This window comes from Pseudomonas sp. ICBG1301 (assembly GCF_016918385.1).
Taxonomy (GTDB): Bacteria; Pseudomonadota; Gammaproteobacteria; order Pseudomonadales; family Pseudomonadaceae; genus Aquipseudomonas; species Aquipseudomonas palleroniana.
The window spans coordinates 575,640-632,306 of the sequence record NZ_JAEKGB010000003.1 but is presented as its reverse complement, the minus strand read 5'-3'; the positions used below and the strand labels follow the sequence as shown (position 1 = coordinate 632,306).

General features: G+C 61.0%; 55 protein-coding genes and 1 pseudogene (2 of these 56 running past the window's edge). 32 read left to right on the top strand and 24 right to left on the bottom strand.

All coding sequences use genetic code 11. From position 1 onward, the window contains the following. Nucleotides 1-791 carry the 5' portion of a calcium:proton antiporter gene (locus tag JBE38_RS10015; RefSeq protein WP_060755740.1) on the bottom strand. Its footprint begins 301 nt before the window's first position, so only the first 791 of its 1,092 coding nucleotides appear in the window; the start codon lies at nt 789-791; the stop codon falls past the left edge of the window. 192 nt (nt 792-983) lie between these two features. Here JBE38_RS10015 and JBE38_RS10010 point away from each other — a divergent pair, with 192 nt between their 5' ends. Next, complete coding sequence (locus JBE38_RS10010; RefSeq protein ID WP_017134717.1) at nt 984-1,937, top strand: adenosine deaminase; 954 nt, start codon at nt 984-986, stop codon at nt 1,935-1,937. 64 nt (nt 1,938-2,001) lie between these two features. On the opposite strand, the gene JBE38_RS10005 is transcribed toward JBE38_RS10010, so the two are convergent. The 3 genes from JBE38_RS10005 to JBE38_RS09995 all read right to left on the bottom strand — a co-directional run bounded on the left by JBE38_RS10005 (nt 2,002) and on the right by JBE38_RS09995 (nt 5,241). Beyond that, nucleotides 2,002-3,372 carry an MFS transporter gene (locus tag JBE38_RS10005; protein ID WP_205344221.1) on the bottom strand — a complete coding sequence of 457 codons (1,371 nt, stop codon included), beginning with the start codon at nt 3,370-3,372 and terminating at the stop codon, nt 2,002-2,004. Nucleotides 3,373-3,481: 109 nt separating this feature from the next. Next, on the bottom strand, nt 3,482-4,177 hold the full coding sequence (locus JBE38_RS10000) for a helix-turn-helix transcriptional regulator (RefSeq protein ID WP_205344220.1): 696 nt from the start codon (nt 4,175-4,177) through the stop codon (nt 3,482-3,484). Nucleotides 4,178-4,311: 134 nt separating this feature from the next. Further along, complete coding sequence (locus JBE38_RS09995; protein WP_205344219.1) at nt 4,312-5,241, bottom strand: LysR family transcriptional regulator; 930 nt, start codon at nt 5,239-5,241, stop codon at nt 4,312-4,314. Between the two features lie 116 nt (nt 5,242-5,357). Between JBE38_RS09995 and JBE38_RS09990 the strand changes: the two genes are divergently transcribed. The 3 genes from JBE38_RS09990 (at nt 5,358) to JBE38_RS09980 (ending at nt 7,008) form a co-directional block, all read left to right on the top strand. Further along, nucleotides 5,358-5,651 (top strand): putative quinol monooxygenase, encoded by a 294-nt coding sequence (locus JBE38_RS09990; protein ID WP_060755735.1) that lies wholly within the window; start codon nt 5,358-5,360, stop codon nt 5,649-5,651. 24 nt (nt 5,652-5,675) lie between these two features. Further along, nucleotides 5,676-6,689, top strand: a complete 1,014-nt coding sequence (locus JBE38_RS09985) for a zinc-binding alcohol dehydrogenase family protein (protein ID WP_205344218.1) — start codon at nt 5,676-5,678, stop codon at nt 6,687-6,689. Between the two features lie 145 nt (nt 6,690-6,834). Further along, nucleotides 6,835-7,008, top strand: a complete 174-nt coding sequence (locus JBE38_RS09980) for a hypothetical protein (protein WP_162843517.1) — start codon at nt 6,835-6,837, stop codon at nt 7,006-7,008. Nucleotides 7,009-7,016: 8 nt separating this feature from the next. Here the strand turns inward: JBE38_RS09980 and JBE38_RS09975 are convergent, their stop codons facing one another. Together JBE38_RS09975 and JBE38_RS09970 are read right to left on the bottom strand one after the other, a co-directional pair. Further along, the gene (locus tag JBE38_RS09975; protein ID WP_205344217.1) at nt 7,017-8,210 is read right to left on the bottom strand and encodes a multidrug effflux MFS transporter; all 1,194 of its coding nucleotides are present in this window, start codon (nt 8,208-8,210) and stop codon (nt 7,017-7,019) included. A gap of 87 nt (nt 8,211-8,297) precedes the next feature. Beyond that, nucleotides 8,298-8,495, bottom strand: a complete 198-nt coding sequence (locus JBE38_RS09970; RefSeq protein ID WP_126870636.1) for a heavy-metal-associated domain-containing protein — start codon at nt 8,493-8,495, stop codon at nt 8,298-8,300. 289 nt (nt 8,496-8,784) lie between these two features. On the opposite strand from JBE38_RS09970, the gene JBE38_RS09965 reads away from it, so the two are divergent. The 3 genes from JBE38_RS09965 to cueR all read left to right on the top strand — a co-directional run bounded on the left by JBE38_RS09965 (nt 8,785) and on the right by cueR (nt 11,832). Beyond that, complete coding sequence (locus JBE38_RS09965; protein ID WP_205344216.1) at nt 8,785-9,165, top strand: hypothetical protein; 381 nt, start codon at nt 8,785-8,787, stop codon at nt 9,163-9,165. 67 nt (nt 9,166-9,232) lie between these two features. Beyond that, the gene (locus tag JBE38_RS09960; protein WP_205344215.1) at nt 9,233-11,434 is read left to right on the top strand and encodes a heavy metal translocating P-type ATPase; all 2,202 of its coding nucleotides are present in this window, start codon (nt 9,233-9,235) and stop codon (nt 11,432-11,434) included. Then, nucleotides 11,431-11,832, top strand: a complete 402-nt coding sequence (gene cueR / locus JBE38_RS09955; RefSeq protein WP_060755729.1) for a Cu(I)-responsive transcriptional regulator — start codon at nt 11,431-11,433, stop codon at nt 11,830-11,832. The genes JBE38_RS09960 and cueR overlap by 4 nt, the downstream gene beginning before the upstream one ends. A 142-nt stretch (nt 11,833-11,974) precedes the next feature. On the opposite strand, the gene JBE38_RS09950 is transcribed toward cueR, so the two are convergent. Next, nucleotides 11,975-12,874, bottom strand: coding sequence for a PA4780 family RIO1-like protein kinase (locus tag JBE38_RS09950; RefSeq protein WP_205344214.1), 900 nt, complete (start codon nt 12,872-12,874; stop codon nt 11,975-11,977). A gap of 124 nt (nt 12,875-12,998) precedes the next feature. Further along, nucleotides 12,999-14,276, bottom strand: a complete 1,278-nt coding sequence (locus JBE38_RS09945) for an acetyl-CoA C-acetyltransferase (RefSeq protein ID WP_060755727.1) — start codon at nt 14,274-14,276, stop codon at nt 12,999-13,001. Nucleotides 14,277-14,390: 114 nt separating this feature from the next. Between JBE38_RS09945 and JBE38_RS09940 the strand changes: the two genes are divergently transcribed. The 4 genes from JBE38_RS09940 to JBE38_RS09925 all read left to right on the top strand — a co-directional run bounded on the left by JBE38_RS09940 (nt 14,391) and on the right by JBE38_RS09925 (nt 20,545). After that, the gene (locus tag JBE38_RS09940) at nt 14,391-15,734 is read left to right on the top strand and encodes a 3-oxoacyl-ACP reductase (RefSeq protein ID WP_205344213.1); all 1,344 of its coding nucleotides are present in this window, start codon (nt 14,391-14,393) and stop codon (nt 15,732-15,734) included. A gap of 2 nt (nt 15,735-15,736) precedes the next feature. After that, complete coding sequence (locus JBE38_RS09935; RefSeq protein ID WP_205344212.1) at nt 15,737-16,585, top strand: MaoC family dehydratase; 849 nt, start codon at nt 15,737-15,739, stop codon at nt 16,583-16,585. 301 nt (nt 16,586-16,886) lie between these two features. Then, on the top strand, nt 16,887-18,677 hold the full coding sequence (locus JBE38_RS09930) for a collagen-like triple helix repeat-containing protein (RefSeq protein ID WP_240202465.1): 1,791 nt from the start codon (nt 16,887-16,889) through the stop codon (nt 18,675-18,677). A 185-nt stretch (nt 18,678-18,862) separates the two neighbouring features. Next, on the top strand, nt 18,863-20,545 hold the full coding sequence (locus JBE38_RS09925) for a ShlB/FhaC/HecB family hemolysin secretion/activation protein (protein WP_205344211.1): 1,683 nt from the start codon (nt 18,863-18,865) through the stop codon (nt 20,543-20,545). Nucleotides 20,546-20,678: 133 nt separating this feature from the next. Here JBE38_RS09925 and JBE38_RS09920 read toward each other — a convergent pair whose 3' ends face one another. From JBE38_RS09920 to JBE38_RS09910, 3 genes are read right to left on the bottom strand one after another with little or no spacing between them, the layout of a single operon-like run. Next, a complete protein-coding gene (locus JBE38_RS09920) occupies nt 20,679-21,086 on the bottom strand; it encodes a response regulator (RefSeq protein WP_060755723.1) in 408 nt (135 codons plus the stop codon). Between the two features lie 58 nt (nt 21,087-21,144). Continuing rightward, the gene (locus JBE38_RS09915; RefSeq protein ID WP_161547822.1) at nt 21,145-21,333 is read right to left on the bottom strand and encodes a Flp family type IVb pilin; all 189 of its coding nucleotides are present in this window, start codon (nt 21,331-21,333) and stop codon (nt 21,145-21,147) included. 36 nt (nt 21,334-21,369) lie between these two features. Further along, entirely contained in the window at nt 21,370-21,558 is a 189-nt protein-coding gene (locus JBE38_RS09910; protein WP_060755721.1) for a Flp family type IVb pilin, read from the bottom strand. 333 nt (nt 21,559-21,891) lie between these two features. On the opposite strand from JBE38_RS09910, the gene cpaB reads away from it, so the two are divergent. From cpaB to JBE38_RS09870, 8 genes are read left to right on the top strand one after another with little or no spacing between them, the layout of a single operon-like run. Beyond that, nucleotides 21,892-22,821, top strand: coding sequence for a Flp pilus assembly protein CpaB (gene cpaB, locus JBE38_RS09905; protein WP_205344210.1), 930 nt, complete (start codon nt 21,892-21,894; stop codon nt 22,819-22,821). A gap of 15 nt (nt 22,822-22,836) precedes the next feature. Continuing rightward, nucleotides 22,837-24,057, top strand: coding sequence for a type II and III secretion system protein family protein (locus JBE38_RS09900; protein ID WP_205344209.1), 1,221 nt, complete (start codon nt 22,837-22,839; stop codon nt 24,055-24,057). Further along, nucleotides 24,054-25,247 (top strand): pilus assembly protein, encoded by a 1,194-nt coding sequence (locus JBE38_RS09895; protein ID WP_205344208.1) that lies wholly within the window; start codon nt 24,054-24,056, stop codon nt 25,245-25,247. Before JBE38_RS09900 ends, JBE38_RS09895 begins: the two co-directional genes overlap by 4 nt. Continuing rightward, nucleotides 25,244-26,512 carry a CpaF family protein gene (locus JBE38_RS09890; RefSeq protein WP_198760959.1) on the top strand — a complete coding sequence of 423 codons (1,269 nt, stop codon included), beginning with the start codon at nt 25,244-25,246 and terminating at the stop codon, nt 26,510-26,512. Before JBE38_RS09895 ends, JBE38_RS09890 begins: the two co-directional genes overlap by 4 nt. A gap of 13 nt (nt 26,513-26,525) precedes the next feature. Beyond that, nucleotides 26,526-27,407: a type II secretion system F family protein gene (locus tag JBE38_RS09885; RefSeq protein WP_090367020.1), complete on the top strand. Its 882-nt coding sequence runs from the start codon at nt 26,526-26,528 to the stop codon at nt 27,405-27,407. Nucleotide 27,408: 1 nt separating this feature from the next. Continuing rightward, nucleotides 27,409-28,302, top strand: a complete 894-nt coding sequence (locus tag JBE38_RS09880; protein ID WP_205344207.1) for a type II secretion system F family protein — start codon at nt 27,409-27,411, stop codon at nt 28,300-28,302. Nucleotides 28,303-28,312: 10 nt separating this feature from the next. Next, nucleotides 28,313-29,035: a tetratricopeptide repeat protein gene (locus tag JBE38_RS09875; RefSeq protein WP_090367023.1), complete on the top strand. Its 723-nt coding sequence runs from the start codon at nt 28,313-28,315 to the stop codon at nt 29,033-29,035. A gap of 2 nt (nt 29,036-29,037) precedes the next feature. Further along, nucleotides 29,038-29,310 (top strand): DUF3613 domain-containing protein, encoded by a 273-nt coding sequence (locus tag JBE38_RS09870; protein ID WP_060755714.1) that lies wholly within the window; start codon nt 29,038-29,040, stop codon nt 29,308-29,310. A gap of 26 nt (nt 29,311-29,336) precedes the next feature. Here JBE38_RS09870 and JBE38_RS09865 read toward each other — a convergent pair whose 3' ends face one another. Beyond that, complete coding sequence (locus tag JBE38_RS09865) at nt 29,337-30,110, bottom strand: response regulator (protein WP_205344206.1); 774 nt, start codon at nt 30,108-30,110, stop codon at nt 29,337-29,339. 143 nt (nt 30,111-30,253) lie between these two features. Then, complete coding sequence (locus JBE38_RS09860; protein WP_205344205.1) at nt 30,254-30,727, bottom strand: prepilin peptidase; 474 nt, start codon at nt 30,725-30,727, stop codon at nt 30,254-30,256. 72 nt (nt 30,728-30,799) lie between these two features. Here JBE38_RS09860 and JBE38_RS09855 point away from each other — a divergent pair, with 72 nt between their 5' ends. Further along, entirely contained in the window at nt 30,800-31,240 is a 441-nt protein-coding gene (locus JBE38_RS09855; protein ID WP_205344204.1) for a TadE/TadG family type IV pilus assembly protein, read from the top strand. Beyond that, a complete protein-coding gene (locus tag JBE38_RS09850) occupies nt 31,237-33,957 on the top strand; it encodes an ATP-binding protein (protein ID WP_205344203.1) in 2,721 nt (906 codons plus the stop codon). Before JBE38_RS09855 ends, JBE38_RS09850 begins: the two co-directional genes overlap by 4 nt. Here JBE38_RS09850 and JBE38_RS09845 read toward each other — a convergent pair. From JBE38_RS09845 to JBE38_RS09825, 5 genes are all read right to left on the bottom strand, one after another. Next, nucleotides 33,954-35,930, bottom strand: a complete 1,977-nt coding sequence (locus JBE38_RS09845) for a pilus assembly protein TadG-related protein (RefSeq protein WP_205344202.1) — start codon at nt 35,928-35,930, stop codon at nt 33,954-33,956. The genes JBE38_RS09850 and JBE38_RS09845 overlap by 4 nt on opposite strands. A gap of 347 nt (nt 35,931-36,277) precedes the next feature. Beyond that, nucleotides 36,278-36,835, bottom strand: coding sequence for a DUF4136 domain-containing protein (locus JBE38_RS09840; RefSeq protein ID WP_060755009.1), 558 nt, complete (start codon nt 36,833-36,835; stop codon nt 36,278-36,280). Nucleotides 36,836-36,879: 44 nt separating this feature from the next. Continuing rightward, on the bottom strand, nt 36,880-37,482 hold the full coding sequence (locus JBE38_RS09835) for a DUF4136 domain-containing protein (RefSeq protein WP_060755010.1): 603 nt from the start codon (nt 37,480-37,482) through the stop codon (nt 36,880-36,882). Nucleotides 37,483-37,505: 23 nt separating this feature from the next. Next, the gene (locus JBE38_RS09830; protein ID WP_060755011.1) at nt 37,506-38,255 is read right to left on the bottom strand and encodes a methyltransferase; all 750 of its coding nucleotides are present in this window, start codon (nt 38,253-38,255) and stop codon (nt 37,506-37,508) included. After that, nucleotides 38,248-38,556, bottom strand: coding sequence for a MazG-like family protein (locus JBE38_RS09825; RefSeq protein ID WP_003188211.1), 309 nt, complete (start codon nt 38,554-38,556; stop codon nt 38,248-38,250). Before JBE38_RS09825 ends, JBE38_RS09830 begins: the two co-directional genes overlap by 8 nt. Before the next feature lie 179 nt (nt 38,557-38,735). On the opposite strand from JBE38_RS09825, the gene JBE38_RS09820 reads away from it, so the two are divergent. Next, nucleotides 38,736-39,029 carry a hypothetical protein gene (locus tag JBE38_RS09820; RefSeq protein ID WP_060755012.1) on the top strand — a complete coding sequence of 98 codons (294 nt, stop codon included), beginning with the start codon at nt 38,736-38,738 and terminating at the stop codon, nt 39,027-39,029. 3 nt (nt 39,030-39,032) lie between these two features. Further along, on the top strand, nt 39,033-40,376 hold the full coding sequence (locus JBE38_RS09815) for an MATE family efflux transporter (protein WP_198760949.1): 1,344 nt from the start codon (nt 39,033-39,035) through the stop codon (nt 40,374-40,376). A gap of 88 nt (nt 40,377-40,464) precedes the next feature. Here the strand turns inward: JBE38_RS09815 and JBE38_RS09810 are convergent. Together JBE38_RS09810 and JBE38_RS27805 are read right to left on the bottom strand one after the other, a co-directional pair. Then, nucleotides 40,465-40,691 (bottom strand): annotated as a pseudogene (locus JBE38_RS09810) (transposase); the annotation flags it as partial. 98 nt (nt 40,692-40,789) lie between these two features. Further along, complete coding sequence (locus tag JBE38_RS27805) at nt 40,790-41,545, bottom strand: hypothetical protein (protein ID WP_205344201.1); 756 nt, start codon at nt 41,543-41,545, stop codon at nt 40,790-40,792. Nucleotides 41,546-42,266: 721 nt separating this feature from the next. Between JBE38_RS27805 and JBE38_RS09800 the strand changes: the two genes are divergently transcribed. Further along, entirely contained in the window at nt 42,267-42,629 is a 363-nt protein-coding gene (locus JBE38_RS09800) for a hypothetical protein (protein WP_205344200.1), read from the top strand. Nucleotides 42,630-42,756: 127 nt separating this feature from the next. Continuing rightward, complete coding sequence (locus JBE38_RS09795) at nt 42,757-43,185, top strand: hypothetical protein (RefSeq protein WP_205344199.1); 429 nt, start codon at nt 42,757-42,759, stop codon at nt 43,183-43,185. Between the two features lie 398 nt (nt 43,186-43,583). Here JBE38_RS09795 and speA read toward each other — a convergent pair whose 3' ends face one another. The 4 genes from speA to JBE38_RS09775 all read right to left on the bottom strand — a co-directional run bounded on the left by speA (nt 43,584) and on the right by JBE38_RS09775 (nt 47,710). Next, nucleotides 43,584-45,497 carry an arginine decarboxylase gene (speA, locus tag JBE38_RS09790; protein WP_060755014.1) on the bottom strand — a complete coding sequence of 638 codons (1,914 nt, stop codon included), beginning with the start codon at nt 45,495-45,497 and terminating at the stop codon, nt 43,584-43,586. Between the two features lie 142 nt (nt 45,498-45,639). Next, nucleotides 45,640-46,011: a translation initiation factor Sui1 gene (locus JBE38_RS09785; RefSeq protein ID WP_060755015.1), complete on the bottom strand. Its 372-nt coding sequence runs from the start codon at nt 46,009-46,011 to the stop codon at nt 45,640-45,642. Nucleotides 46,012-46,193: 182 nt separating this feature from the next. Further along, complete coding sequence (locus JBE38_RS09780) at nt 46,194-46,730, bottom strand: NUDIX hydrolase (RefSeq protein ID WP_104995403.1); 537 nt, start codon at nt 46,728-46,730, stop codon at nt 46,194-46,196. A 2-nt stretch (nt 46,731-46,732) separates the two neighbouring features. Next, nucleotides 46,733-47,710 (bottom strand): DUF2333 family protein, encoded by a 978-nt coding sequence (locus tag JBE38_RS09775; protein WP_372241630.1) that lies wholly within the window; start codon nt 47,708-47,710, stop codon nt 46,733-46,735. Nucleotides 47,711-48,098: 388 nt separating this feature from the next. Here JBE38_RS09775 and JBE38_RS09770 point away from each other — a divergent pair, with 388 nt between their 5' ends. The 7 genes from JBE38_RS09770 to JBE38_RS09740 all read left to right on the top strand — a co-directional run. Continuing rightward, a complete protein-coding gene (locus tag JBE38_RS09770; protein WP_060755018.1) occupies nt 48,099-49,769 on the top strand; it encodes a response regulator in 1,671 nt (556 codons plus the stop codon). Nucleotides 49,770-49,822: 53 nt separating this feature from the next. After that, complete coding sequence (locus JBE38_RS09765; protein WP_205344198.1) at nt 49,823-51,784, top strand: methyl-accepting chemotaxis protein; 1,962 nt, start codon at nt 49,823-49,825, stop codon at nt 51,782-51,784. A gap of 283 nt (nt 51,785-52,067) precedes the next feature. Next, a complete protein-coding gene (aroQ, locus tag JBE38_RS09760; protein ID WP_010213488.1) occupies nt 52,068-52,523 on the top strand; it encodes a type II 3-dehydroquinate dehydratase in 456 nt (151 codons plus the stop codon). A 24-nt stretch (nt 52,524-52,547) separates the two neighbouring features. Next, nucleotides 52,548-53,009, top strand: a complete 462-nt coding sequence (gene accB / locus JBE38_RS09755) for an acetyl-CoA carboxylase biotin carboxyl carrier protein (RefSeq protein WP_090367035.1) — start codon at nt 52,548-52,550, stop codon at nt 53,007-53,009. Between the two features lie 17 nt (nt 53,010-53,026). Continuing rightward, nucleotides 53,027-54,388 (top strand): acetyl-CoA carboxylase biotin carboxylase subunit, encoded by a 1,362-nt coding sequence (gene accC, locus JBE38_RS09750; protein WP_060755021.1) that lies wholly within the window; start codon nt 53,027-53,029, stop codon nt 54,386-54,388. Between the two features lie 220 nt (nt 54,389-54,608). Continuing rightward, nucleotides 54,609-55,487: a 50S ribosomal protein L11 methyltransferase gene (gene prmA, locus JBE38_RS09745; protein WP_090367037.1), complete on the top strand. Its 879-nt coding sequence runs from the start codon at nt 54,609-54,611 to the stop codon at nt 55,485-55,487. Nucleotides 55,488-55,517: 30 nt separating this feature from the next. After that, nucleotides 55,518-56,667: the 5' portion of a DUF3426 domain-containing protein gene (locus JBE38_RS09740; RefSeq protein ID WP_205344197.1), read on the top strand. Its footprint extends 86 nt past the window's final position; the window shows 1,150 of its 1,236 coding nt (coding positions 1-1,150); its start codon is at nt 55,518-55,520; the stop codon falls past the right edge of the window.

Below are 56,667 nucleotides of genomic sequence, written 5' to 3'. Positions count from 1 at the left end.
GCGGCCGAAATGGCCGCGACCACGATCGCCGTAATCACCGGCGGCGCGCCCGTGCCTTCCAGGCCCAGGTCGAGGGTCTTGGACATCACCTCGGCCAATGCGCCAATCACAATCACCCCAAACACCAACGTCGCGATGGAAAACGCCAGGTTGATCGGCGGCTCCTGGTGTTCTTCCGGCTGTTTCTTACGACGCTTTTCCGGGTAGCTGTAGCTGAAGAAATAACTGTGCGGCCCCACCTGCATGCGCAGGAACAAGGTGTAGAGCAACACCATCGCACCGATGGTAAACGCCGAGTAGATTTTCCAGTCAGCTTCAGGGATAAATTCCGGCACCACCATCGACACCCCCATGGCGGTGAGGATCATCACGCTGTAGGTGCGCGCCGAATCGTCATTGTAGGACTGTTCCCCATGCTTGATACCGCCCATCAGCGCGGCCAGGCCGAGGATGCCGTTGATATCGAGCATCACCGCCGAATAGATGGTGTCGCGCACCAGGGTGGGCGACGGCTCATTGCTCATCATGATCGCCAGGATCACCACTTCCACCAGCACGGCGGCCAGGGTCAGGATCATGGTGCCGTAGGGGTCGCCGACCTTTTCCGCCAATTGTTCGGCGTGATGGGCCACGCGCATCGAAGCCATCACGATAAAAACGATCAGCGCCAGGCCGGCGAGCAACGCGACCATTTGTCCGCTGTGGAGCATCCAGTGCTCCAGCGGGTAGGCGGCGATGGCGGCAACCAGCGCCAGGAGCATGAATTTTTCTTGCTTGAGGGATGTGAGCATTCCGGGCCTTATCAAACAGCTAATCAGTCATTGATGGGGTAAAGACTACGGCACATCGCTAACGTTTCGTTACACCTTAGTTCACGCTGCTCTGGCGTGAACCAAGCAAAACTCTCCTGCTGGTCAGGTTTTGCCAAATATTTCGTCCATGGCCTGTAGAATGCCGCCATTGCACCTGATGAGAAACTAGACATGTACGATTGGCTCAACGCCCTGCCCAAGGCTGAACTGCACCTGCACCTGGAAGGCTCGCTGGAGCCTGAGTTGCTGTTCGCCCTGGCCGAGCGCAACAAGATTGCGCTGCCGTGGAACGACGTCGAAACCCTGCGCAAGGCTTACGCCTTCAACAACCTGCAGGAATTTCTCGACCTGTATTACAAGGGCGCCGACGTGCTGCGCACCTCCCAGGACTTCTACGACCTGACCTGGGCCTACCTGCTGCGCTGCAAAGAACAGAACGTGATCCACACCGAACCCTTCTTCGACCCGCAAACCCATACCGACCGTGGTGTGCCGTTCGAAGTGGTGCTCAACGGCATCGCCGCCGCGCTGAAAGATGGCGAGCAGCAACTGGGGATCACCAGCGGTTTGATCTTGAGTTTCCTGCGCCACCTGAGCGAAGCCGAGGCCGAGAAAACCCTCGACCAGGCCCTGCCGTTCCGTGATGCATTCGTGGCCGTGGGCCTGGACAGTTCGGAGATGGGTCACCCGCCGAGCAAATTCCAGCGCGTGTTCGACCGTGCCCGCCACGAAGGCTTCCTCACCGTGGCCCACGCAGGTGAAGAAGGCCCGCCCGAGTACATCTGGGAAGCCATCGACCTGCTGAAAATCCAGCGTATCGACCATGGCGTGCGGGCTATCGAAGACGAGCGCCTGATGCAGCGCATCATCGACGAGCAGATCCCATTGACCGTGTGCCCGCTGTCCAACACCAAACTGTGCGTGTTCGACGACATGGCCCAGCACAACATCCTCGACATGCTTGAGCGTGGCGTGAAGGTGACGGTGAACTCGGATGACCCGGCGTACTTCGGCGGTTATGTCACCGAGAACTTCCACGCGCTGTACACCTCGCTGGGCATGACCCAGGACCAGGCCAAGCGCCTGGCGCAGAACAGCCTGGATGCGCGATTGGTAAAGCCATAACGCAATAAATGCTGCTCGACAGGTGAGAGGGGGCTGGCCCCCTCTCACACTGTGCTCATCAACTTCAGGCTTGCGTCAGCTCTTCCAGAGTCTTGCCCTTCGTCTCCATCCCGAATACCCACACCACCAGCGCCGCCACTGCAAAGCACAGCGCGCCCAAGGCAAACACCCCGCCCTGCCCGGTAACCGGGAACACCAACCCCGTCACCAACGGCCCCAGCAATGAGCCGACCCGACCAATCGCCGAAGCGAACCCCGAGCCGGTCGCCCGTGCCGAGGTGGGATACAACTCCGGCGTGTAGGTATACAGCACCGCCCACATGCCAAACAGAAAGAACTGCATCAATAAACCCGAGGTGATCAGCAAACCGACATTGCCGCCGAATACCGCGCTCTGCCCATATACAAACGCCATCACCCCGCCGCCGAGCAAGGTCACCACGCACAACGGCTTACGCCCCCAGCGCTCCACCAACCAGGCGGCCATCAGGAACCCGGGGATGCCGCCCAGGGAAATGATCACGGTGTAATACACCGACTGGGTCACCGCAAAACCTGACTGCTGCAGCAATGCACTCAGCCACGAAGTCAGGCCGTAAAAACCGAGCAAGGCAAAGAACCAGACGCACCAGATCATCATCGTGCGCTGGCGATACTGCGCCGACCACAACTGCTGGAATGCCGAAAAAAACGTCCCCGGCGCGCTTTCCACCCGTGGCAGGCGGATCGGCTCCGGCAAATCGACGCGGCCCAATGAAGCACGCACTTTCTGTTCGATACCCTGCAAGACCTGGTCGGCAGCCGCATGCCGCCCGGCCTGCTCCAGCCAGCGCGGCGACTCCGGGATAAAAAACCGAATCGCCAGTACAAACACGGCCGGCACCGCAAGCACCAGGAAGATGTCACGCCAGCCAATCACCGGCAGCAGAAAGTAAGACAGCACACCCGCCGCCACAAACCCCAGCGGCCAGAAGCCATCCATCAACGCAATGTACCGACCACGCCCCTTGGCCGGAATCAGCTCCGAGAGCATCGACTGGGCAATCGGGAATTCCATGCCCATGCCGATCCCCAGCAAGATGCGAAACAACGTCAGCATCTCCAGCGTCTGCGCCGTGGAACACAGGTAGCTGGCAATGCCCCATAACACGATGCTCCACTGGAACACCGGCTTACGGCCAAAGCGATCAGCCAACATGCCCGACAACGAGGCGCCGACCACCATGCCGAAAAAGCTCGAACTGGCCAGTAACCCGGCCTGGGCCGTGCTCAGGCCAAACTCGGTTTTGATGGAACCTAACAGGAAGGTCATCATCGCCAAGTCCATGGAGTCGAAGAAAAACGCCAGGGCGATAATGATGAAGATGATTCGGTGGTAGCCGCTGATGGGCAACCGTTCCAGACGCTCCGCCGCGCTATAGCCCTGTAAACCCATGCCGCACCCCCAGTGTGAAAATCCCCTCGGTCAGTGTGCGGCATCATTGGCGCGGGTTATTGCTGGATGCGACCTGGTCGAAACCCTGAACGACGCCGGCCGACGGGCGTCAGGGTTGCTCGGGCGCCGCGATCAACAGGATGTGTGCAAGCCCGACGTCGTTCACCAACAAGGCCCGGAACTCGTTGATCACACTGATCCAGTTCGACTGCAGGAACAGTTGCAGCAGCCCCACGCCCAAGGCGCCACCCAAGTGGGGTTGTGGCTGGCTCCAGTCGAAACAGTCGCAGACCAGCGGCGACGCCAGCGCCTGAGTAAAAATACCCAGGTCTGCCAGGAATTGCGCGCCCTTGACCGTGACCTCGATACGTTGTTCGTGACGCTCGATCCAACCCGCCGCCAACATGCGCTGATACAACCCCGCCGCCAACTCCCCACCGAGGTGCCCATGGCACAACCGGGCACGGCGCAACAGCGGCGGCGCCACCAACGCCGGTGGCGAAACCGCGGGGCGGCTACGGGCGGCGCTGGCCATGGTGGTACTGGCCAGCGCGTCGATGGCGGCACTCACATCGGCGGCCGCTACACGAAACAGGCGCTTGCCGCGTCGGGCCTCGGTGAGCAGCAGGCCGCTTGCGGTCAGCCGAGCCAAATGGGCGTTGGCCGACGCGGCGGACAACCCGGTGAGCACCGCCAACTCCTCTGAAGATTTCACGGAACCGTCCATCAAGGCCCAGAGCATGGCCGTACGTTTAGGCTCGGCGAGCAAGCTGGCGATCTGACTGATGCAAGGTGCTTCTTCCACGTATTCACTCCCTGTTGAATCATTTATCTGTTGCGGTTGGCGCCAAAGTATAGGTGCGCACCCCGCACGCACCGCCGGGTCTGACGCTGCAGATAGGGACAGGGTCTGAGTGAAATTTCCTGCTGTGGTGGAAGCTATTGCCCAGGGTTCAAGCGCTCCGACCATTGCGCAGTCAATGTCGCACAACGGGATACCAGCATTTCCCGCAGCAAGTTGATCGGCTTGCTCAATTGCGCACGGTGGGCACATAGCAGGTTGAGCGGTGTGCGCTCCCCGCGCAGCTCCGGCAGGATCACCCGCAAACGCCCGGCCAGCACATCCGTGCTCACGTCCAACCAGGACTTGTAGGCAATGCCGACACCCGCGACAGCCCAGCGACGAACGACGTCGGCATCGTCACTGAAACGGTCACCGGCTACCGTCAGGCTCACTTCACGCCGGCCGTCGTGAAAACTCCAGCGATCGTGGACTCGGCTGCCGAGCATATAGAGCAGGCAATTATGCTGGGCCAGTTGCTCCAGGTGCCGGGGCTCGCCATGCCGGGCGAGGTAGCTGGGGGCGGCACACAGCACGCGAACATTGTCCGAGGCGATGGGCAGTGCAATCAGGCTCGAGTCCTCGGGCTCGCCGTAGCGCAAGGCTATATCGACAGGCTGGCGGAACAGGTCGGCAATGCGATCGCCCAGCAACAGGCGCACCGCCAGTTGCGGGTATTCACGCTGGAACTCATCCAGCCATGGCAACAGCTGGTTACGCCCGAAGTCCGAGGGCGCCGACAATTGCAACACGCCGCTGACATGGTCCTGGCCACTGGCCAATAGGCGCCGTCCTTCGTCCAGCGAACTCAATGCCGCACGGGCGTATTCCAGGAAACCTTCACCTTCGGCGGTCAACCGCAGGCTGCGCGTCGAGCGCGCCAACAAGCGCGTGCCCAGTTGCTGTTCGATGCGCTTGAGCGCAGCGCTAGCCACCGCGGGCGACAGGTCCATGACCCTCGCCGCGGCAGACAGGCTGCCCAGGTCCGCCGCGCGCACAAACAGCTGCAAATCATCGAAGCGCAGCATGTGTTCTCGCTCATTATCAAAAATTTATTGAAACAGCCTGCTGTTTTAGCCGCTTTTTCCTTCACGGGAAATAGCCAATCATCTATCCACCGCTTATCACGTGCCAGGAGTTGAGTATGTCTGCTGCCTTTAATGTCATCGCCACGCTGGTTGCCAAACCCGGCCAACAGGCCACGCTGGAAACCCTGCTGCGCGGCCTGCTGGAACCGACCCGCCTCGAAGCCGGTTGCGAGCAGTACGACCTGCACCAGGACCTGCAACACCCCGAAACTTTCTACATGCTCGAACGCTGGAGCGACGATGCGGCGCTGGCCGACCACGACCAGAGTGCCCATATCCAGAGTTTCCGCGCCAAAGCCGCGGATGTCCTCGAACACTTCGAACTCAAGCGCCTGAAATTTCTCGCCTGATTACCGCCCTTTTCCGGAGCCCCCATGAAAGCCATTGCCTACTACGCCTCACTGCCGATCAACGATCCCCAATCCCTGCAAGACATCGAACTGCCGGAGCCCGTCGCCGGCCCACGCGACTTGCTGGTAGAAGTCAAAGCTATCTCGGTCAACCCGGTGGACACCAAGGTGCGCCACAACGTCGCCCCGGAAAATGGCGCCGCCAAGGTGCTGGGCTGGGACGTGGCCGGTGTGGTCAAGGCGGTCGGCAGCGACGTGACGCTGTTCAAGGCCGGCGACAAAGTGTTCTACGCCGGTTCGCTGGTGCGCCCGGGTGGCAACAGTGAACTGCACACAGTGGATGAACGCATCGTCGGGCATATGCCCAAGAGCCTGGGTTTCGCCGAAGCGGCCGCCCTGCCGCTGACCGCCATCACCGCCTGGGAGCTACTGTTCGAGCGCCTGCAAATCCGTGAAGGTCAGGAAGACCAGGGCCAGAGCTTGCTGATCGTTGGCGCGGCCGGTGGCGTAGGTTCGATCCTGACCCAACTGGCCAGCCGGCTCACTGCGCTGAAAGTCATCGGCACGGCCTCGCGCCCCGAGACTCAGGAATGGGCCAAGGCGCTGGGCGCCGATCTGGTGGTCGACCACAGCCAACCACTGAGCGAAGCCTTGAAAGCCGCCGGCCACCCGCAGGTGACCCACGTTGCCAGCCTGACCCAGACCGACCATCACCTGGACCACCTGGTCGAGGCCCTGCTGCCTCAAGGCAAGCTGGCGCTGATCGACGATCCCAAGGCGCTGGACGTGAGCAAGCTCAAGCGCAAGAGCCTGTCGCTGCATTGGGAGTTCATGTACACCCGCTCGATGTTCGAGACCCCTGACATGATCGAACAGCACAACCTGCTCAATCGCGTCGCTCAACTGATCGACGCCGGCACCTTGAAAACCACGGTCGGCGAGCACTTCGGCGTGATCAACGCAGCGAACCTGCGACGCGCCCACGCCCTGCTGGAAAGCGGCAAGGCCAAGGGCAAGATCGTGCTTGAAGGGTTCTGAATAACAGCGGTCGGAGGCGTCCATTATTCATGTGAGTAATGGACGACACCATTAGTCCGAGAGTTGATCTTTGTCATATTTACGCGCGCATTCGGGTTTATATTGGCCGCCTTTGCCACGATTCTTTTACGTGAGGAAGTCAGCAATGAAGATCCTGATAAAAGCGTTAGCAAAATCCCAATGGGAAGTCCGCCTGGACCAAAAAGCCATTACCTTTCGCAGTGAGGCCGAAGCCCGAGCTTTTGCCGACACCCTGAAAGCCCGAATCCAGGCGCCCCACCACATTCCCCTCAGCCAGCAGCACTACGCCGCCGGCTGATCCGCACGTCAGACCTGCGCCTGCATGGCCCTGGCCCGTTGCAGGCGCTGGGTCGACACCGCCACCGTCACCGCCAATACACCGCACAAGCTGATGACCATCGCCATCGGCATGGCCGTGCCGTCGTGCAACACGCCGACCAACGAAGCAGCCCCCGCCGCCACACCAAACTGAATGCAGCCGAGCAACGCCGACGCACTGCCGGCCCGCGCCCCCTGCCCGGCCATGGCACAGGCCGAGGTGTTGGGCAAAATGCAACCCAGGCTTGCGATGCAAATGAACAGCGGCACCAGCAATGGCCACAACGTTTCTGTGCGCAACGCGGCGATACCGAGCAAGGTCAACGCCGCCAGCACGTACACCCACACCGTGCGCGACAGCAGAAACGCCGGGCCGCGCTTGGACAGCAGCCGTGCATTGAGTTGCGCCACCAGAATGAAACCTGCGGCATTGGAACCGAACAGCCAGCCGTAATGCTCCGGGGCCACGCCATAGAGCTTGATGAACACGAACGGTGAACCGGCGATGTAGGCAAACATCCCGGCAATCGAGATCCCCCCGGTGAGGGCGTAGCCGAGGTAGACCCGATCCGACAGCAGCGCACCGTAGCGGCGCAGCGAGCCGGAGAGCGGCTGGCGCGGCTTGTCGGCCGGAAAGGTTTCCGGCAATCCGACCGCGACAGCCAGGGCCGCCATCACGCTGAACATCGATAGCGCCAAAAAGATCGACTGCCAGCCCCACAGGCCGACCATCACCCCGCCCGCCAACGGCGCGAGGATGGGTGCCAGGCCGGTCACCAGCATCAGTTGCGAATACACCTTGGCCGAGCCCACGGCATCACATTTGTCGCTGACCACCGCACGGGAAATCACCATGCCCGCACATCCGCCGAGGGCTTGGACGAAACGCGCACCGATCAGCCACTCCAGCGACGGCGCATAGGCGCACGCGAATGAGGCCAGGGTGAACAAGGTCACACCGCTGAGCAGTGGGCCGCGTCGGCCAAACCGGTCCGCCAGCGGGCCGTAGATCAATTGGCCGATGGCCAAGCCGCCGAAATACACCGCCAGGGTCAACTGGATATGCTTCTCGTCGGTCGCGAAGGCCGTGGCCATGGCCGGAAAGCCGGGCAAGTAGAAATCGATCGCCAACGGCGCAAAGGCGCTCAAGGCGCCCAGAATCAAGATTATGCGGAGGTTCATCAGACACCCAAGTGAGTCGGCAGCTCGACAGTCTAGCCGCGCTTGGGTGTCATGAACATTAAGTTAGCTCGCTAACTATCAGAAAATTCAAGCGAGCCTGGCGCTGTAGCCTTCCTCACTGATCAGGCTGATCACCTGCTCGGCAGACAGACGGCTTTCAACCCCGACTTCCTTGGCCGCCAGGTCGACCTTCACACTCGCCGCCGGGTCCTGGCTTTGCACCGCCTGGGTCACGGCCCGGACGCAATGGCCGCAGGTCATACCTTCAATACTGAATACTTGCATGATATTTCTCCTTGAACGAGGTAGGCAGTAGTGAGCGGGCTTGCCCCGCGCTGGAGGGCGAAGCCGCCCCAACAAGGGCCCCGCGGTGTTTCAGGACGACCGAGGTGCCTGGGTTTAGGGCGGCTACGCCACCCAGCACGGGGCAAGCCCGCTCACTACAAGGTTGGAGGCAGTCTTGGGCTTGCCACGATGGCAAGGTCAAGTTCTGAAAATTTCTGCCGGGCTGGTATTCGGCGGCTTCAAAGGCCAAGCTTCACCTATCGTTGATTCAAACCACGGAGCATTCGCCATGCGCTGGTTGTTTTTTGCCCTTGCCGGGCTGATGGGCTTATCTGTCGCTGCGCCACAAGCCTTGGCCGCTGAAGACTATGCGGTGTTGATTATTTCCCGGGAGCGCCTGGAAGTACCGACCAATTGTGAAATCGGCCTGTACCTGAACGACCAACTGGCGGGCCGACTGTTCCAGGAGCAGGCCACGTCCTTCAACCTGCCGGCGGGCAACCTGTTATTACGCCTGAAGCTGCTGCCGGGCCAGGCTCCGGGTTGCCTGCCGGGCCTGCTGGCGCCACCGGCGCAGAACATCACACTGAAGGCCGGGGATGTACGCAAGTTGCGTATCGCTCAGGGCCCGGACGGCATGTACCTGAAACCCGCCGCACTGGAATACTGATCGGCCCTTGACCTTCCCCACAGGTCAAGGTTGATCCTAGGGGCAACTTCTTCTGGAGGACTGCCCCATGAATGGATCCACCGCCTTTGACCTGCCCATCAGCGGCATGACCTGTGCCAGCTGTGCCGGCCGCGTCGAACGCGCCCTGAGCAAGGTGCCGGGGGTAAAAAGCGTCAGCGTCAACCTGGCCAATGAACGTGCGCATGTCGAAGTCCTGGGGCAGCTGGACCCCGGCGTGTTGATCGCCGCCGTCGACAAAGCCGGCTACAGCGCCAGCCTGCCCCAGAGTGAAACCGCCACCGATGCCAACCAGGCCCAGCGCCTGCATCGCGAGCGCTGGTCGTTGTTGCTGGCAATTCTATTGGCGCTGCCGTTGGTGTTGCCCATGCTGGTGGAACCCTTCGGCCTGCACTGGATGTTGCCCGCCTGGATGCAGTTCGCCCTGGCCACGCCAGTGCAGTTCATCTTTGGTGCACGCTTTTATATCGCCGCCTGGAAAGCCGCGCGTGCCGGCGCCGGGAATATGGACCTGCTGGTGGCCATCGGCACCAGCGCCGGTTACGGCTTGAGTATCTATGAATGGCTCACCACCACGGCAGGCGGCATGCCGCACCTGTACTTCGAAGCCTCGGCGGTAGTGATCGCCCTGGTACTGCTCGGCAAATACCTCGAAAGCCGCGCCAAACGCCAGACCGCCAGCGCCATCCGCGCCCTCGAAGCCTTGCGTCCGGAACGTGCGGTGCGGGTGCTCGATGGCCGTGAAGAAGAGGTGGCGATCAACGCGTTGAAGCTCGACGACCTGGTGCTGGTCAAGCCCGGCGAACGTTTCCCGGTGGACGGCGATGTGGTGGACGGCCAGAGCCATGCCGACGAAGCGCTGATCAGCGGCGAAAGCCTGCCGGTGCCGAAACAGCCAGGCGACAAAGTCACCGGCGGCGCCATCAACGGTGAAGGCCGCTTGCTGGTGCGTACCCAGGCCCTGGGCGCAGAAAGTGTGCTGGCGCGAATCATCCGCCTGGTGGAAGAGGCCCAGGCGGCCAAGGCGCCGATCCAGAAACTGGTGGATAAAGTCAGCCAAGTATTCGTGCCCGCCGTGCTGGTGCTGGCGTTGATCACGCTGGTGGGCTGGTGGTGGTACGGCGCATCCCTGGAGACGGCAATCATCAATGCCGTCGCCGTCCTGGTGATCGCCTGCCCCTGCGCCCTGGGCCTGGCGACACCGACGGCGATCATGGCCGGTACCGGCGTGGCCGCGCGTCATGGCATCTTGATCAAGGACGCCGAAGCCCTGGAACGTGCGCATGAAGTCAGCGCCGTGGTGTTCGACAAGACCGGCACCCTCACTTCCGGTGCGCCGAAAATTGCCCATATGGCGGCGGTGGATGGCAATCAAGCCTTGTTGCTGCAACAGGCCGGCGCCTTGCAACGCGGCAGCGAACACCCCCTGGCCAAGGCCGTGCTGGACGCCTGCCACGAGCAGGGGCTGAACGTGGCGGATGTGAGTGCCAGCCAAGCCCTGACCGGTCGCGGTATCGCCGGCACGCTCGACGGCCGGCAACTGGCCCTGGGCAATCGCCGTCTGCTGGAAGAGGCCGGTTTGAACGCGGGTGACTTGGCCGCATCCGCCAAGGCCTGGGAGGCCGAAGGCCGCACCTTATCCTGGCTGATCGAGCAAGGCTCCCAACCCCGTGTGCTCGGGCTGTTCGCGTTCGGCGACACACTCAAGCCCGGCGCGCTGGAAGCGGTGGAGCAGCTCAAGACGCAACACATCAGCAGCCACTTGCTGACCGGCGATAATCGCGGCAGCGCCCGGGTGGTTGCGCAAGCGCTGGGCATCGAGGATGTGCACGCCGAAGTGCTGCCGGCGGACAAAGCCGCCACGGTCGCCGAGCTGAAAAGAACTGGGGTGGTGGCCATGGTTGGCGACGGTATCAACGATGCTCCAGCCCTGGCCGCGGCCGATATCGGCATCGCCATGGGCGGCGGCACCGACGTGGCCATGCACGCCGCCGGCATCACCCTGATGCGTGGCGATCCGCGCTTGGTGCCCGCGGCACTGGACATCAGCCGCAAGACCTACGCAAAAATCCGCCAGAACCTGTTCTGGGCCTTTGTGTATAACCTGATTGGCATTCCCCTCGCGGCTTTCGGCCTGCTTAACCCGGTACTGGCGGGCGCGGCGATGGCCTTGTCCAGCGTCAGCGTGGTGAGCAATGCGTTACTGTTGAAGACGTGGAAACCCAAGGACCTGGAGGATCAACGCCCATGAACATCGGCCAAGCCGCTCGCCAAAGCGGGCTGAGCGCAAAGATGATTCGCTACTACGAATCCATCGGCCTGCTCAAAGCCGCGCACCGCACCGACAGCGGCTACCGTGTGTATGGCCCCGACGACCTGCACACGCTGGCGTTTATCAAGCGCTCGCGGGATCTGGGGTTTTCATTGGAAGAGGTCGGCAAGCTGCTGACCCTATGGCAGGACCGGCAACGGGCCAGCGCTGATGTGAAAGCCTTGGCGCGCCAGCATATCGATGAGCTGAACCAGAAGATTCTGGAGCTGGGACAACTGCGCGATACGCTGCAGGACCTGGTGGAACATTGCCAGGGCGATCATCGGCCGGATTGCCCGATCCTCAAGGAATTGGCCTCAGGCAGTTGCTGTACCTGATGCTTGACTGACTCCACACATCAAAATGTGGGAGGGGGCTTACTCCCGATAGCGGCGGATCAGTCAACTTATCTGTAGCTGACCCACTGCAATCGGGAGCAAACCCCCTCCCACATTTTTCAGATCTTCATTCCTTGCAAGATCACTGCATCCAGGGCGGTGGCGGGGGTTCGTCAGACGCTTTGCCGGGTGGCGCATCATCCGCCGCGCGAATCGCCTGGCGACGTTCTTCATCCCGCCGTGCCGCTTCAATTTCGCGCATCACGCCGCCCACGTCAGCCAGCTCTTCCGGTTCGTCGAATTCGCCGGTCAAGACGCTGGCCGGGTGCAGCGTACCGGCTTCGTACAACGCCCACATTTCCTTGGCGTACTTGGTCTTTTTCAACTCCTGGGCAAAGCGCCCGAAGTAAGACGCCATGTTGCCCACGTCCCGTTCCAGCATGCTGAACGCGTGGTTGTTGCCAGCCGCATCCACCGCCTGGGGCAGGTCGATGATCACCGGGCCGGTCGGGGTGAGCAGCACGTTGAACTCGGACAAGTCACCGTGCACCAGGCCGGTACACAGCATCAGCACGATCTGGGAGATCAGGAAGGCGTGGTACTCGCGCGCCTGGTCCGGCTCCAGCACCACGTCATTCAGACGTGGCGCCGCATCGCCGTACTCGTCGGCCACCAGTTCCATCAACAGCACGCCTTCGAGGAAGTCGTAGGGTTTAGGCACGCGCACACCAGCACCGGCCAGGCGGAACAGCGCCGCCACTTCGGCGTTCTGCCAGGCATCTTCGGTTTCTTTGCGGCCGAATTTAGAACCCTTGGCCATGGCCCGGGCTTGCCGGCTGTTGCGGACCTTGCGGCCCTCCTGGTATTCGGACGCCTGACGAAAACTTCGTTTATTCGCCTCCTTGTAAACCTTGGCGCAACGTAATTCGTTACCGCAGCGCACCACATAAACAGCTGCTTCTTTACCACTCATGAGTGGGCGCAGCACTTCGTCGACCAGACCGTCTTCGATCAGGGGTTCAATGCGTTTAGGAGTCTTCATCAGCTTTTATTGTGGGTCCTGTATTACCAAACACGCGTGTGGCACTCGTTATACGGCAATCGGCTCGCCGGTGGGAGAGGCTACCGACCGTTGATCACTTAAGAATGCATCCAATATGCCAGTTTCAACGCTCAATGATCGCGGTAACCCCCTGGCCACCGGCTGCACAGATGGAAATCAGGCCGCGCCCCTTGCCCGCCGCATCCAACAGTTTGGCCAGGTTGGCGACAATACGCCCGCCTGTGGCGGCGAACGGGTGCCCGGCGGCCAGCGAACTGCCCTTGACGTTGAGCCGGCTGCGGTCGATGGCACCCAACGGCGCATCCAGCCCCAGGCGTGTTTTGCAGTAATCCGCATCTTCCCAGGCTTTGAGCGTGCACAACACCTGGGCAGCAAAGGCTTCGTGGATTTCGTAGTAATCGAAGTCCTGCAGCGTCAGGCCATTCCTTGCCAGCAAACGCGGCACCGCATACACGGGCGCCATCAACAAGCCTTCGGCGCCGTTGACGAAATCCACCGCCGCCGCCTCGCCATCGCGCAAGTACGCCAAAATCGGCAAGCCACGCTCCTTGGCCCAGGCTTCACTGCCCAGCAATACCAATGACGCACCGTCGGTGAGCGGCGTGGAGTTACCGGCGGTCAGCGTGCCCTTGTCGCTGCGCTCGAATACCGGCTTGAGGCTGGCGAGTTTTTCCAGGGTCAGGTCGGCGCGCAGGTTGTTGTCGCGGGTCAGGCCCAAAAACGGTGTCAGCAGATCGTTGTGCCAGCCTTCAGCGTAGGACGCGGCCATTTTCTGGTGGCTTTCAAGTGCCAGCTGATCTTGCTCGGCACGCGGAATCTGCCAGGTTTGCGCCATCAGCTCACAGTGCTGGCCCATGGACAAACCCGTGCGCGGTTCACCGTTGCGCGGCAGCTCGGGCTTGAGGTGATGAGGGCGAAGTTGTAACAGCAGTTTTAATTTATCGGCCATGGATTTGCTGCGGTTGGCCTGCAGCAGAATCTTGCGCAGCCCTTCATTCACGCCGATCGGCGCGTCGGAAGTGGTATCCACCCCACCGGCAATCCCGCATTCGATCTGGCCCAGGGCGATCTTGTTGGCCACCAGCAATGCCGCCTCAAGCCCCGTGCCGCAAGCCTGTTGAATATCGTACGCCGGGGTTTGCGGCGACAGGCGTGAGCCCAGCACACATTCGCGGGTGAGGTTGAAGTCGCGGGAATGTTTGAGCACCGCTCCGGCCGCCACCTCACCGATCCGCAGGCCGTGCAGGTTGTAGCGTTCGATCAGGCCCTCCAGGGCAGCGGTCAGCATGGCCTGGTTGCTCGCCGTGGCATAGGGGCCGTTGGAGCGGGCGAAGGGAATGCGGTTACCGCCAATGATCGCTACACGGCGCAATTGAGTCATGGAAAGCTCCCTGATGGTGGTGAGTGGAATAATCAAGCCTAGCCTAGGCTCAATCGAACGACCGTTACCCATTGATGGTCCATCGTTTGAACCCCAGCACTCGGAGAGCGTTCCATGTCTGACCGTTATATCGACTTCGCCAACTCAAGCCTCGGCCATCGCCTGGTCGCCGCCATTGGCCTGCCGTCACCGGTACGCCTGGAACGCTGGCAGGCGGGACGCCTGCGCCCGGTCGAAGGCGCCCTGCTGCTCGGCGGCGGTGCGCTGGCGAACCAGGTGCACGCCTTCGCCCACAAACTCACCGATGCCATCTACAGCTACGGCACCACGACGTCGACGTGGATTCCGGGCCACGGCCCCAAGCTCAAGGCGGTGGTGTTCGATGCCAGTGACCTGCAACACACCGACCAGCTCAAGCAGTTGCGTGAGTTCTTCCAGCCCTTGCTGAAAAACCTGGATAACAGCGCGCACCTGGTGATTCTCGGCCGTGCGCCGGAGAGCCTCAGCGACCCGTTCGCCGCCAGCGCACAACGGGCCCTGGAGGGTTTCAGCCGCTCGTTGGCCAAGGAACTGCGCAACGGCGGTGTGGCGCAGTTGCTGTATGTCGGCGACGGTGCCGAGGAGCAGTTGGAAGGCGCACTGCGGTTTTTCCTCTCGCCTAAAAGCGCCTATATCTCCGGCCAGGTCATTCGCCTGCAAGCCTGCGCCACTGCGGTCGAAGATTGGACTCGCCCTCTCGCCGGGCGCAAGGCCCTGGTGACCGGTGCCGCCCGAGGTATTGGCGCGTCCATTGCTGAAACCCTCGCCCGCGACGGTGCAGAGGTGATTCTGCTCGACGTGCCCCAGGCCAAGTCGGATCTCGAAGCCCTCGCCGCCCGCCTAGGGGCACGTACCGTCGTGCTGGATATCTGCGCAGAAGACGCCGCCACGCGGCTGATCGAACAACTGCCGGATGGCCTCGATATCCTGGTGCACAATGCCGGTATCACTCGCGACAAAACCCTGGCGAACATGACCCCGGAATATTGGGACGCGGTACTGGCGGTCAATCTCAATGCCCCCCAGGTGCTGACCAAGGCGTTGCTCGACAGCGGTACCCTGCGCGACAACGCCCGTTTGGTGCTGTTGGCCTCCATCAGTGGCATTGCCGGCAACCGTGGGCAAACCAACTACGCCGCGAGCAAGGCCGGCTTGATCGGGTTGGCGCAGGCGTGGGCGCCGTTGCTGAAGGAACGCGGGATCAGCATCAACGCAGTGGCACCCGGGTTTATCGAAACCCAGATGACCGCGCATATTCCCTTCGCCCTGCGTGAAGCCGGGCGGCGCATGAGTTCGTTGGGCCAGGGCGGCCTGCCCCAAGATGTGGCTGAGGCCGTGGCCTGGCTTGGCCAACCGGGCTCTGGTGCGGTCAGCGGCCAAGCCTTGCGCGTGTGTGGGCAAAGCCTGCTGGGAGCCTGAACATGGAATGGCAGACACTCGACCGCACCCCGCTTCTGCCGCCGCTGTACTGGCGGGCCGCGCTCAAGCGCAAGATCACCGGCGAAACCCTGCCCGATGCAGGACTGCGCTGTCACATTCGCCTGAACCCCACGGAGGTGGCCGCCTATCGCCAGGTCTGCGGGTTCGCTGACAGTTCGGTCCTGCCAGGGGCTTATCCGCATATCCTGGCGTTTGGTTTGCAGATGCAATTACTCACCGACAAACAGTTTCCCTTTCCTTTGCTGGGGTTGATTCACCTGAGCAATCGGATCCGTATCCATCGTCCGCTGGGAGGCGTGAGCAATGTGCTGATCAGCGTGTACGCGCACAACCTGCGGCCCCATGCCAAGGGGGCGACCTTTGATATTGTGACCACGGTCGAGGATTCACTGGGACTGTTGTGGGAGGCGGATAGCCGTATGCTCTGCCGCGCAGTGAAACTCGAAGGCGACACCCAGGAAGAGCATTTGTCGGTAACCGATAACGTCAGCGAACTGGCCCGCTGGAAGGCGCCCGCCGATATTGGCCGCCGATACGCTCGGGTATCCGGCGATTACAACCCGATCCACCTGAGCGCATTGACGGCCAGGCTCTTCGGGTTCCCCCAGGCTATCGCCCATGGGCTGTGGAACACCGCCCGGACACTGGCCGCATTGCACGAGCATTTGTCCGCCGCGAATGTCGAGATAGACGTCGAATTCAAAAAGCCGGTGCGCCTGCCCAGTGAAGTTGTATTACTCACCACGGCTGCGGGTTCCAGTGGCGAGTTGCAACTCAAGGGGACCGGCGACATTCAACATATGCTCGGCAAGTGGCGACCTATTGCGTGAACCACAGGAATTAATTGTATATAAACCCTAAGTTATAGCGGACGCTTCGGCGTCCGCTTTTTTTACTTAACTCATTGTTTTTCATGAAATAACCCTATCCAAAAGCCCTCTCTTTTACACACTTGGTATTAGTCATTAAGCCAACTAATGCCGCGCCTATATAAATCGTTAATACCAAGTTGAGCATTGCGAGAAAGAGCACTCAGGTCTGTGATTAACGCACGGACAAACGTATGCCTATCCCTAGAAATAGTCGACGTTTGAAACAACCAAGGTTGTACAGGTGCAAGGGAACTCAATCATGAAAACTCAAACTCAAGTAGTGCTATGGAAAGCAAGTACCGCGCTGGCCCTGGTCATGGCGATGAGCCTTGGCGGCTGCAGCAGCGGTGGCGGCGGCCATCACAGCAGTGTGGCGGCGTCTTCCCCGGATGCGGGTGCGGGTAGTGGTAGTGGAGGCACAGGTAGCGGTAGTGGGACTGGAAGCGGCACTGGCGGTACCGGCGGTGGCACTGCTGGCACTGGCGGCGGCACTGACGGCACCGGCGGTGGCACTGCTGGCACTGGCGGCGGTACTGACGGCACCGGCGGCGGTACTGACGGCACCGGCGGCGGTACTGGCGGCATCGGCGGTGGCACTGCTGGTACTGGCGGCGGTACTGGCGGCACCGGCGGCGGTACTGGAGGCACCGGCGGCGGTACTGGCGGTACTGGCGGCGGTACTGGCGGCACCGGCGGTGGCACTGGCGGCACCGGCGGTGGCACTGGCGGCACCGGTTCGACAACCACCCCGCTGGTCACAGGCCAGATCGCAGGCACGCTGGGCACTACCGTCGGTAACGTCGGTGCTGCCGTCGGCGATCTTGGCTCGACACTCAACGGCGTTCCCGTCGTCGGTGTCGCGGCCGGTGGCCTCGTCACCGCGACCGGCAATGCCGTCACCAGCATCGGCAGCGGCGTGACCAATGGCCTGGGTACCCTGGGCACCAACAGCAATGCGCTGGGCACCACCGTCGCCGGTATCGGCAATGGCGTGGCCGACCTCGGCACCGGCGTGTCGAACACCGGCAGCACCCTGGGCACCACGTTGGGTGGCGTGCCAGTCGTCGGCGGGTTGACCGGCGGCGTCGGCACCGCAGCGGGGGGGCTGGTGAGTAACGTTGGCCAAGCCGTGACCATGCTCGGCGATACCCTGAGTACCGCCAGCACCACCGGACCACTGGGCAGCGCAACCAACACCCTGAGCAGGAGTGCACTGGTACCGGTGGTCTCCCTGGTGGAAAACACCACCGGCAACCTGGGCAACGCTACCGGCCTGGGCACGCCGCTCAACGGCCTGCTGAGTCAAGTCGGCTCCACCGTTACCGGCGTGGGCGGCCAAGTCTCCGGTGCCGGCGGCGCAGGCAACCCTGTCACCACGGCGGCCGGCGGCGCGCTGGCCAGCGTCGGTGGCGTGCTCAACCAGTCGGGTGGCTATGTTGCGCCCGCCGGCGGTGCCGCTGCTCCCGGCTTGCCGGAACTGGTCGGCGGTGTAGTCGCCAACGTAGGTAGCGGCCTGACGGCCGGCAGTACCAACGGCACAGTCGGTACTGCGGGTGTCACCGGTGGGGCACTGGGCAATACCGTGGCCTCGCTGGGCACTGTGATCGGCGGCACCGGCGTCGCCAACACCGCCCCCACGACGCCAGTCGCAGGCTTGGCGACCAACGTCGGCACAGCGCTGGCCCCGGTCACCAACGGCGTCACCAGCCTGACGCAAAACGTCGGCACCACCACCGGCATCGGCGCTCCGGTCAACGGTCTGGTTACCCAGGTCGGCGGCGCTGTCAGCAGCCTGGGCACCAACCTGACCACCGCCAACGCCAACCCGGTCACCAACGCAGTGGGCACGACGGTTACGTCGCTCGGCAACACCGTAGGCTCAGTGGGTGGCTTGGTCACCGGCGGAACCGGCAGCACGGGTGGCGGCCTGCTCGGTGGCTTGAACGTCGGCGCCAGCACCACGACCAACACCTCGGTCAACGGCAGTGCCAGCACCGGTACAACGGGTGGCCTGGGAGGCTTGCTGAACGGCCTGACTGGCCCTAATTAGAATTGCACCTGGCCGATTAGACGGCCTCCCCTCCAGCGCCTACGCTTGGTTGAGACGAGAGACCCTGAGTAAGTCTCTCGTCTTTTTTATGGACCGGCCTTGTCGAACAACGCCTGGTCCTCCCGAACCGAGTCCCAGAACCCGGCGGGCCCGAGACGCTGCTGCAGTTGACCATGGAGTGTCCTATGCGCGTGTTCACACCGTTGTTAGTTCTTTCCCTCAGTGCTTACGCCCAAGCCGAGAGCCTGCCCAACTTTCTCAACAGCAACGACACCATCCGCAACCTGCCGGTGCCCAACCTGCCCGCCGACGCCTACCGACCGGTCACGCCCAAGACCCAGGTGCCGGAGGCACCCGCTTCCCAGGGCCAGCCTCTGTTGATGGACACCAAAATCACCATCCGCAAGCTGCAGATCGAGGGCGGCACGATCTACCCGCTCGGCGAGACCGCCAAAGCCTACTCGGCGCTGATCGGCCATGAGACCAACCTGGCGCAATTGATCGAAGCCACCCGCAGCATCACCCGTCGTTATCAAGAGGACGGTTACCTGCTGTCCTACGCCTTCCTGCCGCAACAGAACTTTGAAAACGGCCTGGTACGCGTGGTGCTGGTGGAGGGTTACATCAAGGACTACCAGCAAATCGGCGACATCGGTTCGGTGTCGGCCTATGTCGATAAACTGGCGAACAAACTCCTCGCCGAACGCCCACTCACACGCAAGACGTTCGAGCGCTATACCACGCTCATGGGGCGTATCCCCGGCGTGACGCTGCAAGCGCAAGTACCGCCGCCGGGGACCACCGATGGCGCCGCGCACATGGTGATCCAGGCCAGCCGCAAACCCTTCACCACCAGCATGAGCCTGGTGGAAGACAACCGCAGCGGCACCCAAGCGTTGCTCACCGCCACCAGCAATGCCCAGACATCCATGGGCGAACAGCTCAACGTCAGCGGCCTGTTCCCGCCCGGCGACGACAAAAAGCATTATTACCGCGTGGGCTACAGCCAGTTCATCAATGCCGAAGGCAGCCAGCTTGTGCTGGGGGCCGAACGTTATCGTGCCGACCCCAAAAGCAATATCCAGCTGGACGGCGGCTTCGAACTCAAGCCGCACCAGTCGATCGATCGCTACACCATCGGCCTCAGCCACCCGCTGATCGCCTCGCCCACCGAATCCTTGACCCTGGGCGCGCGCCTGTATGCGGTGGACCAAACCACACGCTATCAACTGGTGGGCTACCCCAACCGCTTCGATATCGAAACCAACCTGCGCGCGCTGGCGTTCGAAGGTGACTGGCGCAAGGCCGACGCCCGGCAATTGCGCATCCTCAGCGCCGGTCTGTATCAGGGTATCAACGGCATGGGCGCCAGGACCCACAGTGATCTGTCCAGTACCACGCCTGACCTCGACTTCTTCCGCCTGCGCCTCTCCGGCGTGCAGAGCGACAAGTTCTTGGATAATTGGCAAGGGGTACTGTCGGGCGCGTTCTACTGGAGCGATGCCACCCTGCCCGACAGCGAACGCGCCACCTTCGGCGGGCAGAACTTCGGCCGTGGCTACCCTGACGACCAGGCTTCCGGTGACAAGGGTTGGGGCGTGGCGTACGAGGTCAACTACAGCTTCAACCGCGCCGGTGACTGGGTGAAGGTGCTGCAACCCTACGTTGTGCTCGATCGTGCCAAGACCTGGTTCAACACCCTGCCGGTCAAGGGCAACGACATGTCATCGGCGGCCGTGGGCCTGCGTTTTGGCGATAACAAGTACTACAACATCGCGCTGGAAGCCTCCAAACCCATGTCGGATATCGCCCTCGACAGCCTCAACCGGCGGCCGCGGTATACGCTGAGCTTCAGCTACCAGCTCTGACGATCGTAGTGAGCGGGCTTGCCCCGCGCTGGGTGGCGAAGCCGCCCCAAAACCGGCCAACTCGGTTTTTCTGAAAGACCGTGGTGTTCTTGTTGGGGCTGCTGCGCAGCCCAGCGCGGGGCGAGCCCGCTCACTACAAGGGGTGTTTGATCAGGGGGAAGAGGTTGTTGAGGGTATCGATCAAGCGCACCAGGTAGATGGGCTTGCGAAACAGATCCAGCACCTGCAAACGCAGCATATCGCTGACATCATCCATCTGAGCATGCCCCGACATCACGATCACCGGCAAGTGCTGGCGCTCAGTGTGTTCGCGCAGGCGCTTGATCAGTGAGATACCGCTTTCCTCGGGCATGCTCAGGTCGGTGATCACCAGGGCGATGTCCGGGTTCAGGGTCAACTCCTGCAAGGCGAGGGTGACGGAGGTGGCGGTAAAGCAAACGAAGCCCTCGTTCTCCAGCGACTCGGCCAGTTCTACGAGGGCATCTTCTTCGTCGTCCACCAACAGGATTTGTTGGCGAAAAGGTGCAGTTGCAGCATTCATGGGTACTACCTAGCGTTGCCAAACAATGACGTGTGTACTCACCGATGCTGTCTGAAGCTCAGGTTATAGCGGTCGTGATTTTAGCAATGAACGTCGTGATCTGCGGCCCCAGGGTCGCCCCCGCCGCCAGTACGACCAGCGCCACGATAGCCACGAGAATGAGGTATTCAATCGCCGTAGCGCCGTCTTTGCGATACAACAGCAATAGTAGCTGGTTACGCACTTTCATCAACAGATCAAGGACCATAGCACTTCTCCTCAGTCGCAGGATACGGTCTGGAACTCAGGTCAGGGCAGTGTTGATTTTACCGAAGAAGGTCGTGATTTTAGGTCCCAGGGTTGTCCCGGCAGCCAGGATCACCAGGGCCACGATGGCTACCAGAATCAGGTACTCAATCGCCGTAGCGCCGTCTTTGCGCTGAAAAAGCAACTGAAGTTGAATATGAAGTTTTACCAACAACTCAAGGATCATCGTACTTCTCCTCAGGCGCTGGGCGCCTTATCAGCACGCCGCACAGTAATTGCGATGTGCCATCTGAGCATTGTCAACAAACCCCAGCCTCACAACTGTAAGAACTGATTAATCACAAAGTAGGGGGTTACTTTATTGACGCCTTAATTCCGTGGTTTTCAACGTCATCCCGCCCTTCGCACAAGAAAACTTGCTGTCAGTAATGGCATTTTGTCCTAGCTGAACTACCTTCAAATAGCGAAATAGTTAGTCACAGGTTCATAGCAGCCGCGTTGCGAAATTAGCCCGCTCGGAGAGACGGGTGTGTCGTGCAACAGCAAAGGGAGCGCCGTCATGAACACGCGTCTGAGCATGGTGTTGGCCGGGGTGCTTCTGCTCGGTGCGCTGTTTGCCGGTTATTGGGGATTGGTCCTGAGCCGGGCGCCTGTACCGGCACCTCCTCCCCCGGTCCCCCAGGCAGCACCTGTCGAAAAAGCCGTTACCGTGGTGGAAGACCAGACCCGCCAACCGGTGGTGGTACTGGCCCGCGACATCCCGCCCTTTGTGCCCCTGAGCGCCGCCGATCTCGCGGTGGAAAAACTGCGTACCGTACCGGCCGGCAGCATGAGCAGCGTCGACCAGGCCATCGGCCGCACGCCTTGGCGAGCCCTGCGGGCAGGCACCTGGTTGAATGAAGACAGTTTCACCCCAGGTGGCCCGCTGGCGCGAATGATTCGCCCCGACGAACGCGCACTGGCCGTAGCCGTGGATGAAGTGATTGGCGCGGCCGGCCAACTGAGCCCCGGTGATTATGTGGACGTATTGCTGTACCTGCGCCAGGACGCCGCCAACCTCGAACAATCGGCCCAGGTGGTGGTGCCCGCCATGCGTTTGCTCAGCGTCGGCGATCAAATGGGCTTGAGCAATGATGGCACCCCAGCCTCCCCGCCTGCACTCACCGCCGAGGAACGAGCCCAGCGTCGCGGCCCGCCACGCACCGTGGTGTTGGCGGTGCCCGAGGCCCTGCTGAGCCGCCTGATGCTCGCCACTCAAGCCGGCACTTTACGCCTGGCAGTTCGCAGTGCCGACGAACGTTTGCTGGGCCAATACTGGGCCGGCGAAAGCGATGTGCCGGGCAAGGTGCAAAGCGCCAACCGCGACCTTTATCAGTTCACGCAACTGGCCTTCGCCCAAGCGCCGAAAAAACTCGTCCAGGGCAGCCCGCGTCGCACCGGTATCGAGGTGATCCGCGGCAATCAAGCCACCCAACAAACGCCTGACTGAACAAGGATGCCCTGCATGAACCGACGTTTCGCACCCGTGTTCACGCTGAAAATCGCCTGTGCCCTGCTGCTGTCGAACCTGTCCGTGGAACTGGCCGTGGCTGGGCCCGGCAATTGCGCCAGCCTGGGTCAACTACCCGCCGCCCTGTCGGTCGGTGAAGGCTTGCAACAGGAACTGCAATCACCGGTAGCCATCACCCGCCTGGCGATTGGTGACCCGAAAATTGCCGACGTCCACCTCAACGGCGACCGGGGTTTCCTGCTGACCGGCGTCGCCTCCGGCACCACCAGCCTGATGGTCTGGACCGCCTGTTCGAACACGCCACGCCAGAGCATGGTGTTCGTCAAGGGCAAGGCCATCTCGGCGCTGACCAGCCTGTCGTTGTCGCCATCGGAAGACCCCTTGCTGCCCAGCCAGGTACAGACCGATATCCGTTTTGTCGAGGTCAGCCGCACCAAGCTCAAGGAGGCCAGCACCAAGATTCTGGGCAATGGTAAAAACTTCTTCCTGGGCAGCCCTAGCCTGGTATCGCCTTCCGAAGGGGTCTTCAAACTGCCGGTGAGCCCCGACAACTTCAATATCGGGTTTGGCGGGGGGCGCGTATCCGCGATGATCAATGCCCTGGAAAGCAGCGGGTTCGCCTATACCCTGGCACGTCCAAGCCTGGTGGCCATGAGCGGCCAGAGTGCGACCTTCCTGGCGGGCGGCGAGGTGCCGATCCCGGTGCCGAGCAGCGCCAGCAACAATATCTCGATCGAATACAAAGAGTTCGGCATCCGCCTGACCTTGACCCCGACCGTGATCGACCGTAACCGGATCTCCCTCAAAGTCGCACCGGAAGTCAGTGAGCTGGACTACACCAACGCGGTGGTCATCGACAATATCAAGGTTCCGGCCCTGACCATTCGCCGCACGGACACCAGCGTGTCCCTGGCAGACGGCGAAAGCTTCGTGATCAGCGGGCTGATCAGCAGCAGCAACACCACCAGCATCAGCAAGTTTCCCGGCCTGGGTGACATCCCGATCCTGGGCGCGTTCTTTCGCGATTCCAACATCAATCGCCAGGACAAGGAACTGCTGATGATCGTCACCCCGCACCTGGTGCAGCCGTTGGCGGCCAATGCCCAGTTGCCGTCCTTGCCAGGCGAGAAACTGCGTAACTACGACCCGAACTGGTATCGCCTGTACTTCCTGGAAAACGGCAACTTCGACCGACTCAACGGACTGTCCCAATGAGCGATAGCCTGAGCCAGACGTTCCTGGCAATCACGCGCAACACCACCGACCTGGAATGGCTGCAGGGCGCGCTGGCCCCGCTTGGTCAAGTGGTCAGCGCCGGCAGCGGCACGCTGGACGAACTGCTCGCCCTGGTCGATGTGACCTTTGCCGGCCTGGTGTTTATCGGCCTTGACCGCGAACACGTGGTGGCCCAAAGCGCGTTGATCGAAGGCGCCCTGGAAGCCAAACCGATGCTCGCCATCGTCGCCCTCGGTGACGGCATGGACAACCAGTTGGTACTCAATGCCATGCGCGCCGGCGCGCGGGATTTTGTCGCCTACGGCTCACGCTCGAGCGAAGTGGCCGGGCTGGTGCGGCGCCTGAGTAAACGCCTGCCGCCGGTCACCACCAATACCCAGCTGGGTGGCCTCAGCGTGCTGTATGGCACCCAGGGCAATGCCGATGGCGCACTGTTGGCCAGCCACCTGGCGCTGGTCGTACAAAAGAGTGGTCAGCACACCTTGCTGCTGGACCTGGGCCTGCCCCGAGGTGACAGCCTGGCGCTGCTGGGGCTGGAAAGCTCGTTCCATTTCGGCGATGCCCTGCGCCACCTGCGACGGCTGGACACGACCCTGATCAACAGCGCGTTCACCAGTGCGCAAGACGGCCTGCGCATTCTGGCCTACGCCCCCAACGATGAGCCCCTGGAGCGCACCAGCGCCGCCGAGTTGTACATGCTGCTCAGCGCGTTGCGCCAACATTTCCAGCACATTGTGGTGAACCTGGTTGGCCAACCGGACAGCGAAGCCCTGCGCACCTTCGTCAGCCATTGCGACAAGCTGTTGTGGTACACCGACCAGAGCGTGCTGGACTGCCGACGCAACCTCGCGGTGCTGAACCTGTGGCGCGAAAAGGGCATGAAGCTGGAGCACGCCAAACTGTTGGTCGACAGCTACCTCAAGAGCTGCGCACCGGACGCCGAAACCCTGGGCAAAAGCTTTGGCCTGGAGGTGATTGCCGTGCTGCCGCTGAGCCCGGACGTGCGCCTGAATGCAAAAAACCAGGGCCAGACCTTGTTCGCCCTGGCGCCACGCGAACCCTTGACCCAGGGTCTGAAAACCCTCGGGGAGCGCCTGGCAAAACGTTCGGCGGGCAACGAACAACCCTCCCAAAACTGGCTTGATCGCCTGCTGAGAGCCGGCAAATGAACAGTGAAAAACTTTTCGGCGCCCCTACCGCAGGCTTCGGTAGCAACACCGAGCACGACGGACTCAAGCTGGTGTTCCATCGCTACATCATCGATGCCATCGAGGAGTCGGGGAAAAACCTGCTGGAAGGTTCTCGCCAGTTGCTCGCGCAGTTTGTCATCGACAAAGTCGCCGAATACAGCAACCGCATGCACCTGGCGATCTCCCGCTATGAGATGGAACGCCTGGCCGAAGAAATCGTCGACGAGCTGACCGGCTTCGGCCCGCTGGAAGTGCTGCTGCGTGACCCGTCCGTCACCGAGATCTTGGTCAACGGCCCGCACCGGGTATTCATAGAACGCGATGGCCTGCTGCACCAGAGCGACTTGCGCTTCATCGACTCGCACCATGTGGAGCGCGTGATGCAACGCATCCTCGCGCCCCTCGGGCGACGCCTGGACGAGTCCTCGCCCATGGTCGATGCGCGCCTGCCCGATGGCAGCCGGGTCAACGCGATCATCCCGCCGATAGCCCTGGACGGGCCATGCCTGTCGATTCGCAAGTTTCGCAAGGACATGCTCAAGAGCAGCGACCTGGTGGCCATGCAGACCATCGACCAGAACATCTTCGACTTCTTCCAGGAGGCCGTGGGCAAGCGTTGCAACATCCTCATCAGCGGCGGCACCGGCACCGGCAAAACCACATTGCTGAACATCCTCAGCCAACTGATCAACCCCCATGAACGGCTGGTGACCATCGAAGACGTGGCCGAACTGCAACTGGGCCACCCCCATGTGGTGCGCCTGGAAACCCGCCCGCCGAATGCCGAGGGGCATGGCGAGGTCAAGGCCAGCGACCTGATCCGCAACGCCCTGCGGATGCGCCCCGACCGCATCATCCTGGGTGAGATCCGTGGCGTGGAAGTGCTCGATGTCCTCACCGCCATGAACACCGGCCACGACGGTTCCATGAGTACCGTGCATGCCAACAACGCCGCCGATGCCCTGCTGCGCCTGGAAACATTGGTGGGTCTGACTGGCCGGACGGTGGCGGAAAAAACCCTGCGCCAAATGATCTGTGCGGCGCTGGATGTGGTGATTCAACTGACCCGCCTGCCCGACGGCCGCCGCTGTGTGAGCGAGGTGGTCGAGGTGGTGGGCATTCGCGAAGACGTGTACGTGACCAACACGCTGTTCCGCCATGACCGGCGAACCGGCTTCGGCTTCCTGCGCGAGGCGGTCAACCCGGCCGGTGAAAAGCTGCGCCGCGAACCGGCATTGCCGTGAAAGGGATTCGACCATGACCGGGGCCATCCTGCTGCTGATTTGCCTGATCCTGACCGGCCTGTCGATTCGATCGTTTTACCATGGCCTGCGCCGCGCCCAGACCGAACGCGTATTGGACCGTCTTGCCGAAGGCCAGCCCAAGCTCGCCGAAGAGGCCAGCCACTGGGACGGCCTGGAGCGCATGTTCCTGCGCGCAGGCTTGGGCAAACCCAGTGACAGCCTGGGGCTGTGGCTGGCGTTGTGGGCCCTGGGCGTCGCGTTGGGGTTGATGGTTGCCGGCTGGTTTGGCCTGGTGATGATGCTGCTGGTGCCACCGCTGTTGCTGCGTTTGTACCTCGCCTGGCGGTATCAGCGGCTCATCAAGCGCATGATCGAACAGCTGCCGCAGTTGCTCGATCACACGGTACGCAGCCTCAAGGCCGGGCGCACCTTGACCGACGCGGTGCTGGGCGGCATCGAGGTCAGCGAAGACCCACTGAAAAAAGCCATGGGCCGCATCCAGCGCAACGTGCAGTTGGGCGTCAGCCTGCCGGAGTCGACGCATGACTTTGCCGAATTCTATGAGCGCGACGAATTTCGCCTGTTCGCGTTGGGCTTGAAGGTCAACCACCGCTATGGCGGCAACGCCAGCGAGCTGTTGGAAAACCTGATCAAGATGATCCGCGAACGCGAGCAAGCCGCCCGTCAGCTGCGCGCCCTGACCGGCGAAACCCGGGTGACCGCCTATGTCCTCACCGCCCTGCCCATTTCCATGGTGGGCTACTTCCTGGCAGTGAACCCCGCGTACCTGATGACCATGTGGAACGACGACACGGGTCGCCTGTTGCTGTTCGTGGCCCTGGCCATGCAACTCATGGGTTGCTTCACCTTATGGCGCATGTTGCGGAGTGTATGACATGGCGATTGCCCTGCTGATCAGCGCCGTCCTGTTCCTTGCCGCCCTGGCGCTGGTGCTCGCCAACCTGGTCAGGCAGCGACGCGGCCAACGCCTGGTTGCCCAGCGCTTGCAGGGCCAGCTGGGCCGCAAAGACAAATTTGGCAGCCTGATGCAGCAACTGGGCAGCAGCCCGCTGGCGCAACGTTCGCTTAGCCTGGACCATGAAACCCAGGTCCTGCTCAACCGGGTCGGCTGGCGTAAAGCCAGCCAACGCTCGATGTTCGCCGCCTTCCAGATCGGCACGCCGCTGGTGCTGATGGGCCTTGTGGGGGTGGCCCAGGGCGTGTTGTTTGGCCACAGCGACTCGCCCTGGCTCGCGCCCCTGATTGCCTTGGGCATTGGCTACCTGCTGCCCAAGCGCGTGCTGTCCAGCCTCGCCAAAAGTCGCCAGCAGCAGATCGCCCGCGAGGTGGCAACCTTCATCCCGCTGCTGCGCATCCTGTTCGAGTCAGGCATGGCCGTCGAACAGACACTGCGCGTGCTCAGCCTTGAAGCGCAGCGCCTGCTGCCGGCCTTGACCCATGAACTACGCCTGATCCTGACACGGGTCGACTCCGGCCTGGAACTCAGCGAGGAGCTGGGTAAGACCGCGCGGCTGCTGGCCGTGGATGAGTTCACCGATACCTGCACCATCCTCCAGCAATTGGTCCAGCAAGGGGGCGGCGCGATGAAGTCGTTACTGGCGCTCAAGCAATTGCTCGACGACCGCCGCCTGACCCGCATCCAGGAATTCGTTTCGAAGATGTCGGCGAAGATGTCGGTGGTGATGATGGTTTTTCTGTTTCCCGCCTTGCTGATCGTGCTCGGAGGGCCTGCGTTCATCGGCATCTCCCGAGCCTTGAGTAACCTATGAGGAGCGCCCGATGAAAGCCTTGATAGCCGGTTTGAGCCTGTTATTGCTCGGCGGTTGTGCCACCAATGGTCAAACCCCGTGGAGCGCACTCACGGCCACCGGCAGTTGCCCCAAGCCCGCTTCCGACCAGGAGCTGGCATTGAACCTGGCCGATGAAATGGCCAACGACGGCAAGCTGCACGCCAGCCTGGCCAACCTGCAGAACCTGCCCTCGCACTTGCCCCAGGTGCGCCTGCGCCAGGCCAAGGCCTATCGTTTGCTGGGCCGCGGCGAGGCCGAGCCGTTGTACCGCAGCCTGCTCGGCACCTGCATGGCCGCCGAAGGAGAGCACGGCCTGGGCCAGCTGGCCTCGGCCAAGGGCGACAACGGGCAAGCCATGGCGCACTTGCAACGTGCGGCACGCTTGGCACCCACCGACGAAAAAATCCGCAATGACCTGGGCGTGGTGTACCTCAACCAACTGCGCCTGGAAGACGCCCGTTTCGAATTCATGACCGCCATGGAACTCAAGCAGAGCGACCCGCTGGCGGCGATCAACCTGGTGACCTTGCTGATCTATCAGGACAACTGGAAGCAGGCCGCACAAGTGGTCGGCCAGATGGGCCTGAGCCCGGAACAAGTCACCGAGGCCCAGGCCAGGGCCGAGAAACTCAAAGGCTCCGGCGCTCCCGTCGCCAAGGCCGGCGATCAGCTCGCCACGGTCAGTGAGACCATCGGCAACTCGAGGAATTGATGATGAAACGACCCTATCTCACCAGCCTGGCAGTGCTGACATTGCCCATGAGTGTGCTGGCCATAGAGCCCGGGCCCTCATCCCCGCAACAGGCCGCCACTGAAAATTGGCTGACGTTGCAGGTCAGCGGCAAGCTCGCATCCAGCACCCAGCAAAAAGCCACCGCCGCCGAACGCGAACAGGCTGCCCAGCGGTTGCTGGACAGCTACAAGCATCCGATTCCAGAGTTTTTCGAACAGAAAGTCGGCGGGCAAACCGGCGGCAATCATCAGTAGTTTGTGGGAGGGGGATGGTGTTGTGATCAGTGAGCCGTCACCTGCTGGTGCGGCGCCAATTTGCCAGGCGACAGCGCCAGTGCCAGTTGCGTACGGTTATGCATGTGGGTCAGGCGCAGCACCTGAGAGACGTACAACTTCACAGTGTTTTCGGTAATGCCCAATTCGCAGGCAATCTGATAGTTGGTCTGGCCTGTGCCCACCAGCCGCGCCACATCCCACTGGCGCGGTGACAGCGGTTTGAAGATCGCCGGAATTTCCGACGGTCCCGCCGAGACCGCTTCGCCCTGCGCCCCTGGCGGGCTGCGGCGGACTTTATCGATGTCCTGATACAGCTCATTGATGGACTCGGACAGAAATTGCAGCTTCTGATTCAAGTGCCCCAGTTGCAGATCCTTCCTGCGCTCTTGCAATGCTGCGTCCTGGCGCTGCAAGCCTTCGAGCAATTCATCCAGGTTGATCGGCTTCTGATAGTAGTCGGCGAAGCCGGCCCGAAGGGCCTTGATCACATCCTGCTTGTCGGCGCGCCCGGTCAACATGATGGCTTCGAAAGCCCGCTGCTTACCGGCGACCTTTTGCAACGCCTGGACCAATTCGATGCCGTCCATGTCCGGCATATGCAGGTCGCACAACACCAGGCCGATCTCGGCGTCTTCGCTGAAACACGTCAAGGCCTGCTGGCTGGACTGACAAGGGACGCAACGATAGCCGCTGCTTTCGAGAAACTCACAGAGCTCCTCCACGATCAGTGGCTGATCGTCGACCACGAGCACTTTAACCGCAGAGGTAAGCTTGTTCACACGCTACTCCATGCCAGGCACGCCAAAAGATTGGCCCATCTTTTACGACGAATATCCCTACACAACTTAAACAACATTCCTACACAACTTAAACGTAGACGTACTTTCCGACTATGTACATAGCGTTAATACCCCCATGGCGACTAATGGATCCAAAACCACGTAAGTACGAATCCCACCAGCAAAAACGGCGCGAACGGCAGTTTTTTTGACGATTGCGGCGCCAAACCGGCCATTTGGTCTTTGAACACCGGCCCCAGAAGCGCCCACACTTTTGGCGCAAGCATCAGCCAGAGCACACTGGCGAATGCCGCCCCGATAAACGCCCCCAGCAGATACTCGGCATTCGAGGCCAGCGCCAACGCCGCGAGCAACTTCACATCGCCCGCGCCCAGGCGACCCAGGGCGTAACCCGGCAGGGTCAGCAGCAGCGCCAGCACCAACGCCAGCGCGCCCTGCCCGGCCGGCGCGCCCAGCCATGTGCTGCCCGTGCCCAGCAGGTAGATCAACGCCAACAGGGCCGCCCCCAGCGTCAGGCGGTTAGCCAGCAACCGCTGCCGAGCGTCCTGCGCCGCACACAGCCCCAACCACACCAATACCACGGCACCCTGGATCACGTAAAAAACATCCCTTTTTGCTGATTGATTCTATGCTGATATCAAGTAGTAGCCGTCAGGGTAGACGCGGTGATGAGAACAAGCCTCCCCAAAAAGCAAAAGGGTACGGCGGCGATCGAATTCGTCGCCGTGTTCATGATTTTTTTCGGCGTGTTCTACGCAATGGTCAGCTATAGCCTGCCACTGCTGTTAAAACAGTCGTTCAACCAGGCGACCGCTGAAGCCGTGCGCCTGGTCGTGGGCCTGGACCCCACGATGCAAGGCTATGACGCGGCGGTGATCAACATGGCCAATACCACCGTTGCGACACGCCTGGGGTGGCTTCCCGCAGCCTTCAATTTCAACGCAGCGACACAGGTCAACACCACCTTGGTCAGCGGCCTGGTGACGGTAAAAATCAACTACCCCACGGCCAATCTGCAGAATGTGATGCCCTTTATCGTGTTGCCCGGCATTGGCAGCGTGCCGCAGTTGCCGGCGACGCTGCAGGCCCAGTCGAGCCTGCAGTTTTGACCGCCGGGGACAAACTCTTCGGGCGTCTGCTCGGCCGCAGTGGCGCGCTGACCCTCGACACGCCGGCGCCACCTAGCGCCGGGCTGCACCTGCACCTGGATGCCCAGGGGCGCGTGCTCGATATCAGCGGCACCTTGCGCCAATACCTCGCGCCGCATGCAATCGCGTTACCGTTGCAAGACTTGCTGTGCGCCGACAGCGCCCTGGCGGTGGAAGGTGTTCCCGCCGACTGGCAACGCCACAGCCTCGACCTGGATTTCCAGGGGGCCGCCGGGCAGCCCTTGCACACCCGTGGCACGCTGGAGCCGCACGCCAACGGCTGGTTGCTGCATGCGGTGGATATCGGCGATTTACTCGGCGGCCGGCAATTGGCCGAGCAACGCGAACAGAACCACCAGCTCACCAGCCTGGTCAGCGCGCAACTGCGGGTGTGCAGCCTCAGCCGTTTGCCCGAGGTGTTCAACGAACAGTTGTGCAGTGTGGCGCAGCGCTGGCGCATTCCCTGTGTGGCCCTCGCATTGCTACACCAGGAAGACCAGGGCTGGCAGATCTATAGCCAGTACGCCAACCATGATGCGCCGCAGCTCTGGCACACCGGGCAGCGCCTCGGCACCTGCCTGGACAACCTCAACGGCACCACCCCGCTGGCGCTCAAAGCCCCCTATGGGCGTGGCGAGCACCCGCGTTTACACAGTATGTTCGGCAACGCCGATGGCTTCCTGGTGCCCTATCGCGACGGCCAGGGCGTCGCCGCGTGGCTACTGTGCGGCCCCTACAACGGCCATCCCCACTGCACGGATCGCGATTGGCTGAACCTCGCCGCCGCCCTCGCCGCGCCGTTGCTCAGCCGCGTGCGCGAACAGCACCACCACCAGCAGTTGGAGCGCCTGGAAGCCCTGCAAGGCTTGCTGGGTACCGGCTGGTGGGAGCTGTTGCCCAGCAGCGACGAGATCCAACTTGCCCCGCAATTGATGCGCAACCTGGGCCAGGCAGAAGAACCGACCCGGCAAGCCCTGGACACCTGGCTGCACCTGATCCACCCCGCCGACCGTCTTGAACTGCAGAGCCGTCTGCGGGATCTGCATCACCTTGGCAAACCTCTGCTCGCCAGCGTGCGCTTAAGCCGCAGCGACAGCACCTGGTATCGCGTCCAGGGCCAAGTGCTGGGCACCGGCGAGCAACGCCGTTGCATCGGTTTCATGCTCGACATCAGCGACATCAAAAACCAGCAGTTGCAGGCCGACGTCGCCCATTCGCGCCTGGAAAACCTGATCGCCAGCTCGCCCGCGATCATCTACGTGCAACGCTATGTGGATGGTGCGCTGCAACCGGTTTTTTTCAGCGACAGCCTGCTGCCGCTGCTGGGCCGTACCCTGGCCGAATGCAACCACGAAAGCCTGGTGCAATGGGTACACCCGGACGATCGTGACCTGTACTTCCAACGCACCCGCCAGTTGCTGCGCGAAGGCAGCGTACGCAGCCGTTATCGGGTACAAGACAAACAGGGCGGTTACCACTGGCTGCTCGACGAAGCCAAGCTGCTGCGCGACGACCTCGGCCTGCCGGTGGAGGCGGTCGGCCTGTGGCTGGACGTCACCGAGGCGACCTTGACCGCGCAGCAAGTCAAGGACAGCGAGGAGCGCTACCGAATTCTGGTGGAGGACTCCCCGGCGATGATCTGCCGCTACCGCCCGGACCTGACCCTGACCTTCGGCAATACGCCATTGGCCAACTACCTGGAATGCCTGCCGGCCCAACTGCCGGGCCTGAACCTGGGCGGCTGGTTGTCGGACGAACAACGCCAGGCGTTTTTACAACGCATCCACCAATTGACCCCCGAATTTCCGGTCAGTACCGCGGAAATCAGCCTGCAACTGCCGGGGCGCGAGCATGCCTGGTGGGTATGGTCGGACCGTGGGGTGTTTGATGAGCAAGGCGCGTTGCTGGAAGTACAGGCCGTGGGCCGCGACAACACGGAAGTCCGCCGCTCCCAGCAACAACTGACCCAAAGCGCGAAAATGGCCACCCTCGGCGAAATGGCCACGGGCCTGGCCCATGAGATCAACCAGCCGCTGAACGTGATGCGCATGGCGATCGTCAACGTGCTCAAGCGCCTGAGCACCGGCAACGCACAGGTGGATTACCTCACTGAAAAACTCCAGCGCATCGACGCCCAGGTGCAACGCGCGGCGCGGGTGGTGGACCATATGCGCGTGTTCGGCCGCCGCTCGGAAGTCGAGCAGCAACCGTTCGACCCGGCGCAGGCGGTCGAAGGCACCCTGTCGTTGCTCAGCGAAGGTCTGCGCGGCAAAGGCGTCGAGGTGCGCGTGAGCCAGGCGGATATCCCGGTGCAAGTCAAAGGCCACATCGATCAGCTTGAACAGGTGCTGATCAACCTGATGGTCAACGCCCGTGATGCGCTGCTCGGCCAGCGCGAGAGAAACCCCGAGTTGCGCCCGTGGATTGCCCTACACACCGAGCACGACAGCCAGCACGTACGCCTCTGGGTCGAAGACAACGGGGGTGGCATCGACCCTCGCTTGCTGGAACGCATCTTCGAACCCTTTTTCACCACCAAGCCGATAGGCGTAGGCACCGGGCTGGGCTTGTCGGTGAGCTATGGCATTGTGGAAAACATGGGCGGGCGCCTGAGCGTCAGCAACGGCGAGCACGGGGCACGCTTTTGCGTGGAACTGCCCAGGGCCACCGACGCTTAAATCACCAGGTAGGCTTCCCCGGTCTGGCCACAGCTCAGGTTGGCGCCGACATTCACGTTCGCCAGGCTGATCCCCAAGCTGTTCAACAGGTTGTTGAGGATCGGATTCAGCAGCGAGCTCAACAGGCCATCCACCACCGGTGTGACGATAGCGCTGACGCCACTGAGCAGCGACACGGTGTTGGTGATCAGGCTGCCCAGCGGGTTACTGCCCACCGGCTGGTAGGCCGTGAGACCGACGCCGCTGAGGGTCGCGGAAAGGCTGCTGACCACATTGGTGGCCGGCGTGGCGGCCTGATAGGTCGGTGCAAGGCCGACGTTAGGCGGCGTGGCAAATGGCGTGGTACTGGAGAACAGCTGGGTCTGGTTGCTTCCGGCTATCGGGCTTTGCACCTTGATCCCGATGCCACCGCCGGCAAACGGCACACGGCTGTCACAGCTGCCAATGAAGGCAATCATATGGCAGGTCTTGGTGCCGATATCGATCAGCGCCAGCGGCGCCACCGTCATCGGCTGGGTGGTCGAAAAAGCATTGGTGATGCTGCCGATATTCAGCGAGGCCAGCGAGGTGGTGGTGCTGGCCGTCAGGCTCTTGGTGCCCGCGCCGCCCGTTGGGCAACTGTAGGCGGTGACATAACTGCTGGCGCCACCGGCATCCAACACGACATTGAGCGGCAGGTTGCCCGGCAGCACCAGCAAATCCAATTGCTGGCAACCAGCCCCCAGCAAGCACAAGGCCGAATTGATCGAGGTCACCAGGTTCAAGCTCAGCAGGCCATTGACCACGGGGGTCAGTGGCCCCAGCAAGTTATCCACCGCCGTAGTCAACCCCGACAAACTGTTCAACACCGGCAAACTCACCGTCACTTCGGTGCGTACCTGGGCCGTACGCACGTAGATCGCATTCGGCCCCTGTGGGTTGGCCGCCGCCAGCGCCGGGTTGCCGACGGCCGACAGTTGCGGCGGCTGGGTGACTTTGACCTGGGTGGTGATGTTGGCCAGCCCCAGCAGGCTGACCGGCAAGGTCGCCGCCACCGCGCTCTGGCTGTTGGACAGTTGCACAATGCCCTGGACCAGTTGGAAGACTTGAAGGTTGGCGTTCAGCGCCGACGCCGTGGTGCCGGTCTGCACCTGCAGGATCTGCCCAAGCGTCAGCGGTGCCTGGTTGATTGCGGCCAATTGCAGGTTGCCCAGGGCGGTCAACACATCCACCGAGGCGCCGTTGGCGGTCAACACATTGATCGCGGCCTGGATCAACTGCGTCGCGGTGACGTTGGTGTTGAGCAACTGCGTGTAATTGCCGGCGGTCAGGTTCAGGTTGATCGCCAATTGGTTGAGGTAACTGAGCAGGTTGATATTGGTATTGATCAGGCCATTCCAACCGGCGACCGTCAGGTTGACGTTGCCGCCGAGCAGCCCGGAAAACAGCGGGTTCAACAGGCCGGCATTGGCCGTGTTGACGCTGGCCAGCGTGCTGTTGATGGTGAGCTGGGCCAATGCCGGCGTGGGTATCGCCGCCACGGCCGTGGCGGTCAAGACGGTACTGAGGCTGAGAGGGTTGCCGGAGGTCAGTGCCCAGACGCCTGCCGCGATGCTGGTTGGCACGGTATTGCTGACCACCACTTGAATCGCTGACGACAGCGCCGGGTTGGCACTGAAGGTGCGCATGCCCGAAGCGCCGGTGGTCACCGAACCGCAGCGGGCCACCAAGGTATTGCCATTGCCCAGTACAAAATTATTGCGCGCCACACTCTGCGCAGCAAAAGCCGCAGCGCTCAAACCGGCCTGGCACGTTCCCCCGCGGCTGACGGCCTCCAGCGCGGCCGTGTCCGCCACGCCTTGCAACTGGCGCTTGGCCAAGTACAAACGGCCGCTGTCGATCACCAGTAATGTGCACATCAACGCCAATGCCAACACGCCTACCGTCATCAGACCCACGGCGCCACGCTGCTTGTCATGAAATCGGGGAGACATCGAGCACTCCTGTGCCGGCGAGTCGCCGAGCGCTTACTCTCCTGGAGTGTAGATGAGGGCTCATGCAAACGCAGGCGTCAGGGTACCGAAGGTCTTGTGTGGGGGGCTTGCTCCGCTATCGGGAGCAAACCCTAACACCAGTCAGTTAAGGATTAACGCGGTCACTGTGGGAGGGGGCTTGCTCCCGATAGGCCGCGCAGCGGCCTCAAAAATGGGCCTGCTACGCAGGCCATCGGGAGCAAGTCGAATCGTCGCACCGCCCCTCCCACAATTTATCCATCGTCCGCTTTATCGCTTAACTGACAGGCATTAGGGCAAGCCCACCTCACACAGGATTTGCGCTGTCTTTATCGGGGTGGGTAGTTGGACAGGATCTTGCCCACGGTCGAGCGAATCGCATTGCTGCGGTCCTGCGGGTTCGGCGAGCTGGCCATGATCTGTTCGTCACTGCCCCGCCATACCAGTTTGCCGTCCTTGCCGTCGAGCAGGTCGATCTGGATGGTCGCCACTTTGTAGGTGATGTTGCGCGTTTCGTTGTACATCGGCGCGCCCCAGTAACCATTCCATGGGCCGCCCCAGGCGCCGCCGTAATTGGTGGTGACTTGCTGCTGGCGGTCCTCGACGATCAGGTAGGCCTGCACCTTCAGGTCGGCATGCCCACCCGCCGCCGCAGGGCGCAAGCCGCGTTGGTCGAGTTGTTCGCCCACGGCCTGGCGGATGCGTTGTTCGGTAAGGTCACTCTTGATCCGTGGATCATCCGGGCGGTATTGCAGCGCCGGGTCTTTCCAGGCCCAGCTGCGGTAGGCGCCAAAGTCGCGGCTGGCATCGAAGTCATGGTTGACCTGACTGGTCTGGCAGCCGCCCAGCAATACAACAACGGCAAGTGCAGCAATGCGACGAAACATGGAGGTTCTCCAAAAGACGTTCGAGCCTGAAATGAGAATAGCGGCTAACTGGGCGGATAGGCGGACATTGCCTTCTGCATCGCCTCGCGCAATGCATCAGCTCGCTCACTCAGGCTGCCCTGGCTGCTGGTTTCGGCGCTGGTGCTCCAGACCGGCTGGCGGGTGCGCGCATCGAACAGGCTGATCCGCGCCACCGCGACGGTGACTTCATAGGTACGCACCACCGGCACCGTGTTGTACATGCCGTAACCATTGCCATAGCGGTTATAGCCGCCATAGCCGTAGCCATAATCGTCCTGCACCTGCCGCAGGCGCTTCTCCAGACGCACGTCGGCACTGACCAGCAGGTCTGGCGCACGGTTGTCATGCAACAGGCGCAGGCCGCGCTGGTCGAGGGCACCATTCACCGCCTCGGCAATCTGTGCCGAATCGACCCAGGCCGAGCCCGCCGGCAATTGGCCGTTGAGCCAGGCCCAACTGCGGTAGGCACCGTAGTCACGCACCGGCGCCGGGTAGGCGCTGGCATCGAAGGTCTTGGCCGCCTGGGCCGGTGCCGGCGGCATCGGCGCCGAAGCCGCCACATAGGGGTTGGGGCTGGAACAGGCGCCCAGACCGAGAGACAACAGGATCAAACACAGACGACGCATTTCGACCTCCGCAACTGGGCCGCTCAAACCGGACGGCAGATCCAGTGTAAATAACGCCCAAGTCCGGCAAAGCTTGGGTGACGACGATGAGCGAGTTCCATCTCCAACAAATCCTGCAGGTCGGCACGGGCCTGGAACTCCACGGGCATATAGTCGTGGAACACCCGCACGCCACTTTGACTTTCGACTTGCCACAGCCCCTCAAGTTGCGCCGCCAACTCCCGTGGATCAAGCGGCTGTTGCGGGGTGAGGCTCTGCTTTTCACCGGCCATGTCGTTCTTGCGCATCTTGCGGAAGTGGCCTTTGAGCAGGTTGCGATAAATCAGCGCATCGCGGTTGTAGAACGCCAGCGACAACCAGCCGCCAGGCACGGTGAGTTGGTGCAGCACCGGCAGGATCGCGTGGGGTTCGGCCAGCCACTCCAGCACGGCGTGGCACAGCACCAGGTCATAGGGCTCGGTGAGTTGCCCAAGCAGGTCCTGCCAGGGTGCATGGATAAAAGTCGCAGCCTGCCCGGCCTCGGCGAAACGTTGACGGGCGCCCTCGAGCATCGGCTCAGCAGGTTCGGCCAACGTCACGTCATGGCCGCGCTCGGCCAACCACAGCGACATGTGCCCCAGGCCCGCACCGATGTCCAATACGCGCAACGGGCGATCCGGCAGCGCTTCACTCAGGTCGGCCTGCAATACAGCCAGGCGAATGGCGCCCTTGGCACCGCCATAAATCTTCTCGGCGAACCGTGTGGCCAGTTGGTCGAAATGACGATCACTCATGGGCAAACCGCCGTTCGCTATCGGCCAGCTTGGCGCGCACCACCTCGTTCATGTCCAGGCCCAACTCACTGCACAGCAACAACAGGTACAGTACGATGTCGCCGACTTCCTGGCCGGCGTGGGCGAGTTTGTCAGCGGGCAACTGGCGCGACTGGTCTTCGGTCAGCCACTGGAAAATTTCCACCAGCTCGGCCATTTCCACACTGGCGGCCATGGCCAGGTTTTTCGGACTGTGAAATTGCTTCCAATCGTTGGTATCGCGGATGCGATGCAAGCGTTCGGTGAGGTGTTCGAGGTTCATGCGCGGGCTCCTGAAGGCGTATAGCTTCGGGCGGATAAGCCATCAAGGCAAGTGAATCCAGCGACGCCCAACACAGCCCATGATTACCACGCGGCAAACCTCTATGCTTATAGGGAACTCGCCGGGCGCAATCGCAACCCAAGGCACAGCAACGTCCACTCTCTCATCAGGGCACACACATGCAGGTAGAAAGCTTTTTCGGATGGTTGGGCCAGGCGCTCGGTTCCATCATCCGCTTTATCGTCGACGGGCTCAGCGGGCTATTCGGTGCCTTGACCAACGCCGGTGGCAACTTCGTCGATGGACTGTCACGCACCTTGGGCATGGACACCTCGATCATCAGCATCATTACCCTGATCATCGGCCTGATGCTGTTGTACTCGGCGGTGCGCGCCTTTATGCGGGCGTCGATCATCGTCGGGATCATCTGGCTGATGCTGGGCCTTTGGCTGCTCAGCTGGGTCGTGCATTAATAATTGAATACCCTACTCACCGACTGGCGCCACCGCTCCACCCATCGTCGCGTCTGGGCCCTGGCCGCACCGATGATCCTGTCCAATATCTCCGTGCCGCTGGTGGCCCTGGTGGACAGCATGGTCATCGGCCACCTGCCCCACGCCCATCAATTGGGCGCCGTGGCCGTGGGCGCCAGCCTGTATACCTTTCTCGCCTGGGCCATGGGGTTCTTGCGCATGGGCTCCACCGGGTTTGCCGCGCAAGCCGCCGGGCGCGGCGATGGCGCGGCGTTGCGGCAAATCCTGCTGCAAGGTCTGTCGCTCGCGCTGGGCCTGGCGATAGTGCTGGGCACGGTCGGCATTCCTCTCAGCCACCTGGCCCTGGAATGGATGCAACCGTCCCCCGAACTGACTGAGCTGACCCGCGAATTCTTCCACACCCGCCTGTTCGGCCTGCCCGCCGCACTGGCCAGCTATGCGCTGGTGGGCTGGTTCCTCGGCACCCAGAACGCCCGTGCACCGCTGGCGATCCTGCTGACCACCAACCTGGTCAACATCGCCTTGAACCTGTGGTTCGTGCTTGGCCTGGATTGGGGGGTAGTCGGTTCGGCGCGAGCGTCGGTCGTGGCCGAGTGGGCCGGCGCCCTGCTCGGCCTGGCGATGACGCACAAAGCCCTGCGCGCCTACCCCGGGCATATCGCCTGGGCGGCGTTGACGCGGTGGAAAAGCTGGCGCCCGCTGCTGGCGGTCAACCGCGACATTTTCATCCGCAGCCTCGCGTTGCAATCGGTGTTTTTCATGATCACGGTGCAAGGTGCGCGCCTGGGTGACGCCACCGTGGCGGCCAATGCACTGCTGCTCAACGGCCTGCTGCTGACGGCTCACGCGCTGGACGGCCTGGCACACGCGGTGGAAGCGCTGTGCGGTCACGCCATTGGTGCGCATGATCGCCAGGCCTTGCGTCGCTCACTGGTGGTAGCGGGCGGCTGGTCACTGATTGCCAGTACGGGGTTCGCCGTGCTGTTCACCTTCGGTGGCCACCTGTTCATCGCCATGCAAACCGATATCGCCAGTGTGCGCGAAACCGCCGACCGCTACCTGCCCTACCTGGCCGTGCTGCCGTTGATCGCCGTCTGGAGTTACTTGCTGGACGGCCTGTTCATCGGCGCAACGCGGGCACGGGAAATGCGCAATGGCATGCTGCTGACGGTCTTGCTGACATTCCCATTCGCCTGGGCGTTGCAGGGCATGGGTAACCACGGCCTGTGGATAACCTTCCTGCTCTTCATGGCGCTGCGCAGCCTGACCCTGGCATTCATCGGCTGGCGCCTGAACACGCAGAATCGCTGGTTGGTCGGGTCATGAAATAAAAAACCTACCTGGGAACAGACTGTGTGAAAACGCGCTGCTGGTGGCTCCTGCAAACGCCCCGACTTGTTTGGGGCATTTACTTCTGCTGAAAATAGCCATAAAGGAAGAGTTTTAGCTGATCCGCTGGATCATAAGATGGGACGGCCGGTGCTTTTGGGAAGTACTTTATCAAAGCCTAGTCGCACCAGATCCAGTTTAGCGACGTAAAGATCGATAACGCGAACGAGTTGATCCTCGGGGATCAACTCTTCCAGAAAGACCGGAAATAGGTTGTGTCTGGCTGCGAGACTGTCCTTGGATGCAGGCTATAACGAAAAATGCTCCGTATCTTTCGATACGGAGCATTCTCTTTGATACGCTACTCAGATTGCTAGGCTTTCACACAGATTGAACAAACACGGTAAAATTCAATACTCGAATACAACACAACCATTAGCGCCTTTTTTACCATCTAGGCCCCCCTGTCCTGCTTGAGTGCTTGTATTAATGACGCCGCCATTTCCCCCATCTCCCCCCGCGCCTCCACTGCATGAGCTGCTTGACGAACCTCCCCCAAAGCCGGGGAAATCGCTGCCACCACCATTTTTGCCTCCGTCGCTACCAGCATTCCCCCAGCCTAAACTACAATTGTCTCCAAAAGGCGCTCCGCCAGTACCACCGATACCTGCTGTATTACCAGTAGCTTTACCTTTTCCTCCGCCCCCGCCCCCAGATCCACCATTGGCCGAATAATTGACCGATATGAATGCTCCAGCAAGATTTGTTCTCGTAGTAGAAACAACGCTGCGATCTCCATTAGTTCCATTAGTGCCATCCTTGCCCTTTGCACCACCTGTTCCTCCGCCTCCTCCTCCCCCCGCCTGAATATTGAAGTATTGTCCTTCACTAACAGGTAATGAGCAACTAACACTGCTACCACCTCCCCCACCGCCCCCTCCAGCCCCACGTGTTTTCAGGCCAAGGTCAAGAGCTCCACCGCCCCCGCCCCCTCCGCCCCCTGCACCAATAGCAGTGAATTTAACTGCAGTGACTCCTTGAGGAACAATGAAGTCTTCAGAAGCGCCAGCTTGATTATAGACCTTCGTGGTGGCAGCTTGAGTTGCGAGAACACTAGCGCCTAGTAAACAAACACCGCAAATTGCCACTCTTTTTAAATAAATCACGATATAGCCTCCTTGAACCAATTAATATGCACTTTCGTCCGTATCGGAAAATTCATCATCGTACCAAGGAGACGGTCACGCACCTGTTATAGTCTGCAATTTTTAGATCAAATCAAGCACTATTTTATTCACTTTTGCTCTAAAAACCCCTTTCACCTTTACCCAAACCAACTCGCTCAACCATTTAAAATCAAAAACAAGCATGAACACAGCGGCGAATTTAAATGGCGCTTATTTAGCAGTTAATTATTTGATTAAAAAGAAAAAAATGGGTTGAAACCTGACCCCGTCGTCGTACCGCGAGCCATGAAACGAATACCTCTGGCCTACCCCTTTCTGACGCAATCATGTCGGCCGGCAAGGGCAGATTTGAGGAAAAATTTGCACGTTAAACATGTAAAGTAAGTGCCAGTCAGGACGGATTTATTGTGTGGATGTAGTACCAATAAAATTAAATCCGTCACTTTTTCATGCGCCTCGAACGCCGCGGTCATGCACCTTGACCTCCATATAAATTCACCTTTCCGGAAGATCCTCCGGCCAGCAGCACAGATTGAATTTTTAGTGAACACCATCCTCGTGGAGGATGGCCGTCCTAATACCAAAAGCACATATCAAAAAAAATTTAATAACTATCAAATCTAAAATACTGTCATTTCTGACAGGTGTGGTTTATTTTTAGGATGGTTAAGATTAATTTCATCAAAAAACGGAGGTTAATATGAAATCCAGACTGATCTACAAAGTAGAAACACTTATTGAAGAAGGAGACGCCTTACAGGCCACGTTAAAAAATGGACAAATGATAAGTGGCAAATTAATGAGTGCAGACGAGGCCGACGGAGGAGCATTTGTAGTGATGGGGGATAATGGCAGACCAAAAGCCGTTAGCATAAATGATCTTGAAACAGTAAAAGTGAATGAAGTCGACGGTCATCCTTACTACTACCACAGTGTTCGCGTCGTTCCTATTGCGGCTGCACTTACAGGAATAGTTTGCACAGCCGTAATTGGTGCAATAGGAACCGTAGTTCGCTGCGCCATGGAGGAATACCACAAGACGGGCGGTTGGCATCCGAAATAATAAATAACTTCTATATAGTACACATAGCAATTATCACGCCCCGCCCGCTAGTAGCCGGGGCTTACCCAATACAAAAAACCAAATCGCCTCAACACGTTCCAATCCATTTTTTATAACGGTGCTTATCATGCCCACATATATAACTGCTCCAGCGCCAGACATTTTTGTCTCCGACAGCTCTCTTAAGGCCGAGCGAAAAATTGGTTTCGACCCTACAGATAAAAACAACGTAGCCTATACCCTATACAATAAAAGATATGATATTTATAGAGGGCTAGGCGGCTTTAACGTAAAGCCTAAAACGTCGACTCCACCTCTGACTGGAGACATATTAACAATTTATGTAGACAACATAACAACATCACTACCAACAAACAGCAAAACCTACACTTACACTTACACACAATACAATGCACCTACGGTAGTCATGATCGGCATGCCGGACCAGAAAATCCTTGATGCAGGAGACCTTGAAGTTTACGGAAATCTCTTTCGACCCAGCACCAATGTAATGCAGGTTTTTAAATCAGCCTGGATCGAGCAAATAAAACCATAACTTTAAACACCACTTATCTCCTATTTAAAAGTTAGGCTTCTACGAAAATCTCGCCCATGCGAGAGAAAACTGTGAACATAAAAAACCTGCCTCTCCAGACTATATAAAAACCTGGCAATCTGGGTCGCGTTCAAAGAAAATGCTCCGTGCCGAAAAATACGGAGCATTTTTCGAAACGGCAGACCAGCCTGATTCCGGTCTCCCTGGAAGAGTTGATCCCCGAAGATCATCTCGTTCGCGTTATCGATCTTGACGTCGCCAAATTCTACCTTTACGGCTATTTTCAGCGGAGCACAAAAGCAAACGCCCCGAACAAGTCGGGGCGTTTGCCGGAACCACTATCAGCGTATTTTCACACAGTCTGTGAGAAGGTGGTTTTTTGCTCAACCGCTATCGCCTCACGACGACAGGTAAGACGAGCGAGTCAACCCGAGGCGCAATGCATCCAGGAACTGGGTACGTTCACTCGCACTGATCTTCGCGCTGGCGCACTTGTCACGGTAGTGCGTCATCAACTCCTCCGGCGACAAGTGCACGTAGCGCAGCATGTCTTCGATGGTGTCATGGGTCTCGATCCCGGCGCTGTACACCGAACCGTCTTCGCGCTGGTAGATGTTCACCGAATCGGTATCGCCGAACAGGTTGTGCATGTCGCCCAGGATTTCCTGGTAGGCCCCCACCAGGAAGATACCCAGCAGGTAGTCCTCACCTTCATTCAGGGCGTGCACGGGCAGGCTGGTCTCGATGGACTGCTCGTCGACGTACTGCTTGATCTTGCCGTCGGAGTCGCAGGTCAGGTCCTGCAATACCGCACGGCGCAGCGGCTCTTCGTCGAGGCGGTGCAGCGGCAGGATCGGCAGTACCTGGCCGATAGCCCAGGTGTCCGGCAGGCTCTGGAACACCGAGAAGTTGCAGATGTACTTGTCGGCCAGCTTGTCGTTGAGTTCGTCCAGCACCTGGCGGTGCGAGCGCTGGCGTGCCTTCAACGAGTTGTGCAGGCGGCGGCACACGGCGAAGTAGCATTGTTCGGCCAGGGCTTTCTCGGCCAGGGTCAGCTTGCCGTCGGCGTACTGGGCGGCCACGTCGCTCATGTAGTGCGTGGCGCGCCAGTAGGTTTCGGTGACCATTTCGATGTCGGTCGGGCCGAGCAGGTCGACCAGCCACTGCACGGTCTCCGGCAGCGCCTCCTTGTTCTCGATCTGCGGCACGTCGTCGTTGTGTTTCTCCACGTCGGTGACCTGTACCACCAGCATGGCGTGGTGCGCGGTCAGCGAGCGGCCGCTTTCGGAGAAGATGTGCGGGTGCGGCAGGCTCTGCGCATCGCAGAATTCCTTGAGCATCCCCACTACCACGCCGGCGTAATCGTCCATGTCGTAGTTGATCGAGCTGGCGTTACGCGAGTGCGTACCGTCGTAGTCCACGCCCAGGCCGCCGCCGACGTCAATGTGGTCCACCGGCAGGCCGAGGTTGCGCAGCTCGCCGTAGTAACGGATGGCTTCCTTGAACCCATGCTGGTAGTCGGCCAGGTTGGCGATCTGCGAGCCCATGTGGAAGTGCAGCAGGCGGATGCCCTGGTCCAGGCCGGCAGCGCGGAAGCGCTCGACCACCGACAGCAACTGCGCCGCCGACAAACCGAACTTGGATTTCTCGCCGCCGGTGTCCGCCCATTTGCTCGACGCTAGCGACGACAAACGCACGCGCAAGCCAACCTGTGGCTTGACCTTGAGGCTCGCGGCCTCTTCGATCACCAGGCCGACTTCGGACTCTTTCTCGATCACAATAAATACATTGTGGCCCAGCTTCTGGCCCATCAGCGCGAGGCGGATGAACTCACGGTCCTTGTAACCGTTGCAGACGATGGTGCCGCCCTTCGGTGCCAGGGCCAGCACGGCCAGCAGCTCAGGCTTGGAACCGGCTTCCAGGCCGATGGACACGTTCTGGGTGGCGATGATGTTTTCGATCACCGCTTCCTGCTGGTTCACCTTGATCGGATACAGCGCGGTGTACTTGCTCTGGTATTCCAGGCGCTCGATGTTCGAATCGAACGCGCCGGTCAGTTGGCGCACGCGGTCTTGCAGGATGTCAGGAAAGCGCACCAGCAGCGGCAAGGACAAGCCGCTTTTGCGCAACTCGTCGACTTGCTCGTACAAGTCGACGGGCGTGCTGTTCGGACCGTTCGGACGGACTTCAACGCGACCGGCATCATTGATCGCGAAATACCCGGCCCCCCAATGGCGAATCCCGTAAACACTGCGGCTGTCCGCAACTGTCCATTGGCTGCCATCGTCTTTGCGTGTGCGTCGTACGGACATCGAAGTCCCCTATAAATGAAGTCGAAGGCACCGCCCCCATCTGAGGCTGGCGCAGTCTAAAGAATTAAAATGACGATTTGCCTGTAAGAGAGGTAGACCCCGCTCGCAGGACAGAGTTTAGACACAGGTCGGGAAGAGGCTTTCAGCCGCCGGACTTCTTGGCCTTGTACCCGAGCTTGATCAGCTCGGCCAACAGCAACTCGACGTGATCGCCCTGGATCTCGATGACGCCGTCTTTCAACGCGCCACCGGTGCCACAGCGCTTTTTCAGCGTCGTGGCCAGCTCCTTCAGGGCATCTTCGGCCAGCGGTACGCCGGTGATGGTCGTCACCGTCTTGCCGCCACGGCCTTTGCTCTCGCGTCGCACGCGGGCAATGCCGTCGCCTTCAGGGATCAGGGTCTGTTTGCAGGTGCAAGCGGCCACGGGCTGACGACAGTCCGGGCAGTGTCGACCTGCGTCGGTGGAAAATACCAGGCCACCAAGGGCGGCGAAGGATGCGGCTTTTTTGGCCACCGGCAATCCTCTTGGGAGGACAAAGACAGATCGGTACCTGCGAAGAGGTCACCGACCGCGAAGCCCCACTCAGGCAGGGGCAGCGCTACCGAACCGCACAGGGTGGTTCGGGTGAAAAGTCGCGCAGTGTAACCACAAAAAGCCGACTTGCTAAGAGCCAAATGGCGCCAATTTATACAACTTTAGCGACGCGAGGCCAGATAGCGCCGCAGGCCCTCTTGAGCGTCCGGGCAATAAGGCTTTTGCTCAGCCTCCAGCAGCACGGTTTCAATGGGTAAAAAGCGTGCTTCCATGACCTCCTCGGGCTGCAACCGCAGGGGGCCATCCCACACGGCGGAGTAGGATTTGCACCAAAGCCGGCTGTCGCCGTCTTCAAAGAAGAAGTGATCGTGCTCGGTCAGTACCGCCCCGGCGACGCCCAGTTCTTCTTCCAGCTCCCGCGCCGCCGATTCAGCGTAGGACTCGCCTGCCGCCACCATGCCACCCGCCGCCGTGTCCCAGAACCCGGGATACAACGCCTTGCTCAGGGTGCGTCGGTGCACACACAGCAAACCTGCCGAATTGAACAGGAAGATAAAGGTGCAACGGCCGATCAGGCCGCGCTGGCGCAGGTCAGACCTGACGAGGTGGCCGAGCAGGTTGTCTTGCCTGTCGACCCAGCAGATCAGTTCAGCATCAGAGGCCGCACGGTGCGCGGCCTCGTTCGGAGTAGCGTCCATCATCAACCCTGGTTGAGGAGCTGACGCAAATCGATCACTGCAGCGTTTGCCCGGGAAATATAGTTGGCCATCACCAACGAGTGGTTGGCGAGAACGCCGAAACCACTGCCATTAAGGATCATAGGACTCCAAACGGTTTCCTGCGAGGCCTCCAGCTCACGAATGATCTGACGCACGCTGACGGTGGCGTTCTTCTTGGCCAGCACATCGGCAAAGTCGACTTCAATGGCGCGCAGCAAATGGGACAATGCCCACGCCTGGCCACGGGCTTCGTAGAACACGTTGTCGATCTGCATCCACGGCGTTTCCACCACTTCTTCATCGACCTGCGGCACTTCACCTGGAGCCAGGGCTTCAGTTTTCAGTGCAGTGTTCAGCTTGACCCGGCCCACGCTGGCCGACAGGCGTTGCGACAGCGAACCCAGGCGGGTGGCGACATCCCCCAGCCAGTTGTTCAGGTTGTCGGCACGCGCATAGAACAGCGCGCCGCGCTGGTTCGGGTCAGACAGGCGCGCTTCATAGCGGCTCAGGGAGTTGATACCTTCCTGGTATTCCGACTCACTGGACGGCAGCACCCAACTCTTGTTGTCGAAGTTGAAGCGCGGCTCGGCCTTGGCCAGATCGGCGTCTTCAGCCGACTGCGACTGGGAACGGGCAAAATCCTTACGCAGGGCGCGGGTCAGGTCACGCACCTGTACCAGTACGCCGTACTCCCAGCTCGGCATGTTGTCCATCCACAGGCCAGGCGGGAAACGATCGTTGGAAATGTAGCCACCGGGCTTGTTCAGCAACGTGCCGACCACGGTCTTGAGAGTTTCAACGGTGGTGTAGCCCACCACCATCTGCTTGCCTTCCTTCTCGGCGGCAAGCTGGGCGTTTTGCTGGACCGGGAACAGCGCCGGCTCTTCGCTCCAGTACCAACCCAGGGCACCGGTGACCAACAGGTACAAGCCCAACACGCTGAGCAAGGCTTTGCTCATCAGCAGGTTGCGAAAGTAGCCACGATTGGCCGACTTGGGCTCAGGGGCGGGGCCTTTGGCACTGCCTTCACGGTTTTTCCAGTCCAGCATGGCGATATCCTTTCAATCACTTGAGTTCATGCACATCAATTGTCCGGGTGCGTTCAAACACTCCGACCACAACCCTACCCCATCGTGCCCGCCGGTGCGGGCCTTTTAAACGAAAGTGGCACACAGGCAGATTCGACTATAAAGGATGCACGCTTTTTACGCTGCGCGACCACTCGGTCAAAAACTGAATGGCAGAGACTTGCACTTAATTGACGTATGACACTCATGCAACATAAAAGAGGTGCTAGCATAGAGCCATCAGTCGACCTCAGCATGCACCCTCACTAGTAGTCAGGATATGACCGAGCCAGAAGACCCCAGCCGTGAGCGTCTCAAGCACCATTTTGCCCAGCGGGTAATTCATCAGGCACGTCAAATTCTTGAGATCTGGCAACGCCTGCAACGCAGTGAATGGTCGAACGCCGATTTTTCCGAACTCAGCGAAGCCAACCTGCGCCTGCTGCGCTTTGCCGAGCGCTTCGAACAGCCGGAGCACGGTCAGCTGGCACGGCATATCGGCGAGTCCCTGCAGGCCGTGGACGAAAATCGCGGGCGCTTGAGCAGCCAACTGATCACCGAACTCAACCGCCTGATGCAACGCCTGTCACGCACCGGTCTGCGCCAGGGCGACCAGTTGGAACAAACCTTCCTGCCACCGATGCGCAAGCCGATCTACGTGATGTTGGCCGATCACGACCGCGCCGAGCGCTTGGCCAAGCAGCTGGAATTCTTTGGCATGAGCGCCCAATCCCTGGACAGCATCGCGGCTTTTCGGGCGTCCATGGCCGAGCGTCTGCCGTCCGCCATCGTGATGGATGTGGACTTCTGCGGCGAAGGCCAGGGCCTCAAGCTCGCCGCCGAAGCCCAGGAGGGCTTGGAGCAAAAGCTGCCGCTGCTGTTTTTCAGTTTGCATGAAACCGACACCCCGACCCGCCTGGCCGCCGTGCGCGCCGGCGGCCAGGAGTTCCTCACCGGCACGCTGGAAGCCTCAAGCCTGCTGGAAAAGATCGAAGTGCTGACCTGCGTTGCCCAGTACGAACCCTATAAAGTCCTGATCATCGATGACTCACGCGCCCAGGCATTGCACACCGAGCGGCTGCTCAACAGTGCCGGTATCGTCACCCGCACCCTGATCGAACCGATCCAGGCCATGGCTGAACTGGCGGATTTCCAGCCAGACCTGATCATCCTCGACATGTACATGCCCGCCTGCACCGGCACCGAACTGGCCAAGGTGATCCGCCACAACGACCGCTACGTCAGCGTGCCGATCATTTACCTGTCGGCCGAGGATGACCTGGACAAACAGCTGGACGCCATGAGCGAAGGCGGCGACGACTTCCTCACCAAACCGATCAAGCCGCGCCACCTGATCACCACCGTGCGCAACCGCGCCGCGCGTGCGCGCAACTTGAAGGCGCGGATGGTGCGCGACAGCCTGACCGGCCTGTATAACCACACCCATATCCTGCAACTGCTCGAAGACTGCAGCTTCCGCGCGCGCCGCGAGAACAAGCCGTTGAGCTTCGCCATGCTCGATATCGACCATTTCAAACGGGTCAATGACAGCCACGGCCACCCTATGGGCGACCGCGTGATCAAGAGCCTGGCGCTGTTTCTCAAGCAGCGCCTGCGCAAGACCGACTATATCGGGCGCTACGGCGGTGAAGAATTCGCCATTGTGATGCCCGATACCGACCTGGAATCGGCCTGCAAGGTGCTGGATGAAATCCGCGGGCGCTTTGCCGAAATTCATTACCCGGCCCAACCCCAGGATTTGTGGTGCACCTTCAGCGCCGGCCTGGTGGAATTGTGTGATGGCTCCGACAGTTTGATGATGGCCGCCCAGGCCGACGAGGCGCTGTACCGCGCCAAGGATGCCGGACGCAACCGCGTACTGGCCGCACGCACGACAAGGCAAAGTGCCACCTTTTCACCGGAATCCACTGATTCCGTCATAACTATGTAATAGAAACGCAATAACTTCAGGCACTTATCTTTCGCCGTCGGTTGAAACCCCGCATGCGCCTGAAGCTGCTGACCAATCTCAATACCCTTCTATTGGTGGCCGTGTGCCTGGCCCTGGGTGCGACACTCTGGTGGTCGCAACGGGCGCTGGAACGACCTTACCTGTTGATGGAGCGTTATCTGGGTTTGTCCCAGACCTTTCAGAACCAGGCCGCGCGCAATATCGACGATTACCTGGCCAGCGGTGATGCCTTGCGCCTGAGCAGTGCCGGCCAGAGCCTGGAAAGCCTGTTGCAGCATCTGGATGACCTGCCGGCGGACTTCACGCAGAACCTGCGCCCCAGCCTCGTTGACCTTGATGCGTTCAGCAAAACCGACCTGCTGGCCGCCGGCAAACTGGCGGGTGACCCGCAAGCGCTGTTGCTGCAAGCCGAACGTGAAGTGGGTGCGAACCTGGAACAACTGAGCCAGTACGCGATGGGCGTCAACTCGCCGGAGGCGGCGCGCTACCTGCCGCCGCTGCTGGACGCTTCCCAGCACCTGGGCAAATTATCCCTGGCCCGCGACAAGCTGGTCAGCAGCGGGCGCGCCGAACTGGCCGACGATGTAGAGCGAGAGCTGGCCAGCATCCGCACCCAGGCCGAACGGTTGGCGCAATTGCCCTTGCTGGGCGTCAAGGCCAGTAGCGAATCCAGCGCCGATGACTTCTCCGCCATGATGGGCCTGGAAAACAACGAAAAGACCGAAGCACAAGACACCGGCGTCGACCTCAAGCGCGAACTCAACAGCCTGCTGACCCGCTACCCGGCCGAACTCAAGCGCACCCGCGAGCAGATCCGGCAACGGGCCGACCTCGCCACGGCCACCCATTTGAAAATCGCCGCCGTGCAGCAAGCCATCGCCGGCCTGGAGCCCGTGGTGCGTGCGCAACACGGCAAGATCCAAGGCGAAGTGCGCTTGATGCAGGGCGTGATGATCGGTCTGATCCTGCTGATCGCCTTGTTGATCGATACCCTGCAACGGCGCCTGGCGCGGGTGCTGACCCATCTCGCCCCGGCGCTTTCGACCTGGGCCGAAGGCGACTTCGGCCAACCGATCGCCCTGGGCAAGACCAACCGCGAACTGCACGACATCGAAGCCTCCCTGAACCGTCTGCGCGCCTACCTGGTGGACTTGGTCGGCACCATTCGCGGCAATGCCGAGGAAGTTGCCGGCACCAGCCGTACCCTCGCCGAGCTGAGCAGCGGCCTGCACGACGGCGCCGAGCGTCAGGCGGGCGATACGGCGCAGATTCGTGACTCCTTGGGCGAGCTGGAAGCCACCATCCAGCAAGTGGCGGGTGATGCAAGCCAGGCCGCCGACGCCAGCCGCAGCGCGGGCCAGGCTGTGGAACAGGGTCAACGGGTGATCGGTTTGAGCCTCACCGGGCTGCATTCGCTGGTCGGCGAAGTGCAGCAAAATGCGCAGATGATCGAAAAACTTGCCGAGGAGTCCGCCACGATTGGCGGCGTGCTGACGGTGATCCGCTCGATTGCCGACCAGACCAACCTGCTCGCGCTCAACGCTGCCATCGAGGCCGCCCGCGCGGGTGAGGCCGGGCGCGGGTTTGCCGTGGTCGCCGATGAGGTGCGCTCCCTGGCCCAACGCACGGCGGGCGCCACGGCGCAAATCCAGGACCTGATCGCCGGCCTGCAAACCGCCGCCCACCAATCGGTGCAAGGCATGCGCGCCCAGGTCGAACACGCCGAAGCCACAGCCCAGCAAGCCCAGGCGGCGGATGGCGCGCTGGATGAAATCGTCGGGGCGATCCAGACCATCTCCGACACAGCAGTGCGCATCGCCGATGTGACGGCACAACAGAGCGGCGCCGTCAGTGAGATTCGCGATAACAGCGAGCGGATTCACCAGCTGGGTGAGGATAACCTGCAGCGCATCGGCCAAGGGCGCAGTCAGGGTGAGCATTTGCTGGTGCTGGGAGGCCAGCTGAATACGGCAGTCAAAGCCTTCCGCGTCTAACGCCATATGAAGATAAATGTGGGAGGGGGCTTGCTCCCGATTGCGGAGTGTCAGTCTCAGTATCCATGACTGATCCACCGCTATCGGGAGCAAGCCCCCTCCCACAGTTGATCTTCGTTGGATTCGGAGTGTGTCGCCAATGACCGGATCCTGCGGCGCAGTCACAAACTTTGCGCTATCCTCGCTAATCGTGCCGCCTACTGCATAGAACTGGACAGTCACAAAGGCTTTGCGGCATAGTCGCCGGGTTCTGCCGTACCCCATCCATAACAAGGAACAGCCGATGGCGACCTTACTGGTTCTTCACGGACCCAACCTGAACCTGCTCGGCACCCGCGAACCGGGCGTCTATGGGGCAGTGACCCTGGATCAGATCAACCTTGATCTTGAGCGACGGGCCCGTGAAGCCGGCCACCATCTGCTCTACCTGCAAAGCAATGCCGAGTACGAATTGATTGATCGCATCCATGCCGCACGCGGTGAAGGCGTGGACTTTATCCTGATCAATCCCGCCGCTTTTACACACACAAGCGTTGCATTACGTGACGCATTGCTGGCGGTGAGCATCCCATTCATCGAAGTGCATTTGTCCAACGTGCATAAACGCGAAGCTTTCCGCCATCACTCTTATTTCTCCGACGTAGCGGTAGGAGTGATCTGCGGCCTTGGCGCCAGCGGTTACCGACTGGCCCTGGAGGCCGCCCTGGAACAACTTGAACAACCGGCCAAGCGCCCCTGACCGACCCTTGGGAGTTGATGATTCATGGATATCCGTAAAGTTAAGAAACTGATCGAACTGCTGGAAGAATCCGGTATCGACGAGCTGGAAATCAAGGAAGGCGAAGAGTCCGTACGCATCAGCCGTCACAGCAAGACGCCGGCCCAGCCGTACTACGCGCCACAAATGCAGGCACCGGCTGCCGCACCTGCTCCGGCCGCCGCACCCGCTGCCGCTGCTGCACCTGCCGCCCCAGCCGCTCCTGCGCTGAACGGTTTCGTGGTCAAGTCGCCAATGGTCGGTACTTTCTACCGTACCCCGGCACCGGGTTCGCCAGCCTTCGTTGAAGTCGGCAAAACCGTGAAAGTGGGCGACACCATCTGCATCGTTGAAGCGATGAAGATGATGAACCACATCACCGCTGAAAAAGCCGGCGTCATTGAATCCATCCTGGTAGAAAACGGTCAGCCGGTTGAGTACGACCAGCCGCTGTTCACCATCGTTTGAACCGCGGAGCGCCTTCGATGTTGAAACCTGCGAAGAAACTGCAAAAAGTCCTGATCGCCAACCGCGGCGAGATCGCGCTGCGTATCCTGCGCGCCTGTAAGGAAGAGGGCATCAAGACCGTCGCTGTTTACTCGACGGCCGATACCGAACTGATGCACGTGAAGCTGGCGGACGAAAGCATTTGCATCGGCCCGCCACTGGCCTCGAACTCGTACCTGAAAGTCTCCAACATCATCGCGGCCGCGGAAGTGACCGGCGCTGATGGCATCCACCCGGGCTACGGCTTCCTCGCGGAAAACGCCGACTTCGCCGAACAGGTGGAAAAATCCGGCTTCGCCTTCATTGGCCCCAAAGCCGACACCATCCGCCTGATGGGCGACAAGGTGTCGGCCAAGGACGCGATGATTGCGACCGGCGTGCCAACCGTTCCAGGTTCTGATGGCCCGCTGCCTGAAGACGAAGAAACCGCCCTGCGCATCGGTCGCGAAGTCGGTTACCCGGTGATCATCAAAGCCGCTGGTGGTGGTGGTGGTCGCGGCATGCGTGTGGTGCACAAGGAAGAAGACCTGATCGAAGCGGCCAAACAGACCCGCGCCGAAGCCGGTGCCTGGTTCGGCAACTCGATGGTCTACCTGGAAAAGTACCTGACCAACCCACGTCACGTGGAAGTGCAGGTACTCTCCGACGGCCAGGGCAACGCCGTCCATTTGGGCGACCGCGATTGCTCGCTGCAACGTCGTCACCAGAAGGTACTGGAAGAAGCTCCGGCACCGGGCCTGGACGAAAAGGCTCGCCAGGAAGTGCTGGCTCGCTGCGTCAAGGCGTGCATTGACATCAACTACCGTGGCGCCGGCACCTTCGAGTTCCTCTACGAGAACGGCCGCTTCTACTTCATCGAGATGAACACTCGTGTGCAGGTAGAGCATCCGGTCACGGAGATGGTCACCGGTGTCGACATCGTCAAGGAGATGCTCAGCATCGCCGCTGGCAACAAGCTGTCCTTCACCCAGGACGACGTGAAGATCCACGGTCACTCCCTGGAGTGCCGGATCAACGCCGAAGACCCGAAAACCTTTATCCCAAGTCCAGGCCTGGTCAAGCATTTCCATGCTCCCGGCGGCAACGGCGTTCGCGTCGACTCGCACCTGTACAGCGGCTACAAGGTTCCGTCCAACTACGACTCGCTGATCGGCAAGCTGATCACCTGGGGCGCGACCCGCGACGAGGCCATGGCCCGCATGCGTAACGCCCTGGACGAAATCGTGGTCGACGGCATCAAGACCAACGTCCCCCTGCATCGGGACCTGGTTCGTGATGAAGGCTTCTGCGAAGGTGGTGTAAACATTCACTACCTGGAACACAAGCTGGCCAACCAGTAAGTGCTCTACCCAACAAAGCCGCCTTCGGGCGGCTTTGTTGTTTCTGGCCTGCTGATGTGATCGTTCCCACGCTCCGCGTGGGAATGCATCTTGTGACGCTCCGCGTCACGAACGCGGGAACGATCGTCGGCGCAGTCGTCTTCTGCCCGCCTCTCGCGTAAACTTGCGCGCTTTCGCGACACATGTAGTCGTACACTCATTTTTTTCAAAGGTGCCCGCCATGCCTTGGCTGCAAGTCCGTCTCGCCATCAGCCCAGAACAAGCCGAAACCTATGAAGACGCTTTCCTCGAAGTAGGCGCCGTTTCGGTCACCTTCATGGACGCCGAAGACCAGCCGATCTTCGAACCCGAACTCAACACCACGCCGCTGTGGTCCCACACCCACCTGCTGGCCCTGTTCGAAGACGGCACCGATGCCGCCAGCGTGCTGGCCCATATGGAATTGCTCACCGGTAGCCCGCTGCCGGAGCATCACAGCGAAGTGATCGAAGACCAGGATTGGGAACGCAGCTGGATGGACAACTTCCAGCCAATGCGTTTCGGCCAGCGCCTGTGGATCGTGCCGAGCTGGCACGCCGCACCGGAGCCTGGCGCCGTCAACCTGCTGCTGGACCCGGGCCTGGCGTTCGGCACCGGCACCCACCCCACCACTGCGCTGTGCCTGGAATGGCTGGACGGCCAGGACCTCACCGACTGCAACGTACTGGACTTCGGCTGCGGCTCGGGGATTCTGGCGATTGCCGCGCTGTTGCTGGGCGCCAAGCAAGCCGTGGGCACCGACATCGACGTGCAAGCCCTGGAAGCCTCCCGCGATAACGCAGGGCGCAACCACATTGCCGAGGACAAATTCCCGCTCTACCTGCCGGAGCAATTGCCCCAGGTGCAGGCCGACGTGCTGGTGGCCAACATCCTCGCCGGGCCGCTGGTTGCCCTGGCGCCGCAACTGTCGAGCCTGGTCAAGCCGGGCGGCCGCCTGGCGTTGTCGGGCATCCTGGCCGAGCAAGGCGAGGATGTCGCCGCCGCTTACGCCGAGGATTTCGAACTGGACCCGATCGCCAATCGTGATGGTTGGGTACGCATCAGCGGTCGTCGGCGCTAGAATGAGCGCTTGCCTGAATCGGATGGCCGCATGACCGACAGTTTCGTCACCCAGTGCCCGCATTGCCAAGCCCGCTTTCGCGTCAGCCACGCCCAGTTGAGCGTGGCCCGTGGCGTGGTGCGCTGCGGCTCGTGCCTGCAAGTGTTCAACGCGGCTCGCCAGTTGCTGGAGCAACGCGCTCAAGCACCTGTACCCGCACCTGCGCCGGAACCTGAACAACCGACCGCCGTCGAGGCAGCACCCGCGACGCCACGGGCCATCAGCCAGAAGCAGTGGACCGCCGAAGTACTGGACCTGGATAACCTGGACCTGGACGAAGAACTGGCCAAGCTGGAACGCCGTGAGATTCAGCATACTCAGCCAATGAACGCAGAGCGCCGCCAGGCGGGCGCTGACCGCCGGCAAAAAGACGCCCTCAGCGCCAGCCGCGACACCGCCAAGGCGGAGGAAGAAAAATGGGCCGCCAGCCTGTTCAGCGAACCGCCGGAAGAACGCGCCCAGGCCAATGACGCCGAACCACCCTCTGCGACCCGGCAGCGCACCGAACCGTCCATGTCGCATCCTATCGACGATCTGGATGATGAACCGCCGCTGAGTTCAGGCCCTGAGGATGAGGTTTTCGACCCGCCGGTGACGCCGGTCATCGACGAAGTGGAAGAGCCCGCTCCCGAGGAATCACAGCCGCGCCGCAAACAGGCACGGCCGCAGGCAAGCGTTCACGACGACGTCCTCCAGGACCTGGAAGACGATCCGCTGCACCTTTATTCACAGAAACGTCCGTCAGGCTGGGGCCGTCGACTGCTCTGGCTGCTGCTGGTAGTAATCGCCGCCGGCGGCCTCGCCGGCCAGTACATCGCCTACCAATTCGACGACCTGTCGCGCCAGGATGCCTACCGCCCCTGGTTCCAGCAGTTGTGCCCGAAATTGGGATGTACGGTGCCATCACGGGTCGACATTGCTCATATCAAGAGCAGCAACCTGGTGGTGCGCAGCCACCCGGAATTCGCCGGAGCACTGGTGGTGGATGCGATCATCTATAACCGTGCAACGTTCTCCCAGCCGTTTCCGCTGCTGGAACTGCGTTTCGCGGACCTGAACGGCAACCTGATCGCCAGTCGTCGCTTCAAACCCGCCGAATACCTGAGCGGCGAGCTGGCCGGCGTGAGCGAAATGCCCTCGC

Bases quoted from the DNA above. Each gene is read 5' to 3' on its own strand.
- JBE38_RS09925 (WP_205344211.1), top strand. From the start codon at position 18,863: ATGCGCGTGTTCACACCGTTGTTAGTTCTTTCCCTCAGTGCTTACGCC.
- JBE38_RS09885 (WP_090367020.1), top strand. From the start codon at position 26,526: ATGACCGGGGCCATCCTGCTGCTGATTTGCCTGATCCTGACCGGCCTG.
- JBE38_RS09950 (WP_205344214.1), bottom strand. From the start codon at position 12,874: ATGAAGACTCCTAAACGCATTGAACCCCTGATCGAAGACGGTCTGGTC.
- JBE38_RS09910 (WP_060755721.1), bottom strand. From the start codon at position 21,558: ATGATCCTTGAGTTGTTGGTAAAACTTCATATTCAACTTCAGTTGCTT.
- prmA (WP_090367037.1), top strand. From the start codon at position 54,609: ATGCCTTGGCTGCAAGTCCGTCTCGCCATCAGCCCAGAACAAGCCGAA.
- JBE38_RS09940 (WP_205344213.1), top strand. From the start codon at position 14,391: ATGTCTGACCGTTATATCGACTTCGCCAACTCAAGCCTCGGCCATCGC.
- JBE38_RS09995 (WP_205344219.1), bottom strand. From the start codon at position 5,241: ATGCTGCGCTTCGATGATTTGCAGCTGTTTGTGCGCGCGGCGGACCTG.
- JBE38_RS09820 (WP_060755012.1), top strand. From the start codon at position 38,736: ATGCAGGTAGAAAGCTTTTTCGGATGGTTGGGCCAGGCGCTCGGTTCC.
- JBE38_RS09960 (WP_205344215.1), top strand. From the start codon at position 9,233: ATGAATGGATCCACCGCCTTTGACCTGCCCATCAGCGGCATGACCTGT.
- JBE38_RS09845 (WP_205344202.1), bottom strand. From the start codon at position 35,930: ATGTCTCCCCGATTTCATGACAAGCAGCGTGGCGCCGTGGGTCTGATG.
- JBE38_RS09900 (WP_205344209.1), top strand. From the start codon at position 22,837: ATGAACCGACGTTTCGCACCCGTGTTCACGCTGAAAATCGCCTGTGCC.
- JBE38_RS09915 (WP_161547822.1), bottom strand. From the start codon at position 21,333: ATGGTCCTTGATCTGTTGATGAAAGTGCGTAACCAGCTACTATTGCTG.
- cpaB (WP_205344210.1), top strand. From the start codon at position 21,892: ATGAACACGCGTCTGAGCATGGTGTTGGCCGGGGTGCTTCTGCTCGGT.
- JBE38_RS09890 (WP_198760959.1), top strand. From the start codon at position 25,244: ATGAACAGTGAAAAACTTTTCGGCGCCCCTACCGCAGGCTTCGGTAGC.
- aroQ (WP_010213488.1), top strand. From the start codon at position 52,068: ATGGCGACCTTACTGGTTCTTCACGGACCCAACCTGAACCTGCTCGGC.
- JBE38_RS09870 (WP_060755714.1), top strand. From the start codon at position 29,038: ATGAAACGACCCTATCTCACCAGCCTGGCAGTGCTGACATTGCCCATG.
- cueR (WP_060755729.1), top strand. From the start codon at position 11,431: ATGAACATCGGCCAAGCCGCTCGCCAAAGCGGGCTGAGCGCAAAGATG.
- JBE38_RS09770 (WP_060755018.1), top strand. From the start codon at position 48,099: ATGACCGAGCCAGAAGACCCCAGCCGTGAGCGTCTCAAGCACCATTTT.
- accC (WP_060755021.1), top strand. From the start codon at position 53,027: ATGTTGAAACCTGCGAAGAAACTGCAAAAAGTCCTGATCGCCAACCGC.
- JBE38_RS09935 (WP_205344212.1), top strand. From the start codon at position 15,737: ATGGAATGGCAGACACTCGACCGCACCCCGCTTCTGCCGCCGCTGTAC.
- JBE38_RS09835 (WP_060755010.1), bottom strand. From the start codon at position 37,482: ATGCGTCGTCTGTGTTTGATCCTGTTGTCTCTCGGTCTGGGCGCCTGT.
- JBE38_RS09775 (WP_372241630.1), bottom strand. From the start codon at position 47,710: ATGAGCAAAGCCTTGCTCAGCGTGTTGGGCTTGTACCTGTTGGTCACC.
- JBE38_RS09765 (WP_205344198.1), top strand. From the start codon at position 49,823: ATGCGCCTGAAGCTGCTGACCAATCTCAATACCCTTCTATTGGTGGCC.
- JBE38_RS09800 (WP_205344200.1), top strand. From the start codon at position 42,267: ATGAAATCCAGACTGATCTACAAAGTAGAAACACTTATTGAAGAAGGA.
- JBE38_RS09840 (WP_060755009.1), bottom strand. From the start codon at position 36,835: ATGTTTCGTCGCATTGCTGCACTTGCCGTTGTTGTATTGCTGGGCGGC.
- JBE38_RS09875 (WP_090367023.1), top strand. From the start codon at position 28,313: ATGAAAGCCTTGATAGCCGGTTTGAGCCTGTTATTGCTCGGCGGTTGT.
- JBE38_RS09985 (WP_205344218.1), top strand. From the start codon at position 5,676: ATGAAAGCCATTGCCTACTACGCCTCACTGCCGATCAACGATCCCCAA.
- JBE38_RS09990 (WP_060755735.1), top strand. From the start codon at position 5,358: ATGTCTGCTGCCTTTAATGTCATCGCCACGCTGGTTGCCAAACCCGGC.
- JBE38_RS10005 (WP_205344221.1), bottom strand. From the start codon at position 3,372: ATGGGTTTACAGGGCTATAGCGCGGCGGAGCGTCTGGAACGGTTGCCC.
- JBE38_RS10010 (WP_017134717.1), top strand. From the start codon at position 984: ATGTACGATTGGCTCAACGCCCTGCCCAAGGCTGAACTGCACCTGCAC.
- JBE38_RS09855 (WP_205344204.1), top strand. From the start codon at position 30,800: ATGAGAACAAGCCTCCCCAAAAAGCAAAAGGGTACGGCGGCGATCGAA.
- JBE38_RS09980 (WP_162843517.1), top strand. From the start codon at position 6,835: ATGAAGATCCTGATAAAAGCGTTAGCAAAATCCCAATGGGAAGTCCGC.
- JBE38_RS09830 (WP_060755011.1), bottom strand. From the start codon at position 38,255: ATGAGTGATCGTCATTTCGACCAACTGGCCACACGGTTCGCCGAGAAG.
- JBE38_RS09825 (WP_003188211.1), bottom strand. From the start codon at position 38,556: ATGAACCTCGAACACCTCACCGAACGCTTGCATCGCATCCGCGATACC.
- accB (WP_090367035.1), top strand. From the start codon at position 52,548: ATGGATATCCGTAAAGTTAAGAAACTGATCGAACTGCTGGAAGAATCC.
- JBE38_RS09795 (WP_205344199.1), top strand. From the start codon at position 42,757: ATGCCCACATATATAACTGCTCCAGCGCCAGACATTTTTGTCTCCGAC.
- JBE38_RS09895 (WP_205344208.1), top strand. From the start codon at position 24,054: ATGAGCGATAGCCTGAGCCAGACGTTCCTGGCAATCACGCGCAACACC.
- JBE38_RS09965 (WP_205344216.1), top strand. From the start codon at position 8,785: ATGCGCTGGTTGTTTTTTGCCCTTGCCGGGCTGATGGGCTTATCTGTC.
- JBE38_RS09970 (WP_126870636.1), bottom strand. From the start codon at position 8,495: ATGCAAGTATTCAGTATTGAAGGTATGACCTGCGGCCATTGCGTCCGG.
- JBE38_RS09975 (WP_205344217.1), bottom strand. From the start codon at position 8,210: ATGAACCTCCGCATAATCTTGATTCTGGGCGCCTTGAGCGCCTTTGCG.
- JBE38_RS09920 (WP_060755723.1), bottom strand. From the start codon at position 21,086: ATGAATGCTGCAACTGCACCTTTTCGCCAACAAATCCTGTTGGTGGAC.
- JBE38_RS09780 (WP_104995403.1), bottom strand. From the start codon at position 46,730: ATGGACGCTACTCCGAACGAGGCCGCGCACCGTGCGGCCTCTGATGCT.
- JBE38_RS09930 (WP_240202465.1), top strand. From the start codon at position 16,887: ATGAAAACTCAAACTCAAGTAGTGCTATGGAAAGCAAGTACCGCGCTG.
- JBE38_RS09880 (WP_205344207.1), top strand. From the start codon at position 27,409: ATGGCGATTGCCCTGCTGATCAGCGCCGTCCTGTTCCTTGCCGCCCTG.
- JBE38_RS09945 (WP_060755727.1), bottom strand. From the start codon at position 14,276: ATGACTCAATTGCGCCGTGTAGCGATCATTGGCGGTAACCGCATTCCC.
- speA (WP_060755014.1), bottom strand. From the start codon at position 45,497: ATGTCCGTACGACGCACACGCAAAGACGATGGCAGCCAATGGACAGTT.